This is a genomic window from Stenotrophomonas sp. STEN038, from assembly GCF_056759895.1.
This window is the reverse complement of sequence record NZ_JBRRDW010000029.1, coordinates 1-56,460: the sequence shown is the minus strand read 5'-3', so window position 1 is coordinate 56,460 and position 56,460 is coordinate 1. Positions and strand designations below refer to the sequence as shown.

The 56,460-nt window shown below is 63.8% G+C and carries 50 protein-coding genes (1 of these 50 only partly in view); 18 read left to right on the top strand and 32 right to left on the bottom strand.

Annotation, left to right across the window (positions count from 1 at the left end):
- Positions 1–676: the 3' portion of a siderophore-interacting protein gene (locus ACVOLS_RS13185; RefSeq protein ID WP_481545958.1), read on the top strand. The gene continues 116 nt to the left of window position 1, outside the view; the window shows 676 of its 792 coding nt (coding positions 117–792); its start codon lies beyond the left edge, outside the window; it ends in the stop codon at positions 674–676.
- A gap of 503 nt (positions 677–1,179) precedes the next feature.
- On the opposite strand, the gene ACVOLS_RS13180 is transcribed toward ACVOLS_RS13185, so the two are convergent.
- Entirely contained in the window at positions 1,180–1,941 is a 762-nt protein-coding gene (locus tag ACVOLS_RS13180; protein ID WP_481545957.1) for a porin family protein, read from the bottom strand.
- A gap of 52 nt (positions 1,942–1,993) precedes the next feature.
- Complete coding sequence (locus ACVOLS_RS13175; protein WP_481545956.1) at positions 1,994–3,058, bottom strand: linear amide C-N hydrolase; 1,065 nt, start codon at positions 3,056–3,058, stop codon at positions 1,994–1,996.
- A gap of 160 nt (positions 3,059–3,218) precedes the next feature.
- On the opposite strand from ACVOLS_RS13175, the gene ACVOLS_RS13170 reads away from it, so the two are divergent.
- Positions 3,219–3,545, top strand: coding sequence for a hypothetical protein (locus ACVOLS_RS13170; RefSeq protein ID WP_481545955.1), 327 nt, complete (start codon positions 3,219–3,221; stop codon positions 3,543–3,545).
- Between the two features lie 114 nt (positions 3,546–3,659).
- Here the strand turns inward: ACVOLS_RS13170 and dcp are convergent, their stop codons facing one another.
- The 8 genes from dcp to ACVOLS_RS13130 all read right to left on the bottom strand — a co-directional run bounded on the left by dcp (position 3,660) and on the right by ACVOLS_RS13130 (position 14,355).
- Positions 3,660–5,819, bottom strand: a complete 2,160-nt coding sequence (gene dcp / locus ACVOLS_RS13165; RefSeq protein WP_303748739.1) for a peptidyl-dipeptidase Dcp — start codon at positions 5,817–5,819, stop codon at positions 3,660–3,662.
- A gap of 108 nt (positions 5,820–5,927) precedes the next feature.
- The gene (locus tag ACVOLS_RS13160) at positions 5,928–6,530 is read right to left on the bottom strand and encodes a 1-acyl-sn-glycerol-3-phosphate acyltransferase (RefSeq protein ID WP_481545954.1); all 603 of its coding nucleotides are present in this window, start codon (positions 6,528–6,530) and stop codon (positions 5,928–5,930) included.
- 3 nt (positions 6,531–6,533) lie between these two features.
- Entirely contained in the window at positions 6,534–6,965 is a 432-nt protein-coding gene (arfB, locus tag ACVOLS_RS13155; RefSeq protein ID WP_481545953.1) for an alternative ribosome rescue aminoacyl-tRNA hydrolase ArfB, read from the bottom strand.
- Positions 6,966–7,171: 206 nt separating this feature from the next.
- On the bottom strand, positions 7,172–8,107 hold the full coding sequence (locus ACVOLS_RS13150) for a hypothetical protein (protein WP_481545952.1): 936 nt from the start codon (positions 8,105–8,107) through the stop codon (positions 7,172–7,174).
- Positions 8,104–10,464 (bottom strand): LTA synthase family protein, encoded by a 2,361-nt coding sequence (locus ACVOLS_RS13145; protein ID WP_481545951.1) that lies wholly within the window; start codon positions 10,462–10,464, stop codon positions 8,104–8,106. Before ACVOLS_RS13145 ends, ACVOLS_RS13150 begins: the two co-directional genes overlap by 4 nt.
- Before the next feature lie 14 nt (positions 10,465–10,478).
- Entirely contained in the window at positions 10,479–11,756 is a 1,278-nt protein-coding gene (locus ACVOLS_RS13140; protein ID WP_481545950.1) for a YaiO family outer membrane beta-barrel protein, read from the bottom strand.
- Positions 11,757–11,773: 17 nt separating this feature from the next.
- Positions 11,774–13,297 (bottom strand): glycosyltransferase family 2 protein, encoded by a 1,524-nt coding sequence (locus ACVOLS_RS13135; RefSeq protein WP_481545949.1) that lies wholly within the window; start codon positions 13,295–13,297, stop codon positions 11,774–11,776.
- On the bottom strand, positions 13,294–14,355 hold the full coding sequence (locus ACVOLS_RS13130) for a HEAT repeat domain-containing protein (RefSeq protein ID WP_481545948.1): 1,062 nt from the start codon (positions 14,353–14,355) through the stop codon (positions 13,294–13,296). The genes ACVOLS_RS13135 and ACVOLS_RS13130 overlap by 4 nt, the downstream gene beginning before the upstream one ends.
- A 278-nt stretch (positions 14,356–14,633) precedes the next feature.
- Between ACVOLS_RS13130 and ACVOLS_RS13125 the strand changes: the two genes are divergently transcribed.
- Positions 14,634–15,191, top strand: coding sequence for a DUF2059 domain-containing protein (locus ACVOLS_RS13125; RefSeq protein WP_481545947.1), 558 nt, complete (start codon positions 14,634–14,636; stop codon positions 15,189–15,191).
- A 440-nt stretch (positions 15,192–15,631) separates the two neighbouring features.
- Here the strand turns inward: ACVOLS_RS13125 and ACVOLS_RS13120 are convergent, their stop codons facing one another.
- The 3 genes from ACVOLS_RS13120 to ACVOLS_RS13110 are packed head-to-tail and all read right to left on the bottom strand — an operon-like array spanning position 15,632 to position 18,686.
- A complete protein-coding gene (locus ACVOLS_RS13120) occupies positions 15,632–16,375 on the bottom strand; it encodes a pseudouridine synthase (RefSeq protein WP_481545946.1) in 744 nt (247 codons plus the stop codon).
- Positions 16,372–18,039, bottom strand: a complete 1,668-nt coding sequence (gene ubiB, locus ACVOLS_RS13115) for a ubiquinone biosynthesis regulatory protein kinase UbiB (protein ID WP_481545945.1) — start codon at positions 18,037–18,039, stop codon at positions 16,372–16,374. Before ubiB ends, ACVOLS_RS13120 begins: the two co-directional genes overlap by 4 nt.
- Positions 18,036–18,686 (bottom strand): ubiquinone biosynthesis accessory factor UbiJ, encoded by a 651-nt coding sequence (locus ACVOLS_RS13110; protein ID WP_282273235.1) that lies wholly within the window; start codon positions 18,684–18,686, stop codon positions 18,036–18,038. The genes ubiB and ACVOLS_RS13110 overlap by 4 nt, the downstream gene beginning before the upstream one ends.
- A gap of 276 nt (positions 18,687–18,962) precedes the next feature.
- Between ACVOLS_RS13110 and ddlA the strand changes: the two genes are divergently transcribed.
- Entirely contained in the window at positions 18,963–20,066 is a 1,104-nt protein-coding gene (ddlA, locus tag ACVOLS_RS13105; protein WP_481545944.1) for a D-alanine--D-alanine ligase, read from the top strand.
- 75 nt (positions 20,067–20,141) lie between these two features.
- On the opposite strand, the gene ACVOLS_RS13100 is transcribed toward ddlA, so the two are convergent.
- From ACVOLS_RS13100 to oleC, 4 genes are all read right to left on the bottom strand, one after another.
- Positions 20,142–20,297: a DUF1328 domain-containing protein gene (locus ACVOLS_RS13100; RefSeq protein WP_282269396.1), complete on the bottom strand. Its 156-nt coding sequence runs from the start codon at positions 20,295–20,297 to the stop codon at positions 20,142–20,144.
- Between the two features lie 102 nt (positions 20,298–20,399).
- The gene (gene oleD, locus ACVOLS_RS13095; protein ID WP_481545943.1) at positions 20,400–21,386 is read right to left on the bottom strand and encodes a 2-alkyl-3-oxoalkanoate reductase; all 987 of its coding nucleotides are present in this window, start codon (positions 21,384–21,386) and stop codon (positions 20,400–20,402) included.
- A 227-nt stretch (positions 21,387–21,613) separates the two neighbouring features.
- Positions 21,614–22,000, bottom strand: a complete 387-nt coding sequence (locus ACVOLS_RS13090) for an endonuclease domain-containing protein (protein ID WP_481545942.1) — start codon at positions 21,998–22,000, stop codon at positions 21,614–21,616.
- Positions 22,001–22,289: 289 nt separating this feature from the next.
- Positions 22,290–23,933 carry an olefin beta-lactone synthetase gene (oleC, locus tag ACVOLS_RS13085; protein WP_481545941.1) on the bottom strand — a complete coding sequence of 548 codons (1,644 nt, stop codon included), beginning with the start codon at positions 23,931–23,933 and terminating at the stop codon, positions 22,290–22,292.
- 104 nt (positions 23,934–24,037) lie between these two features.
- On the opposite strand from oleC, the gene ACVOLS_RS13080 reads away from it, so the two are divergent.
- Positions 24,038–24,469, top strand: coding sequence for a YkgJ family cysteine cluster protein (locus tag ACVOLS_RS13080; RefSeq protein WP_481512410.1), 432 nt, complete (start codon positions 24,038–24,040; stop codon positions 24,467–24,469).
- A gap of 64 nt (positions 24,470–24,533) precedes the next feature.
- On the opposite strand, the gene ACVOLS_RS13075 is transcribed toward ACVOLS_RS13080, so the two are convergent.
- The 5 genes from ACVOLS_RS13075 to ACVOLS_RS13055 all read right to left on the bottom strand — a co-directional run bounded on the left by ACVOLS_RS13075 (position 24,534) and on the right by ACVOLS_RS13055 (position 31,245).
- The gene (locus ACVOLS_RS13075; RefSeq protein WP_481545940.1) at positions 24,534–25,223 is read right to left on the bottom strand and encodes a phospholipase D-like domain-containing protein; all 690 of its coding nucleotides are present in this window, start codon (positions 25,221–25,223) and stop codon (positions 24,534–24,536) included.
- A 291-nt stretch (positions 25,224–25,514) separates the two neighbouring features.
- Positions 25,515–26,408, bottom strand: a complete 894-nt coding sequence (locus ACVOLS_RS13070) for an alpha/beta fold hydrolase (RefSeq protein ID WP_481545939.1) — start codon at positions 26,406–26,408, stop codon at positions 25,515–25,517.
- A 260-nt stretch (positions 26,409–26,668) separates the two neighbouring features.
- A complete protein-coding gene (locus tag ACVOLS_RS13065) occupies positions 26,669–27,685 on the bottom strand; it encodes a 3-oxoacyl-ACP synthase III (protein WP_481545938.1) in 1,017 nt (338 codons plus the stop codon).
- A gap of 122 nt (positions 27,686–27,807) precedes the next feature.
- Positions 27,808–28,125 carry a DUF4156 domain-containing protein gene (locus ACVOLS_RS13060; protein ID WP_303748722.1) on the bottom strand — a complete coding sequence of 106 codons (318 nt, stop codon included), beginning with the start codon at positions 28,123–28,125 and terminating at the stop codon, positions 27,808–27,810.
- A 261-nt stretch (positions 28,126–28,386) separates the two neighbouring features.
- Complete coding sequence (locus ACVOLS_RS13055; protein WP_481545937.1) at positions 28,387–31,245, bottom strand: M16 family metallopeptidase; 2,859 nt, start codon at positions 31,243–31,245, stop codon at positions 28,387–28,389.
- Between the two features lie 353 nt (positions 31,246–31,598).
- Here ACVOLS_RS13055 and ACVOLS_RS13050 point away from each other — a divergent pair, with 353 nt between their 5' ends.
- Together ACVOLS_RS13050 and trmL are read left to right on the top strand one after the other, a co-directional pair.
- Positions 31,599–32,003, top strand: coding sequence for a hypothetical protein (locus ACVOLS_RS13050; RefSeq protein ID WP_303748720.1), 405 nt, complete (start codon positions 31,599–31,601; stop codon positions 32,001–32,003).
- A 37-nt stretch (positions 32,004–32,040) separates the two neighbouring features.
- Positions 32,041–32,520 carry a tRNA (uridine(34)/cytosine(34)/5-carboxymethylaminomethyluridine(34)-2'-O)-methyltransferase TrmL gene (trmL, locus tag ACVOLS_RS13045; RefSeq protein ID WP_057627589.1) on the top strand — a complete coding sequence of 160 codons (480 nt, stop codon included), beginning with the start codon at positions 32,041–32,043 and terminating at the stop codon, positions 32,518–32,520.
- Between the two features lie 197 nt (positions 32,521–32,717).
- On the opposite strand, the gene ACVOLS_RS13040 is transcribed toward trmL, so the two are convergent.
- The 5 genes from ACVOLS_RS13040 to ACVOLS_RS13020 are packed head-to-tail and all read right to left on the bottom strand — an operon-like array spanning position 32,718 to position 39,489.
- Positions 32,718–33,941, bottom strand: coding sequence for a CaiB/BaiF CoA transferase family protein (locus ACVOLS_RS13040; protein ID WP_481545936.1), 1,224 nt, complete (start codon positions 33,939–33,941; stop codon positions 32,718–32,720).
- Entirely contained in the window at positions 33,938–35,335 is a 1,398-nt protein-coding gene (locus ACVOLS_RS13035; RefSeq protein ID WP_481545935.1) for an amidase, read from the bottom strand. The genes ACVOLS_RS13040 and ACVOLS_RS13035 overlap by 4 nt, the downstream gene beginning before the upstream one ends.
- Before the next feature lie 10 nt (positions 35,336–35,345).
- A complete protein-coding gene (locus tag ACVOLS_RS13030) occupies positions 35,346–36,743 on the bottom strand; it encodes a phenylacetate--CoA ligase family protein (protein ID WP_481545934.1) in 1,398 nt (465 codons plus the stop codon).
- The gene (locus tag ACVOLS_RS13025) at positions 36,740–38,131 is read right to left on the bottom strand and encodes an MmgE/PrpD family protein (RefSeq protein WP_481545933.1); all 1,392 of its coding nucleotides are present in this window, start codon (positions 38,129–38,131) and stop codon (positions 36,740–36,742) included. The genes ACVOLS_RS13030 and ACVOLS_RS13025 overlap by 4 nt, the downstream gene beginning before the upstream one ends.
- A complete protein-coding gene (locus tag ACVOLS_RS13020) occupies positions 38,131–39,489 on the bottom strand; it encodes an MmgE/PrpD family protein (protein ID WP_481545932.1) in 1,359 nt (452 codons plus the stop codon). The genes ACVOLS_RS13025 and ACVOLS_RS13020 overlap by 1 nt, the downstream gene beginning before the upstream one ends.
- A 135-nt stretch (positions 39,490–39,624) precedes the next feature.
- Here ACVOLS_RS13020 and ACVOLS_RS13015 point away from each other — a divergent pair, with 135 nt between their 5' ends.
- The 4 genes from ACVOLS_RS13015 (at position 39,625) to ACVOLS_RS13000 (ending at position 44,154) form a co-directional block, all read left to right on the top strand.
- Positions 39,625–40,869 carry an acetyl-CoA hydrolase/transferase family protein gene (locus tag ACVOLS_RS13015; RefSeq protein ID WP_481545931.1) on the top strand — a complete coding sequence of 415 codons (1,245 nt, stop codon included), beginning with the start codon at positions 39,625–39,627 and terminating at the stop codon, positions 40,867–40,869.
- Between the two features lie 16 nt (positions 40,870–40,885).
- The gene (locus ACVOLS_RS13010) at positions 40,886–41,626 is read left to right on the top strand and encodes a GntR family transcriptional regulator (protein WP_481545930.1); all 741 of its coding nucleotides are present in this window, start codon (positions 40,886–40,888) and stop codon (positions 41,624–41,626) included.
- 309 nt (positions 41,627–41,935) lie between these two features.
- Positions 41,936–42,352, top strand: coding sequence for an H-NS histone family protein (locus ACVOLS_RS13005; RefSeq protein ID WP_481545929.1), 417 nt, complete (start codon positions 41,936–41,938; stop codon positions 42,350–42,352).
- Between the two features lie 140 nt (positions 42,353–42,492).
- Positions 42,493–44,154, top strand: coding sequence for a glycoside hydrolase family 43 protein (locus ACVOLS_RS13000; protein WP_481545928.1), 1,662 nt, complete (start codon positions 42,493–42,495; stop codon positions 44,152–44,154).
- Positions 44,155–44,435: 281 nt separating this feature from the next.
- On the opposite strand, the gene ACVOLS_RS12995 is transcribed toward ACVOLS_RS13000, so the two are convergent.
- From ACVOLS_RS12995 to ACVOLS_RS12980, 4 genes are all read right to left on the bottom strand, one after another.
- Positions 44,436–45,794: an aminotransferase-like domain-containing protein gene (locus tag ACVOLS_RS12995; RefSeq protein ID WP_481545927.1), complete on the bottom strand. Its 1,359-nt coding sequence runs from the start codon at positions 45,792–45,794 to the stop codon at positions 44,436–44,438.
- A gap of 198 nt (positions 45,795–45,992) precedes the next feature.
- Positions 45,993–46,598, bottom strand: coding sequence for a DUF6436 domain-containing protein (locus ACVOLS_RS12990; protein WP_481545926.1), 606 nt, complete (start codon positions 46,596–46,598; stop codon positions 45,993–45,995).
- The gene (locus tag ACVOLS_RS12985) at positions 46,595–46,873 is read right to left on the bottom strand and encodes a hypothetical protein (RefSeq protein ID WP_481545925.1); all 279 of its coding nucleotides are present in this window, start codon (positions 46,871–46,873) and stop codon (positions 46,595–46,597) included. Before ACVOLS_RS12985 ends, ACVOLS_RS12990 begins: the two co-directional genes overlap by 4 nt.
- Positions 46,874–46,927: 54 nt before the next feature.
- Complete coding sequence (locus ACVOLS_RS12980) at positions 46,928–48,340, bottom strand: aminotransferase-like domain-containing protein (RefSeq protein ID WP_481545924.1); 1,413 nt, start codon at positions 48,338–48,340, stop codon at positions 46,928–46,930.
- Between the two features lie 182 nt (positions 48,341–48,522).
- Between ACVOLS_RS12980 and cyoA the strand changes: the two genes are divergently transcribed.
- The 5 genes from cyoA to ACVOLS_RS12955 all read left to right on the top strand — a co-directional run bounded on the left by cyoA (position 48,523) and on the right by ACVOLS_RS12955 (position 53,121).
- Positions 48,523–49,422, top strand: a complete 900-nt coding sequence (gene cyoA, locus ACVOLS_RS12975) for a ubiquinol oxidase subunit II (RefSeq protein ID WP_481545923.1) — start codon at positions 48,523–48,525, stop codon at positions 49,420–49,422.
- A 5-nt stretch (positions 49,423–49,427) separates the two neighbouring features.
- Positions 49,428–51,410 carry a cytochrome o ubiquinol oxidase subunit I gene (gene cyoB / locus ACVOLS_RS12970; RefSeq protein ID WP_481545922.1) on the top strand — a complete coding sequence of 661 codons (1,983 nt, stop codon included), beginning with the start codon at positions 49,428–49,430 and terminating at the stop codon, positions 51,408–51,410.
- Positions 51,407–52,036 (top strand): cytochrome o ubiquinol oxidase subunit III, encoded by a 630-nt coding sequence (gene cyoC / locus ACVOLS_RS12965; protein WP_282271767.1) that lies wholly within the window; start codon positions 51,407–51,409, stop codon positions 52,034–52,036. Before cyoB ends, cyoC begins: the two co-directional genes overlap by 4 nt.
- Positions 52,037–52,038: 2 nt before the next feature.
- Positions 52,039–52,371 (top strand): cytochrome o ubiquinol oxidase subunit IV, encoded by a 333-nt coding sequence (gene cyoD, locus ACVOLS_RS12960; RefSeq protein WP_057627619.1) that lies wholly within the window; start codon positions 52,039–52,041, stop codon positions 52,369–52,371.
- 75 nt (positions 52,372–52,446) lie between these two features.
- Positions 52,447–53,121: an SCO family protein gene (locus tag ACVOLS_RS12955; RefSeq protein WP_481545921.1), complete on the top strand. Its 675-nt coding sequence runs from the start codon at positions 52,447–52,449 to the stop codon at positions 53,119–53,121.
- Between the two features lie 127 nt (positions 53,122–53,248).
- Here ACVOLS_RS12955 and ACVOLS_RS12950 read toward each other — a convergent pair whose 3' ends face one another.
- Complete coding sequence (locus ACVOLS_RS12950) at positions 53,249–54,616, bottom strand: alpha/beta hydrolase (RefSeq protein ID WP_481545920.1); 1,368 nt, start codon at positions 54,614–54,616, stop codon at positions 53,249–53,251.
- Between the two features lie 267 nt (positions 54,617–54,883).
- Here ACVOLS_RS12950 and ACVOLS_RS12945 point away from each other — a divergent pair, with 267 nt between their 5' ends.
- Both ACVOLS_RS12945 and ACVOLS_RS12940 read left to right on the top strand, forming a co-directional pair.
- Positions 54,884–55,210 (top strand): DUF2834 domain-containing protein, encoded by a 327-nt coding sequence (locus ACVOLS_RS12945; RefSeq protein ID WP_481545919.1) that lies wholly within the window; start codon positions 54,884–54,886, stop codon positions 55,208–55,210.
- A gap of 307 nt (positions 55,211–55,517) precedes the next feature.
- Entirely contained in the window at positions 55,518–56,423 is a 906-nt protein-coding gene (locus tag ACVOLS_RS12940) for a HamA C-terminal domain-containing protein (protein ID WP_481545918.1), read from the top strand.
- The last annotated feature ends 37 nt before the right edge of the window (positions 56,424–56,460 follow it).

The window sequence follows — 56,460 nt, the reverse complement described above, 5'->3', positions numbered from 1 at the left end:
GCTGGAAGGTTTTGACAGCCGCTCACCGGATGACCACGTGAAGCTGTTCTTCGCCAATGCCGAAGGCGAGTTTGTATTGCCGGAACTCACCGAACAGGGCCCGCGCTATCCGGAAGGCAAGCAGCCGTCACCGGCACGCGATTACACGCCGCGCTTTTACGATGCCGATGCTGGAGAACTGGTATTGGATTTCGTGCTGCATGGTGATGGCCCGGCCACGAGTTGGGCAGCCAACGCGAAGGTTGGTGACGCGTTGGTGGTTGCCGGGCCGCGTGGTTCGCATGTGGTGGCCGATGATTTCGACTGCTATGTGCTGATTGGCGATGAGACAGCGTTGCCGGCGATTGCACGGCGCTTGGAAGAGCTTCCGCAAGGTGCGGTGGCCGAGGTGTTCATCGAGATCCCGGAAGAAGGTGACCGGCAGCCCTTGCAGAGCGCGGCGCAGGTGACTGTCTCCTGGTTCGAGCGCAATGGTTTTGATGCGGCGAGCAGCAGCTTGCTGGAGGATGCGCTGGTGGATTTCGAGCAGCCTGATGGTGATACGCATTACTGGATTGCCACCGAGTCCAAGCGTGCGCGGATGATGCGCAAGTTTGTGGAAGGGCATTTGCAGGTGCCGAAGGAATGGATTCGCGCTACCGGGTATTGGAAGGCGGATCCGAACGAGGTGGAGTGAGGTTTGAAGCCTGCCCCTTCTCCCTTCGGGAGAAGGGGCCCGGTGGGCGGATGAGGGTTGGTGCGAAGCTGTAGTGCCGAGCCATGCTCGGCAGAGGCTTTCCCGGTAAGGCTCCAGCCGAGCGTGGCTCGGCTCTACACGGGTCAAAAGCTACCCCTCCCCAACCCTCCCCTTCGCTGCGCGAAAGGGAGGGGGCCAAGCGGTAGTACCGAGCCATGCTCGGCAGAGGCTTTACCGGTAAGGCTCCAGCCGAGCATGGCTCGGCTCTACCCGGTAAGGCTCCAGCCGAGCATGGCTCGGCTCTACAGGGTCAAAAGCTACCCCTCCCCACCCCTCCCCATCGCGGCGCGAAAGGGAGGGGGCGAAGCTTTTCCCCTCCCCTTTGGCGTAGCCAAGGGGGAGGTTGGGAGGGGGTTGGGTTTTGCTTTGGGCTTTTGGGGTTGCTGCTGAGAGCACCCCTCCCTAGCCCTCCCCTTCGCTGCGCGAAAGGGAGGGGATTGGAGCTACTGCCCTGCGCCGAAGCGGTAGGTCACGCCCAACATCGGGCCGGACAGGGACACGTCCAGGCGCTTGCCCTTGTCGCGGTAATCCAGGCTCTGGTGGCGGTAGCCCATCGATACGAACAAGTTATCCGTCGCCTGGTAGTTGGCCAGCGCCAACAGCTGCCAGGTCGAATCCGAACCAACACCGAAACCGCCTACATCCACATAGGCAATGCTGCTCCAGCGCGGACTCAGCGTCTGCCGCCAACGCACGCCGGCAATCGGGTCGACGAAGGTGGAATCCGAACGCGCCGATACCAAGCCCGGCACGTTCACCCCAGCGTTGATATCCCAGTAACGAACACCGGCCAACAGATCGATGCCGGTGCGCTCGTTCGCCAGCCAAGCGTAGCCAGCAGTCACCGTCGCCGAGGTCTGCTTCACTTTCACGTTGGCTGCCACGCCAATCGGCAGCGGTGTCGAATCCGAGGTGGATGCGTGGGTGAAATCGGCCTGCAGCACGAAGTTGCCGCGGCGCGCGGTGCCGGTGATGAAGGCAGCGGCATCGAGGTTATCCATCAGCTCGGAGAACGACTTGTGCACGTCCGCCATCGGTGCGCTGCGGAACGGCCGCACCTGGCCTTCCATGCCGCTCATCCACACGTAAGGCGTGGCCTGGAAACGCCAGCTATCGTCGTTGTCATTGCTCTGTGCGTGCGCAAGCGGCACGCTGCCCATTGCCAAAAGCAGGCACAGGCTTTTGCGGGTGAATCGGGTTTTCATTGAAGCTCCAGATGGTGCGTGCCCACCAGCGCAGGCACGCCGATTGCTCGCCTTAGATGCCCAGGAAACGGAACGGCTTGGCGTCCTTGAACTGGGCGTTGGCTTCACCTGCGTAGATAGTGCGCTGCTGGTTGCCAAGGTCCAGACGTTTCACCTTGCCGCTGCGCTCGCTGAAATCAATCTTCTTCAGGTCCACCCAGAACACATTGGTGGCCAGCGCGGATTCGAAGTAATAGCGCATGCGCGACTGATCGGAGACCGTGCGCCAGCGCGTCGAGGAAATATTCGGCTGGTCCGGCGTGGTGATGCCGTACGGAACCGACACATTGCGGATCACGCCGAACACGCTGGCGGTGGATTCCACCGGATCGGTCGACTTGGGAATGGCGTCGATATAGAAGGCCGCGCGCGCGAAGCGGTCCGAAGCGCGGTTGGTACCTGGCAACATCACCGTGCCGCCGATCTGCCGCCAATAGCTTTCCAATGCCAGCTGCTCTTCGAAGATCGGCGAGTTGGTCATCACCTTGTAGTCGCGGCTGTGATGGATGACCTGCTTGCCCTTGATGTACTCGATGATGGCGCTGTCGCCAGTGGAATCGGACAACGACAGATGCAGCGTTGCCATGCGCTGCTCACCAGGAGCGGCATCACTGACCAGGGTGAAGGGCTCGCTGCTCAGCGCTTTCACCGCTTCATCGACGGTGGCGAAGCTGTCCAGCATGTACTGCGTCCACACCGAGATGGCCAGACCGGGCTTGCCGCTGTTGCGCTCGGGATACTCGGACTCGGCCAACCACAGCAGGTTGGCGACCAGGCCGGCTTCGTTCATGCCGTCGGTGGTGGAGATGTCGTAAGCGCTGGCAATGACGCTGCCGTAGCGCGAGGTCCACTTCAGCGTATCCGGGCCGGTCTCGCCGTTGCGCTGCATGCCACGCGGGAACATCCACAGATGGGTGCCGGTATCGACCTTGTAGTCCATCGAACGGCCGGTGAAGATTTCATTCCCCGCACCGTGATAGACGAAACGGGTGCAGGCATCGGCATGTTGCTGCATGCCGGCCATACCGAAAAGTACGGTTGCGCAGGCGGCAATGATGGATCGCTTGGCTGATTTCATGGGGGTAGCTTCCTTGGCTGATCAGGTCAGTGATGCAATCGGAATGATCCTAACAGCCATTCATTGTCCTATCGCGACTTGGTTGGCAGTCTCGAAAATCAGCAATCAGACAATTGGGCGCTGCTATGCTCCGCACATATTCGAACGGAGGAACTGCCCCATGCCTCAAATCACACCACATCACACCGTTGCCATCCTCCGCCCGCTGCTGGTCGGCGGCCTGCTGAGCATCGCCTTGAGCGGCTGCCTGAGTGCACCGCCGCTTAGCGACGATCCCGATTTCGGCCGCTGCAGCGATGCCTCCGTGCAATGGGCGGTGGGCACGGTGAATGACGAAGCCACCGTGCGTCGCCTGAAGACGGAGAGCGGTGCAGGCCTGGTCAATCCGATCAGCCCGACCACCATCGTCTCGCGCGATATCCGCCAGGATCGCCTGCGCGTTTACACCGATGCCAACAACGTCATCACCAAGGTGCGTTGCGAGTAACACCAGCGCGCTGCAGCCTGCAGCACAGCACGCGCACAAACACGAACGGCAGGGTTTCCCCTGCCGTTCGTCGTTTCACACGCTCACAATCGCGAGCGCTTGTTTCAAGGCCGCTTACTTCAAACCGCGGTTGTGCAGCAGCGGCTCGACGCTCGGGTCCTTGCCGCGGAAATCGCGGTAGGCCGTTGCCAGGTCACGCGTATTGCCGATCGACAGGATCTTGTCGCGGAACACCTGGCCGTTCTCACGGGTCAGGCCACCGTTCTCCTTGAACCACTCGAAGGCGTCATGGTCGATCATCTCCGCCCAGAAGTAGGCGTAGTAACCAGCCGAGTAACCGCCACCCCAGATGTGGTCGAAGTAGCTGCTGCGGTAACGCGGCGGCACCTGGGCCAGGTCCACCTTGTAGCGCTTCAGCGCATCGGCTTCGAATTTGTCCACGTCCTGCAGCGGTGCGTCAGCGCCCTGCGTATGCCATGCCAGGTCGAGCAGCGCCGCCGACAGGTATTCGGTGGTCATGTAGCCCTGGTTGAAGGTCTTGGCCTTGGCGATCTTGTCGACCAGCTCCTGCGGCATCGCTGCCTTGGTCTGGTAGTGCTTGGCGTAGTTGGCGAACACCTTCGGGTCCGAAGCCCAGTGCTCGTTGAACTGCGACGGGAACTCGACGAAGTCACGCGGCACGCCGGTGCCGGCCACGCTCGGGTACTTGGTGTTGGAGAACATGCCGTGCAACGCATGGCCGAACTCGTGGAACATGGTGGTCACATCGTCCCAGCTCAGCAGCGCGGGCTGGCCGGCGGCAGGCTTGGTGAAGTTGCTGACGTTGTAGACCACCGGCTTGGTGCCGGTCAGGCCGTCCTGTTCGACGAACACGTCCATCCAGGCGCCACCGGACTTGCTGTCGCGCTTGAAGAAGTCGGCGTAGAACAGCGCCAGCGGCTGGCCGTTGGCATCGGTGACTTCAAACACGCGCACGTCCGGGTGATAGACCGGCAGGTCCTTGCGCTCCTTGAAGGTCAGGCCGTAGAGCTGGTTGGCGGCGTAGAAGACGCCGTTCTGCAGCACGTTGTCCAGCTCGAAGTAGGGCTTGATCTGCGACTCGTCGAGGTCGTACTTGGCCTTGCGCACCTGCTCGGCGTAGAAGTCCCAATCCGATGCGGAGGCCTTGAAGCCGCCCTTCTGCGCGTCGATCACCTTCTGGATCTCGGCCAGCTCACCGCGTGCCTTGGCGGTGGCCGCCGGCACGGTGTCGGTCAGCAGCTTGAGCGCATGCTCCGGCGTCTGCGCCATCTGGTCGGTGAGGTTGTAGGCGGCGTAGTTCGGGAAGCCGAGCAGCTTGGCCTTGGCCGCGCGCAGCTGGGCCAGGCGCTGGATGATGGCGCGGGTGTCGTTGGCATCGCCGTGCTCGGTACGGGTCTCCGAGGCCTGCAGCACCTTGGCACGCACGTCGCGGTCCTGCAGCGAGCCGAGTGCCGGCTGCTGGGTGGTGTTCTGCAGGCTCAGCACCCACTTGCCGTCGAGCTTGCGGCCCTTGGCAGCGTCTTCGGCGGCAGCGATGTCGCCATCGGACAGGCCTGCCAGCTGCGCCTTGTCATCGATGACCACTGCACCGGCAGCGGTGGCCGCGACCAGCTTGTTGTGGAAGTCGTTGGACAGGGTGGCTTCTTCGGCGTTGTACTGCTTCAGCGTTTCCTTGTCGGTATCGCTGAGCTCGGCACCGGCCTTGACGAAGCCCTTGTAGGTTTCCTCGACCACGCGCAGCTGCTCGGCGTCCAGGCCGGCTTCGGCGCGGCCGTCATAGATGCTCTTGATGCGCGCGAACAGCTTGGCGTCCAGGTGAATGGCGTCGCCATGCGCGGCCAGCTTGGGCACCACGTCTTCCTGGATCTTCTGCCGCTCCGGGTTGGTATCAGCCTGCACCACGCTGAAGAACACGCGGCTGACGCGGTCCAGGATGGCACCGGACTTTTCCATCGGCAGCAAGGTGTTGTCGAAGGTGGCCGGCTGGGTGTTGTCGGTGATCTGCTTGATCTCCGCCAGCTGCTGGCGCATGCCTTCCTCGAACGCCGGCAGGTAATCGCTGTCCTTGATCTTGTCGAAAGCCGGCGCCTGGAACGGCAGCGAGCTGACAGTCATGAACGGGTTGGTGGAGGCATCGCCCGGCTTGGCGGCCTCCGCAGGTGCATTGGCGGTCACGGGGGCAGTGGACTCCTTGCCAGAACAGGCGGCCAGCGCAAGGCTGATGGCGGCGGCCAGAACAACGGTACGCGACATGAAACGGCTCCTTGGGAACGGGCTTCGACAACAGCCCATCACCCTACTCCGTTCCCCTGTGAGCGGCATGTGCCGATGGTGGCGCCAAGACGCGCCGGACGCGGCGGCTCAGCCGGTGCCGCGGTTGCGGCCCATCCATTGCCGGTACCACTGGCGAACGGCGGCCATGTCGGCCACGTCGTCACCGGTCGTATGGAACACCGGACCGAAGCCGATGACCTTTTCCGGGTAATGGAAATAGGCCGGGATGATGGGCACATCGGCCATGCGCGCGATTTTCAGGAAACCGCCCTTCCATTCAGTCACCTGCTTGCGCGTGCCTTCCGGCGCCAGCGCATACCAGATCTGCTCGCTGTCGCGGATCATCGCCACCGCCTGGCCGACCGTGCCCTGCGGCGAACTGCGGTCCAGCGGCACCACGCCCATCCGCCGCAGCACCACGCTCAGTGGCCACCAGAACAGCTTGTCCTTGCCGAGAATGCGCGCCTCCAGACCCAGCGCCATCTTTGCCGCCAGCCCCCACAGGCCATCCCAGTTGGAGGAATGCGGTGCGGCGATCACCACTGCCTTGGCCAGGTCCGGGATGGGTCCACGGATCTGCCAGCCACCCAGGCGCAGCACGCTGCGGCCCAGCCAACGGCTGAAGGCGGCGCCCTTGCGCTGCGGCATGGCAGCGGGAATAGCCGGAATGGTCGGCGGTGTGTTGCTCAAGCACTACTCCCAATTACGTGTGGAACGGCCGCGCTTGACCTGCGCGCGTTCCTTTTTCTGATCCAACCGGCGCAGCTTGGAGCCGTACGAGGGCTTGGTCGCCACCCGTGGCTTGGGCACGCTCAGGCTGGCCTGGATGAAGCTGGCAAGACGCTCGCGCGCATCCTGGCGGTTACGGTCCTGGGTGCGGAAGCGCTGCGCATCGATCACCAGCACGCCCTCGCCGGTCACCCGGCGGTCGCGGCGGGCGAGCAGGCGCTCGCGCAATGGTTCAGGCAGGGACGGTGAGCCGGCGATGTCGAAACGCAGTTCCACCGCTGTGGAGACCTTGTTGACGTTCTGTCCACCCGCGCCGGACGCACGCACGAAGCGCTCGACGATCTCCGTTTCCGGTATCGCCAATCGTTCCGAGATTTCAATCTGCTCCGTCGCCATCGGCGCATTGTAAGGGCTGTTGCCCCCTCCCTTGCGCGCAGCGCAGGGGAGGGTTGGGGAGGGGGGCTTTTCGCGACTGGCTTCGAGTGCCAACGCCAGTTCTAACTACAAGGGTCTTGCGGGCTGGATTTTGCCGAGCGGCTGGAGCTTTAGAAGCACCCCTCCCCAGCCCTCCCCTTCGCTTCGCGAAAGGGAGGGGGTTCTATTCACTCCCAATACTGCCCCGCCCAACGCCGGTAGGCGCGGTAGTGATGGATCGCGAAGCCGTCAAACGAGGGCTCGTTGCGCAGCGCACGCTCCACCTTGCGCACTTCCTGCTCGAACACCTTGGGCCCTTCTTCATGGAAGGTGACCTTGTCGATGTCGTTGGACGACACCTCCAGCCCGATCACCACCTTCTTGCCCACTTCATTGGCATAGGCGATCTCGCTGGCGGCGTGCGACAGGATGCTGTCCCTGCCCTCGGCCTTGTCGCGGTAATCCATCAAGGCGACGTAGTCGTAGATGTTGATGGTGTGCTCGCTGACCGGGCGGTGGCGGCCATTCCAGTCCACTTCGATGCCGTCCAGCCAGAACGGAATCGCCGGGCCAACCGCCAAGGTGGCGCCGCTCTCCTGCTTGATGCGCATCACCGCCGCGCTCATGTCCAGGAAACCAATCAGCAGGTCCGCACGCGTGTCGTCGTCCCACTCGTCGAGGATATGCGGTTCGATGTCGAGGTTGGCGCCGTCAAAACGCGCCGCTTCCGGCACCGAGGCGTTGTAGTCCACCACCCGGCGGAACATCGCCTCGGCCTCCTTGCGGTGCGCCGGCAACACGTACTTCTGCGTGCTCAGGTACCAGGAGCCCAGCAAGGCGTAGACCTTCATGTTCTTGCTGTGCAGGCGTTCAATGAAGGCGCGGTACAGCTGCGGCTGCTCGACGATGAGGTTGCGGTCCTTGTAGGCATCGGCATACAGGTACACGGTGTCGATGCGCTGCGACTTGAGATACGCCACCGCCTCATCGGCTACCGCCGGATCCTCGATCATCGCGTACGACTCGGCTTCCCATGTCCAGATCGCTCGGCTGGTCGCTGCCGCCTGCGCCATTGGTGCTACACACAACACGGCTAACAGGCCAAGGCCGAACATCCGGCTCATTGCGACTTCTCCACGCCTGCTGCAGCTTCCACCGGCAGGTGGTAACGGCCCTGCCCGATCGCCTTGCCGCTGTCGGGGTCGGACGGGAACACCGACACGTAGCAACGGCCACCACAGTCCTGCGGCAGGCGCAGCTGCAACTGCACCTGCTGGCTGCCGCTCGGCGGCAGCTGCATGGCCTGCCCATACACTTCCTGCAGCTCGCGGCCGTCCTCGCTGGACATCACCGCCAGCGGCACGAACACGCGGCTGGGCTTGGGATCGCCGCTACTGAACACCGCCGTCAGCTGCACGCCATCGGCTACGGCTGCAACCTCGGCCGAGGCCAGCGACAAGCCGTGCGCCACCGGCGCCGCAGCCACTTCGGCAGCGGCTGCAGGTGCGCTGTACGCAATCAGCTTGGGCGTCGCGCCTTCCGGCGTCAGCGCGTTCTTCTGCATGAAGATCGCATTGGCCTGGGTGTAACGCTGCAGGCGCTGTGTGGCCCAGGCACGCACGCTGGCATCGTCGATTTCGGCCAGGTGCATGCCATCCTGCAATTCGTACAACTTGCCGTCATGCAACCACCAACGCCCAGCCAGATATTCCGGCGCACTGGTCTTGGTCTGCTTCAAGGGGAATTGCTGATTGCTGCGGAAGCTCTCGGCCATGTCCAGGCCGGTGCCCAGCCACGGCGTCTGCCCCGGCCGCTTCAAGCCATAGGTATTGGACAGCAACGCGATCAGCGATGGCGTCACGTCCAGCTGCGAGGACACCGCGCGGATGCGCTTGGGCTGTTTGAGCAGCGGCGAGAACACGATCAGGGGCACGTGGTAACGGTCCACATGCTCGCCCATCGGGATCTCCGGCAAGCGGTGGTCGCCGGTGATGACGAAGATGGTATTGGCATACCACGGGGTCTTTTCCACCGAAGCAAAGTAGCGGCGCAACTGCTCGTCGGTGTACAGGATGGTGCTGTAGATATCGGTGCTGGCACGGTAGCTGGCGCGCTCCGCCTCGGGCACCTGAAGCTGCTGCAGGCGCTGCTCGAACTGCTTGCGGTAGACATCCTGATCCGGGAACTCATAGCTGGTGTGCATCGAGATGGTCTGGATCGCGGTCAGGAACGGCGCCTGCACGCTGTCATTGTCGGCCAGTACCCGCGAGATCAGTTCCTTGTCCGGGTAACCCCAGGCACTGAAGGGATTACGTTGATAACCCTCACCGAAATTGTTCATGTCGACCAGCGTCTGCACCTGCTGGCCTTGCATGTAGGCGCGCTCGTTGTCGAAGCTGGTGTCGGTGCCGTTGTAGAAGGCGGTGTTGTAACCCTGCTGTCGCAGCACGCTGAACAGACCCGGATGCGCCGGCATGCGATCGCCCAGCCCGGTAAAGCCCTCGTCGGCAAACGGTGCCGACCCAATCAGGGTTGGCAGCACGCCAAAGGTACGGCCTTGATTGGCGAGGAAATTATCGAAGTACAGGCTGCGCTCGGCCAGTTCATCAAGGAACGGGGTGAAGCTTCCAAGCGGTGCCTGCGGACCGGAGAACGAGCGGCCCAGGCCTTCGACCACGATCAAGACGACATTCGGCGGTCGGCCATCGCTGGTCGGCGAAAAATTGGGACCCAAGGCATCCGGGGTCTCCTCCGGGCGCAGGAACGGGAAGTTCGGATCCAGCGCGGCTTCATCGCTGGCGACGGCGCTGGGAACGACCGCCACATCCGACTCGCCCTTGAACCAGCGCCACACATCGCCACTGAACCAGGCCAGCTTGTTGCAGGCCAGGTCGCGCGAGGCAACGTCCTTCAACGCCGCCGCACCGCTGGGCAGCGGCAGAATCCACGCAACACCCGCAGCCACCAACCACACCGTGCTCCACACCGTGGAGCCACGCGCATCGAGTCTTGCCAGCCACAGCAGGCCCGCCCACAACACCAGCAGCGGCAGTGCCATCGCCAACACGCCACGCAGCCCCAACGGCGCGCCATCGGCCAGCGTGGTGCGGATTTCGGCAAGGCTGTAGCCGAACAGATCCGCCCCCAGCGGCACATGCGCGACCTGGAAATACTGGTCGAGCAGCACCTGCACCACGATGAACAGCGACCACAGCAGGCCCAGCGCGATGAACCGCGGGAAGGCGCGCTTGATCGCCAGCAGTGGCAGCGACAACAGCACCAGGATCGGCACCGAGCGCAGCAGCATCAGCAGCGCCTGCGCACCGGCAATACCGACAATTGCGCCGGTCTGCGCATTGCCGCCGGCAGCTGCCACACCGCTGCTGACCGCCATTGCGACCAGCACCGCCTGCGCAAGCAGCAACACCGGGAATGCCGAAGAGAAGCGCGCCCAGGCGCCGCCGTCATGCGTGGAAATCATCGTCAGCTGCTCCCTTACCAGCGCGTATAGATGGAACCGGACAGGCGCTGCTCATCGAAGCCGCTGTCGTCGTCGGCATAACCGGCGCCCAGCTTGAAGCCCCAGTTGGGTGTGACCTGATGCCGCCACGCAACGCCAATGGCGGCGTTGTTGTCACGCACCACGCCGCCGAAGCGATCCAGGTCGGTGCTGCGGCCGCTGCTGACGCTGACTTCCAGATAATCGTCGGCATCGCCCTTGTAGTAATTGCGCAGCAACACGCGATGGCTCCAGCTGCCCGAACCGACGCCCGGCACGTGCTGCAGTTTGTAGCGTCCATACCAGTTGCCGACGTAGCGGCCGACGCCAACACCGTAGAACTCGGTGGTGTCGGAGAAGCGCAGTTGATCGACGCTGGCCGACAGCTCCCAGCCATTGCCCACGCCCTGGAACACTTCCACGCGCCAGCTCTGCTTGGGCAGCACGCCGCTGGACGGACCGCGCTGGTAACGCAGGTTTGCGTAGGCACGCGACCATAGCGGTGCATAGCCATCCAGCGCCCAGGCTGTGTCTGACGTATTGAAGTGATCGGCGCGCAGCAGTTCCAGTCCCAACGAGCCCCGCGGGAAATAGCGGCGCAGGGTCAGGTCGTTGTCGTTCCAACTCTGGCGGTCACCGCTGAAGCGGGTGTGGTCCCAGCCCAGGCTTGCCCCCCAGCGGTAGCCATCGGCGGCCACCGCGTCCGGGTTGGCCATGCGCGGCAACAGGCTCAGGCGCAGCTCGGCGATTTCCTTTGGATCCGCGCCCAGCGTGGCAGCGGCGTCGAAATCGGCACGCGCTGCAGCGATCTGGCCTAGCGCACGCAGTTCACGGCCACGCGCGATGCGTGCTGCCGGGTCCTGCGGTGCCAGCTCCACCCAACGCGAGTACGCGTCGGCGGCCTGCTGCGGACGGTCGCTCCAGCGGTACATGTCGCCCAGTGCCGACCAGGCGTCGGCATAGGTCGGGCTGTTCTTCACTACCTGCTGCAGATCGGCCTCCGCGGCAGGGTACTGGCCGTCCCAGGCGTAGGTGCGGCCACGCGCCAACAGCACATCGCCATTGCCAGGATGCTCGCCCAGCAGCGCGCTGTAGCGGGCAATCGTTGCCGCTCGATTGTTGGCGTCGGACTGCTCGCGGATCTGCTGCAGCTGCAGGGTCAGGCTGTCCGGCGCTTCCTGGGCGGACGCCAACAGCGGTGCAGCGGCCAGGGCGAGCAACAGGCAACGCGACAGCACATGCCGCGGAGCACGGAGGGGATGGTGCTGGGTCATGGAACGGTTCCTGGAAATCATTTGTTGATACTCGATTCGCTGATCACTGACGATGCAACTGCCACCGCCACCGGCACTTCCTCTTTGTGGCTCTGCTGCCAGGAACCATCACGACTGATGCGCCCCCAGCTATGCCGCTTGCGACGGGTGAACATCCAGCGGATGGTGGCGGAGAACCGCCACACCGAGTTCACCTGGCGGTAGCCGAAGTTTTCCAGGATCGCCACCACGAACAGACGCAGCTGCTGCGCCGGCCGCGAGTACAGACCGAAAGACAATTCCTCCAGCAGCATCGCGTTGACCGAGAGCAGGATGCCCATGCCGACGGCCGCGGCCAGGAAGATCAGGAACACATCCAGCTGCACCAGCCCGCACAGGGCCAGCACGATCATCGAGACATAGCCCACGACCTCGATGATCGGCCCCAGGAACTCGAAGAACAGCATGAACGGGAACGCCACCCAGCCGGCGGCACCACTGCGGCGGTTGAACAGCATGCCGATATTGGTCCACAGGCTTTCGGCCAGACCACGCTGCCAGCGCATGCGCTGGCTGCGCAGCGATGCCAGGTCGGTGGGGGCCTCGGTCCAACACACCGGGTCGGGCACGAACACGATGCGGTAGTCGCGCTTTTCCTCGCGCAGGTTGCGGTGCAGGCGGATCACCAGATCCATGTCCTCGCCGACGGTGTCGGTGCGATACCCGCCGATGGCGATCACCCGCTCCTTGTAGAACACACCGAAGGCGCCGGAGATGATCAGCAGCGCGTTCATCGGCGACCAACCCATGCGTCCAAACAGGAAGGCGCGCAGGTATTCCACCAGCTGGAAGCTGGGCAGCCAACTATTGGGCAGGCCGATCTTGTCGAGCATGCCGTCACGCACGGTGCAGCCATTGAGCACACGCACCACGCCACCGCTGGCGACCACGCGGCTGTCTTCCAGGAACGGCCGCACCACCCGCGACAGGCTCTCCGGCTGCAGGATGCTGTCGGCATCAACCACACAGAACAGCGGATAGCGCACGCAGTTGATACCGGCGTTGATCGCATCAGCCTTGCCGCCATTGGCCTTGTCGACCATGCGCACGCGCGGGCAACTTGCCGACGCATACACCCCGTGCACCGGCTCGGTCTGCAGGCGCGTGCGATAGGCCTCGGGCACCCGCACCAGACCAAATGCCTCTATCAGCGCATCGCGGGTCCGGTCGCTGGAGCCATCGTTGACCACCACGATCTCGAACGCCGGGTAGCTGGTCTTGAGCAGCGAGCGCACCGAGGAAACCACCGAGGTTTCTTCGTTGTACGCCGGGAGGATGATGCTCACCGGCGGCTGGTACTCGCGCAGACCGGCCGGCAGGTAATTGGCCCGGTACTCGCGCATGTAGCGCACGATCTGGTAGGCCGAGATGTAGTTCAGCAGCAGGTAGGCCAGGTTGATCGCGACGAAGTAGGCCATGAAGAACCACTGCAGCGAGTCGGCGATACTCACCCAGGGAATCTGCTGCACGTAGCTCACCAGCATCTGCCAATAAGCGTTCATGTCGCACTCCTCATCGCGTTCTCGGACAGCACCTGTTCGATGATGTCGCGCCCGTAGCCATCACTCTGCCGCGACTGCATTTCACGCAGTGCGTCGGCACCCATGCCCGGCAAACCGAACAAGGCCTGCGCGGTGCGATAACGCACCCACCAGACGCTGTCCGACAGCAGCGCTTCCAGTCGCCCGGCGTCGCCAAGCTCGCCGATGCGGCCCAGCGCCGCTGCGGCGTGCATGCGCACATGCCAACGCGACGCCGTGAGGAAACCAATGACGCGCTCGCGATCCTGGCGATCGTTGATCAGCTGCAGGCAGACCGAAATGATGTGGTCATCCACATGCCCTTCCAGCAGTTGCCGCACCACCACTGCCGCACGCTGCGGATCGATGTCGGCAAGGAAGCGCACCAGCTTCACGGTGGAATCGGCATTGGCACGCAACAGCGCGTTGCTGATCTCGCGAGCGGCACTGCCGTCCTCGTTCTCGGCCAGAATCCGCGCCACGCTGCCTGGCACCCAATCTTCGCGCTCGGTGATCATCGGCACGAAGGCGGACATGGCGCGCGGCGGATCCACCTGCGCCAACGCCCGTGCTGCGCACAGCGAGACGATGGGGCTGCGATCGTTGAGGAATTTGGCCAGCAGGTCGTAAAGATGCCGGTCGCGCAGATGGCCCAAGGCAATGATGGTCATGGCGCGGTCGTGGTAGCTGCCGCGCAACATGCGGTGCGCCGCCTCCTCCAGACCGACCCGATGACCCAGCGGGGCCAGCCGCCGTACCGACGCTTCCGGCAGGCTCTCGCAGACGCTGTTCCACGCTTCGATGAAGCCTATGACCTCATCGCGTTGCAATCGGTGCACGGGCACGGTTTCACCGGCAAGCTCGCGCTGCAGAACATCGTTCCAGTACTGCCGGGCCTGGGTGTCGCGCCTTTCCCGGCGCTGCGCCCTTACCCGCAGAAAAACAATGATCAACAGCAGTACGGTGGCCAACAGCAGGGTGAGAATCGCCACCCAGCTGGCCACGACGAGTACGGTCGGCCCCTCGAACAGACTGTCCATCGCAGTTCCCTACTTGTTGCGGGTACGTGGCTTGCGAGACCACGTAACCCCCCCTGAGTACAACTCCTGGTGCCAAGCATAGATAGAAACGTGACTTCCGTCTCTATTTTTCGCAATTTCAGTAAGGTTCCCGTCATCAAATTATGTTAAGCAGGATCGTAAGATGTAAATTTTTCATTAAAAACAATGCGCTACAGCGCACTTCGCCACTCGCAGTTGCCTGACCACCTGCCCTGGAAGGCCCAAAGCCTGTCTTCAGCCCTGGCAAGGCCGCGGTTATGCTCAAGCCCAGCCCCTCACAAGGACGATCCATGCAGCGCTGCCGCCAGACCCTTCGTACCCGTTGCGCCCCCCTGTTGGTCACCGCCAGCCTGTTGCTTGCCGGCATCGCACCGGCATGGGCGACCCCTGCCACCGATGCCGACGTCAACCGCCTGTTGGCCGCCTCCCGCGCCCAGAACATGCTCGACGCGATGCTGCCGCAGATGGAAGCCATGCAGGCGCAGCAGTTCGCCGAGATCGCCCAGAAGCAACCGCTCACCCCGGAGCAGAAGGCGGGATTGCAGCGCATCCAGCAGCGCACCTCGCAGACCTTGCGGCAGGCGCTGGCCTGGTCGCAGATGCGGCCGATGTATGTGGATCTGTACAAGCAGTCGTTCTCGAAGGAGGACGTGCTGGCGATGGCCGAGTTCTACGAGAGCCCGGCCGGCCAGAGCCTGCTCGACAAGACCCCGGCGCTGATGCAGAACCTGATGGTCGCCATCCAGCAGAAGATGACCCCGCTGATGGCCGACCTGCAGAAGGACCTGGAGAAGATCAACAGCGAAGTCAAATAAGCGCCCAGCGGTAGTGTCGAGCCATGCTCGGCAAGGGGGCCTTGCCGGTAAAGCCGCCCTGTTTCTGTAGGAGCGGCGTAAGCCGCGAAGCTGGCAATGTTGCAATCACCCGTCTTCCCGCAATCTGATGATTTGTGGGCTTCGCGGCTTACGCCGCTCCTACAATTCCGCGCATATTGATGGGTTTCTGGGGAAGGCCCCTGCCGAGCATGGCTCGGCACTACAACGGCGGGGTGCGTTGCTGCTTTGGCTTTTGTGGGAGCGGCGTAAGCCGCGAGGCTGGCAACGCTGGAATCACCAGCGTTTCTGCAACCTGCTGGTTTATGGGCTTCGCGGCTTATGCCGCTCCTACAGGAGCTGATGGATCTTTGGGAAAGCCCCTGCCGAGCATGGCTCGGCACTACGTGTGAGGCTCCTGCCGAGCATGGCTCGGCACTACCTCAGTCCGGTAGCTTCCAGTTGAACAGGTCCATCGCCTTCTGGAACTCGCGGTCCAGTGGTGCGCGCACTTCGATGCGGCGGCCGTCCTGCGGGTGCGGGAAGGCCAGACGTTCGGCGTGCAGCAGCATGCGGTGCACGCCCTGCATGCGGAACGTGCGGTTGTGCCGCCCGTCGCCGTGGCTGGTGTCGCCGATCATGTGGTGGAACATGTGCTTGAGGTGCCGACGGATCTGCCGGAAACGCCCGGTCTGCGGCTGGCAACGCAGCAGCGCGTAACGCGAGGTCGGGAAGCCCGTCGAGGGAATCGGCAACTCGCCTTCCAGCAGCTTCTGGAAGTGGGTGATGGCCTGCTTCTTGACCGGCTTGCCGGGGCCACCGTCCAGATCATGATCGACGGTGAACGCATCCTCCGCCGGCCAGCCTCGACACACCGCCAGGTAATCCTTCTCCACCTCGCCGCCCATCAGCGTCTTGCCCAAGGTGCTGGCGCTTTCGCGATCAAAGGCCAGCAGCAGGCAACCACTGGTTGCACGGTCCAGCCGGTGCACGAGGAAAATCGGCTTGCCCAACTGCTCGCGCAGGCGGTCAGCGAGGAAGTCATCTTCGCCGCGCGCCAGCTTGCTGTCGTGGACCATCAACCCCGCAGGCTTGTTGACCACCGCCAACCACTGGTCTTCGTACAACAGCGGCAGCGGTTCAAAAACTACCGCTGCTTCCACTGCCTCATCGACAACATCACTCATCGACGCAACCATGCCGAAGCGACCGCAATCGCACCAACCGCGCCGGTCACCCACGACCACAACGGAACCGAGGCGAACTGCGGACCGCCCGCTTCCAGGCCGTACAACAACGCCGAAACCACCATCAAACCGGCGCCAGCAACGGCAGTTACCACACGACGCTGCATGCGCTGCAGCGTACCTTCGAGGTTGACGATGTCCTGCGAGCGCATCGCCAGCTCATGCTTGCCCTCTACCTGCTGGCGCAGCCAGCTGTGCAGCAGGGCCGGCATGTCCGGGGCCTGGGTCATGATTTCCGGCAGGCGCTTGCGCAGTTCCTTCAGCGCGCGGCGCGGGCTGTAACGCTCACGCAGGATGCGCTCCAGCACCGGCTTGGCCACTTCCCAGATGTCCAGGTTGGGGTCGAGCTGGCGGCCAACGCCTTCGATGTTCAACAGCGTCTTCTGCAGCAGGATCAGCTGCGGCTGCAGGGTCAGCTGGTAACGCTGGGCGGTGCGGAACAGCTTCATCAGCACTTCGGCCAGCGAAATCTGCGACAGCGGACGGGTGAAGTACGGCTCGCAGACCGCACGCACAGCGGCTTCCAGCTCGTCGATGCGCACCGTGTTCGGCATCCACTGCGCCTGCAGGTGCAGCTCGGCGATGCGGCGGTAATCGCGGTTGAAGATGGCCATGAAGTTTTCGGCGAGGTAGAACTGATCCTCTTCCGACAGCTGGCCCATGATGCCGAAGTCCAGCGCGATGAAGCGTGGGTTGTCGCGGCGCGCCGGATCGATGTCGACCCAGATGTTGCCGGCGTGTGCATCGGCATGGAAGAAGTTGTCGCGGAATACCTGCGTGTAGAACACGCGCACGCCCTTGGCGGCCAGCGCCTTGCGGTCGATGCCGGCCTTGTCCAGCGCGACGATGTCGTCGGAGGGAATGCCCCAGACCCGCTCCAACGTCAGCGCGCGCTCGGCGGTGTGGCTCCAGATCACTTCCGGAACGTACAGGTCGTCCGAGTTTTCCCAGAAGCGGCGCAGCACGCTGGCGTTGGCGCCTTCGCGCTGCAGGTCCAACTCTGCCGCCAGGGTGGTTTCGATCTCGGCCACCACTTCGCGCGGGCGGATCTTGTCGGCGCGCGGATGGGTGCGCTCGACCAATGCGGCCAGCGACTTGAGCAGGGCGATGTCACCGGCGATCTGCTTCTCGATATCCGGGCGCAACACCTTGACGACGACCTGGCGACCATCGTCCAGCGTTGCTGCATGCACCTGCGCGATCGAGGCCGAGGCCAGCGGCGTGGTGTCGAAGCTGGCGAAGGCTTCGGTGATCGGCAGGCCCAGCGCCTGCTCGACGATCTGCAGCGCGCGCTCGCCATCGAAGGGCTTGACCCGGTCCTGCAGCAAGGTCAGCTCGGCAGCGACATCCGGCGGCACCAGATCGCGGCGGGTGGACAGGATCTGGCCGAACTTGACGAAAATCGGGCCCAGCTCCTGCAGCGCAAGGCGCAGACGCGCACCGCGCGACTGCGAGGCGATATCGGCGCTGGCACGCGGCACGAACGGTTTGGCGATGCCGAGCCAACGTTCAACCGGAGTGCCGTCGAGCAGGTCATCCAGCCGGTAGCGCAGGATCACCCGGCCGATGCGGCTGGCGCGGAACATGGCTCGGGTCGCCTTCATGCGGCACCCCCGGCGCGCTGACGCAGGCGCGCGATGCGCGCGGCCATGCGTTCGACGTCATCGCGGATCACGTCCACATCATCATGGAAGGCATCCAGCTCGGCACGGGCAACGACATCACGCGACTCCTCGGTAACGTATTCGGCGGCGGTTTCGGCCAGATCCTTGGCGCTGCGCCTGGCCTGCAGCAGGGCTGCACGCAGGGTCTGCGCGATCTGCACGCCGAGGATCTCGCCAAAGGCTTTGACAAAAGGCTGCTGCCAATCCGGATCAAAACGGGTGGCCAGCTGCTGCAGGCGGCGCGCCAGCTCGGCATCGCCGGAGACCTTGACCCGCCCAGCAGGCGCGCTGTTGCCACGTCGTGCATTGGCAAGGAAGGGTAGCTGCGCCAGCACCCCGCCCAGCGTGCTGCGCACGGCCAGGTCGGGCTCCAGCGATGGGTCCACCGGGCCCACGGTCAGGCGTTCACCGGCGACCCCGATCTGCATCGCCAGCGACGGCGATTCCAGGGTCAGGGCGATGCGTTGGCCATCGAGCGAGGCCAGCGCGGTGCGGGTATCCGGGTCCAGCGCCAGCGCGCGGTTCAAGGCCACTTCCAGCGCACGGCCGGCCAGCGGCTTGATCATTTTGAGGGGGGATGCAGGCATGCGGGCATTCTACCGGAGGGGCGGGATTGGAGATTGGATGGCGGCGGGGAGCGGACGCCTCGCCAGCACAGGATTTGTTCATGTACCAGCGCCTTGTGCGTGGAACCGCGCTTTCGGCGGCAAGCCGCACCAGCTGGTCGCCGCGCTCAATGAACCGCGCGTCCCGAGCCGCCCGTTACAGCTTGAAACCAGCCGCCACTCCCTATTCCCGAATCGCGGCGTTTGAGTTCATGCTATGCAGACACCACCAAACACAGCGTCAGGAGCACACAGGCAATGGGCAAGACCCGGGTTGGCATCATCTTCGGCGGTCGTTCGGCCGAGCACGAGGTCTCGCTGCAATCGGCGAAGAACATCTTCGACGCGCTGGACAAGGAACGTTTCGACGTCAGCCTGATCGGCGTGGACAAGCAGGGCCTGTGGCACCTGTGCGATGCGGCCGGCTTCCTGCTCAATGCCGATGATCCCAAGCGCATCGCGCTGGACACCTCCGGCCCGGTGCTGTCGGTACTGCCCGGCGCAGAGCGCGGCCAATTGCTGGCTGCCGATGGTCGCGAAGTGCCGCAATTGGATGTGGTGTTCCCGATCGTGCACGGCACCCTCGGCGAAGACGGCACCTTGCAGGGCCTGCTGCGCACCTTGAACCTGCCCTTCGCCGGCCCTGGCGTGCTGGGTGCAGCCGCGGCGATGGACAAGGACATGGCCAAGCGCCTGCTGCGCGATGCCGGCTTGGCGGTGGCGCCGTTTGCCTGCTTCAATCATGTCACTGCTGCACGCGCCGACTACGCTGCACTGGTCGCACAGCTCGGCCTGCCGCTGTTCGTAAAGCCGGCCAACCAGGGTTCCTCGGTGGGCGTGAGCAAGGTGCGCAATGCCGACGAGTTCGCCACCGCGATGGCGCTCGCCCTGTCGTTCGATCACAAGGTGCTGGTGGAATCGGCGATCGTCGGCCGCGAGATCGAGTGTGCGGTGCTGGGCAATGATGTGCCCGAAGCCAGCGTCTGCGGCGAAGTGGTGTTGCATGACGACTTCTACGCCTATGACACCAAGTACATCAGCGCCAGCGGCGCGGAGACGGTGATCCCGGCCGATATCGCTGCCGATGCGCAGCAGCGCATCCGCGAGATCGCCGTGCGCGCCTATCAGGCGCTGGACTGCATCGGCATGGCGCGCGTGGACGTGTTCCTCACCGAGGCTGGCGACGTCGTCATCAACGAACTGAACACCCTGCCCGGTTTCACCAAGATCAGCATGTATCCCAAGCTGTGGGGCGCAAGCGGGCTGGGCTATACCGCACTGATCACGCGCCTGATCGAGCTGGCGCTGGAGCGCCACGCTGCGGACAGGAACCTGCGCAGCTCGATCAGCACTTCGGCCTGATCGAAGTTACTGAAACGACGCGGCCCGCACCCTCGGCGAGGATGCGGGCCGTTCTGTTTCTGGCGTCAGGAACGATCAGCCTTTCTTGCGGAACATCGACACCACCGCAAGGATCAGGAAGACGACGAACAGGATCCACGCGATATTGCTGGCCGCACCGGCAATGCCACTGAAGCCGAGTACGGCGGCAATGATGGCGATGACGAAGAAAACGACGGCGTAATGCAGCATGGGCTGGGTCCTCGGTTTGGAATCAGGGGTCCATACTCGGCAATCGCCGGTCGCGATACGGTGACAGGAACGTTAGCGCCGGATGATGACGGCGCTGTCCATTCAGGAAGCCGCCGCCAACCGGCGCAACCCTTCCTCGATCGAAACCTTGGGCACGTAGCCGAAATCGCGACGTGCCGGCTCCATCGAATACCAATGCGGCGTGCACAGCTGCTCGGCCAGGAAACGCGTCATCGGCGGCTCGCCCGACAAGCGCAGCAGCGGCCACAGCTTTTCGCAGACCGAGCCGATGCGGTACGCGGTCTTGAACGAGATCGACTTCTCCACGCCAGGCGCGCCCACCGCTGCAAGCAGGCGGTTGAGCAGCTCGCGCATCGGCAGCGGCTCCCCGTTGGAAATGAAGTAGGCCTTGCCAGCGCAGGCCGCGCCAACCACCAGATGATCGAAGGCATCGAAGTGCGCCTGCGCGGCGTTGTCGATGAAGGTGGTATCGACCTTGTTCGTGCCATCGCCGACAAAACGCAGACGACCGGCGCGCGCGCGTTCGGCCAGGCGCGGCACCAGCTGGTTGTCGCCCGGGCCCCAGATCAGGCGCGGGCGCAACGCAATGGTTGCCAGATCGGCGCCATTGGCGGCCAGCACTTCCTGCTCTGCGATGGTCTTGGTGGCGGCATACGGCGCCTGGAAGTCCTCGCCGTAAGGCACTTCATCCGCCCCCAGGCCTTCGACCGGATGGGTAGCGCGATGGGTGACGCTGGGTGTTGAGGTGTAGACCAAGCGGCGTATGTCATGCGCCTTGCAGGCGGCAAGCACATTGCGGGTGCCGACCACATTGGCCTGGAAGTAGCTGTCGTAGCTGCCCCAAGCTCCAGCCTTTGCGGCGTTGTGGAAGATGGCATCGACGCCGGCGGCGGCGTGATGCACGGCATTGGCATCGGCCAGGTCACCACGGATCTGGCCGACCCCGATTTCCTGCAACGCGGGGTAATGGCCGCGATTGAAGCTCAGCACCTGATGGCCGCGTTCGACCAGGCCACGGCACAGGGCCTGACCGAGAAAACCACCACCACCGGTAACCAGAATCTTCATTCGTTTGATCGCTCTGTTGCTGGGCTTCCGCGCCGACTGGCCGCGTCGGAAGCATTGAGATTTGTACGTCAGTATCGCAGTAGTCGTGTGTGGGTGGATTGTTGATGTTGGTGACTGGAAGCTCTACCCCTCCCCAGCCCTCCCCTCCGCCTTTGGCGCAAGGGAGGGAGCCAAAGCCCCCGTCCCCAGCCCTCCCCTTGCCTGCGGCAAAGGGAGGGGGCAAAGCTTTAGCCCTCCCTTTCGCGTAGCGAAGGGGAGGGTTGGGAGGGGTGCTCTTCGCCGTGCACCAACGGCCGCAAGATATCCTCCAATACCGCCGGCATCCGCTGCAGCACCTCGTCGTTCCAATAGCGCAGCACCCGGAAGCCCAAGCCCTGCAGCACTTCGGTGCGTCGCTGGTCATAGGCAACTTGCTCAAGATGCTGCCCACCGTCCAACTCGACGATCAGCTTCGCCTCCAGGCAGACAAAGTCGGCGATATAGCCGGCCAAGGGCATCTGTCTGCGGAAGCGATAGCCCGCCAACTGGCGTCGGCGCAGTTGCTGCCACAGGCGGCCTTCGGCATCGGTGGGTGCGTTGCGCAGGGCTCTGGCGCGCCTTCGCAGCTTGTCCATTGCGGCTCTCCGTTTTCTGTACGGAAAACCTGCGGTTGCTGGCGATGAGAGCCTGTCAGGGAATAGCTGGATTCGGGCTGTCCTTCGACTCAAACAGCACTGCGCTTTACCCCTCCCCAACCCTCCCCTCCGCCTTCGGCGCAAGGGAGGGAGCAACAGCCCCCCTCCCCGGCCCTCCCCTCGCCTGCGGCAAAGGGAGGGGGCAACGCTTTAGCCCTCCCTTTCGCGTAGCGAAGGGGAGGGTTGGGAGGAGTGCTCTTGCTATTGCTAGTGCTTCAAGCCTTCCAGCTCAACTCAACTGCGCCTGCGCCCACACCGCCAGCTTCTCGCGCCCGATCTTGGCGTTGTGGCGAATATCCACGGGAAAGCTCGAATGGCGCAGGAAGTACTCAATGCCGGCAAAACCCGGATGACGTAATGCCATGATCCTCAATTGCTTTTCGATCTCACCGGAATGCTGATCCGGCAGCGGCTCGTAACACAGCACCGGCACCTGCTGACCCAATGCACCAACACCCACCAAAGCCGTACGCCGCACACCGGCCACAGTGTTGAACACCGGTTCCACCTGCTCGGTATACAGCGGCCCTGCCGCCGTCTCGACCCGATGCGTCTTGCGCCCGCAGAACCACAACCGCCCGTCAGCATCGAACCAACCCACATCGCCCATGCGGTGCACGATGCGTTCGCTGCCATCGGCCAGCACTTCGCGGATCTTGGCTGCGGCCGTGGCCTGCGGTCGGTTGAAATAGCTGTCGGTGGTGGTCGGGCCAACCACCGTGATCTCTCCCACCTCACCAGCGGGCAGTTCGCGCACGCCGCTCCAATCAGCAATCGGCTCGTCGGTGATGGCAATGACGCGCACGACATTCGGCGCGACCACGCGACCCACACAGGTGCCAGCACCGGCCTCGGTAGCACCACGGGTTTCGACCAGTTCGCGGCCTTCAATCACCGCAACCGGCAGGCATTCAGTGGCGCCATACGGCGTCCAGAACTGGCCATCCTTCGGCATCAGCGAGCGGATCTTGGACACGATCTCCGGCGGCACCGGGGCACCCGCCGAAGTGGCGCGGGTCACTGTTGGCAGCGGCTGGCCGTGCTCGGCCAGTACCCGCATCAAGGCCGGTGAACCAAACAGCTGGGTCACGCCGAAACGGGCGATGGCATCGTGCAGCTTGCGCGGATTGGCGCTACCCGGCCGGGTCGGGTCCATGTCCGGAATCACCGAAGTCAGGCCCAGCGCCGGGTCGAACAGCGCGAACGGCGGGAAGGTCGGCAGGTCGATACCGCCGGGCTGCATGCCGAAGGCATTGCGCAGCAGTTCCACCTGGCCGACGAAGTGGCGATGGCGGTAGACCACGCCTTTGGGTACGCCGGTGGAGCCGCTGGTGAACAGGATCGCGGCCACATCGTCCGGCGCGGTGGCGGCCAGCTGGCTGCCCGCGCCTGCGCCATCGGCCTCGATCTTCGCCAGCGTGACGCCGCCCCAGCCCCAACGCCGGCCAACGGTGACCCTGATCCTGGCCGCCTTGGCCCAGCCGAGCAGCACCCGCGCAAACTGGGCCAAGGGGATGCCGATGAAGGCCTGCGGCCGCGCTTCGTCCAGGCACTGCTTCAGCGCGCGCTTATCGATGCCGGGGTCGACCAACACCGGCACCGCGCCGATCTTGAACAGGGCGAACATCAGCAGGAAGAACTCCGGCCCCGGTCGCACCATCACCACCGCACGCACCCCACGGCCGATGCCGTTTGCCGCCAAACCAGCGGCAATGGCGTCGCTGCGGGCATCCAGCGTGCGGTAATCCAGGGTCACGTCGTAGGCGGCCATGCCGTTGGCGGCGGGCTTGCCGGGGCAGCGGATGGCGATCTGGGAGGGCCGTTCACGCGCCAGCTCGGGCAGGCGCGCGGCGATATTGCAGGTTTCGTTCATCTTCCTATTGTCGCCAATGCAGAAAAATCTTGCGCGCAGGCCGTCACCGTGGAAAATTTCCCACCTTCCTTTTGTCCTATTCCTGCCGCCAAGGCCGGTCTCCCATGCCCCATCCCTGCCTGACCTGCGGCGCCTGCTGCACCCAATACCGTGTTGCCTTCCACTGGATGGAATCGGACGAAGTCACCGAAGGCGGCGTGCCCCACCAGCTGACCCAGCGCCTGGATCCGCACCGGTTGTGCATGCAGGGCACCTACTCGGACCCGATCCGCTGCGTGGCCCTGGATTCGGAGATCGGCGTGTACTCACGCTGCACCATCCACCCGAACCGGCCCAGCGTATGCCGCGAGGTGGATGCTTCCTGGGAGTACGGCAAGGCCAGCTCGCAGTGCGACCGCGCGCGTATCGCCCACGGCATGCCGGCACTGACGCTGGCCGACTGGCGCTGGCGCGATGGTGCCGACAATGACGACGATCATCCGGACGACAATGGCAACAGCCCGTCGTCACCGCCGAATACGCCGATTGCGGCTTGAGGATGTGGACTGGTTACTCCTGCAAGGACGGGAGTGACCTCGACGACACCGCCACTGCGCAGCCTCAAAGCGCCTTGTAACGCCCCCACAACACCTCGAACTGCTGCGCGAAGCTGCGCACCAGATTGCGGTCGTTGCTGACCACCAGATTCTCATCGTTGTGCTCGGTCGCGGTGCGCGTCCAATTGAAACTGCCATTGGCCAGCACCTTGCCGTCGAACAGCGCGAACTTGTGGTGCATATGGTATTCGCTGTGGTCCACCCGCACCGGAATATCCGCATCATTCAGACGGCGGATGTCATTCCCATCGTCGTAGACCTTGTCGTTGTCGCTGATGATGCGCACCACCACGCCGCGCTTGTGCGCGTCCAGGATCACGCCACTGAGACGATCGTCTGAGATGGTGAACACGCAGATATCCAATGTCTGCTTGGCTCCGGCGCACAGCGCGCGCAGCCGTTGCATGCAGGCATCGCCCGGGGAGAAATAGGTGCTGGTCAGGGTTTCGACTGGGCCTGCATTGACGTCCAGCGTGCGCACTACCTGTTCAACCCATTTCAGCATTGGCAGCGCTTCGCCTGGATTGGCAGCGACCTGCTCGCGGGCGATATCGAAGGCGCGGTTGCGCAGGAAGCGCAGGCGGTCGGGCGGTAGTTCCGCGCCAAGTTCGCGTAGTGCGGAGCGCTCCTCGTTGCTCAAGCTGAGGTCCTGCGCGCTGTCACGCAACTGCCGGTCCAGGCTGTCGAAATCCATTCTTCACTCCCTGTGCTAAGAAGCACAGAGCTTCGCACACCCGTGCGCGCCTCTGTAGGAGCGGCGTAAGCCGCGAAGCTGGTGCCAAGAGAACGGCCGCAAAAGCTACCCCTCCCAAACCCTCCCCTCCGCCTTCGGCGCAAGGGAGGGAGCAGAAGCAGGCATCGCGCGCGGTTTGCGCGAAACGCCAGACAACGGCTTGCAGGATGCAGAGCTAGCCGTAGCGGGTCTATCCCTTGCTTCGCGGCTTACGCCGCTCCTACAGGTGCCCGCGCTCCCACAAGCCCCAGCTCACCCCAGCGGGTTGCGCTCCAGGAAGGCTCTTACCGCCGGTACGATCACTTCGTGCTTGTCTTCCAGCACATAGTGGTTGGCATCTTCGAATTCGGTCACTTCCGCCTGCGGCAGCGCCTTGCGGAAGCCGGCCAGGAAGTGATGGTCGAAGCAGATGTCACGCAGGCCCCAGGCGATGTACACCGGGCGATCGGCGAACGACGGCAGCGCCGCCGCCGCACGCTCCAGCAGCGACCATGCCTTGTCGGCTGGCGACAGCGGGATGTCCTGCATGAAGCGGATGGTTGAAATGCGGTTGGCCCAGTTGTTGTACGGCGACACATAGGCGCGGCGCACATCGGCCGGCATGCGCCGGCTCACGCCCAGCCACGAGGCACCGGACGAGAACGCATTGAAGGTACGGATGAACCATTCGCCCGGCTTCCAGTGCCGGCCCATGGCGATCTGCCACGGCATCGGCTTTTCCGGCGGCAGCGGGAACGAGGCGGTGTTGGTGATCACCAGGCGCTTGACCTGCTCGTGGTGCGACAACGCCCAGCCGAAGCCGATCATGCCGCCCCAGTCGTGCACGGCCAGCGTCACCGGGCCGGTGATGCCCAGGTGCTTGAGCAGCGCGTCCAGATCATCCACACGCGACTGCAAGGTGTATTCGTAGCGGCTGTCATCGGGCTTGTCGGACAGGCCCATGCCGATGTGGTCCGGCACGATGCAGCGGTACTTGTCGCTGAGGCCGTTGACCAGGTGACGCCACAGGTAGCTCCACGACGGGTTGCCGTGCAGCATCACCACCACCTCACCGTCGCGCGGGCCTTCATCGATGTAGTTCATCGACAAGCCGGGGCGGACTTCGAAGCGGTGAGTCTTGCTGGGGTAACCGGGGAGTTTGTTCATCGGGTCGCACCTGCGGCTGCTAAGCCCCGCTCCCGCCGGGAGAGGGGTTGGGGAGAGGGTTGGCCGGAGTGGAGGACCTTGAACAGCCGCTCGAACTCCCGGCGCTTGCATGCTGCGCACGCTTCCCCTTTTCCGCCCTTCGGGCACCCCCGCCTTCGCGGGGGCAGGCCCTTTATTCCTCCCGCAAGGGGAGAAGGGAAAAACCTGCGAACTGACAATTGCGCCTCCTGCGGAAGCGAAGCCGTCAGGCCACGGCCTTGTTACCAGACCACCTCGGCCATCGTGCAGTTCAAGCCCGAGCCGATACCCATCAGCGCGACGCGGTCGCCCTTCTTGAGCTTGCCCAGCTGACGCAGCTTGCTCAGCACGATCGGTACCGAAGCCGGGCCGATGTTGCCGTGCTCACCAAAGATGGTCATCACCTTCTTCGGGTCGATGCCGAAGGCCTTGATGAAGGCATTGGTATGCGGCTGGCTGACCTGGTGGATCACGAACTGGTCGATCTCCTCCACCGCCCAGCCCAGCGCGACGCGCGTGGCTTCAAAGGTCTTGGTGGCCAGCTTGATGCCTTCGATCAGCAGCATGCGGGTGTCGGTGACCATGCGGTCCAGGTTGCCCACGCACAGCTTGTTCCACTGGTTGGCTGCACGGGTCACGCCGCCCTTGTAGCGAGGGGCGTCCGGCACCAGCTCAGAGCGCGCCATCACCATTGCAGCCGCACCGGAACCGGTGGTCAGCGCAGCGACTTCGTCACGCATCTGCTGGGCGGTGATGTCCGGGGACATCATGCGCTCCAGGGTCTTTTCATAGACCAGGTTGGAGGTTTCGCCGTCGACGATCAACGCATAGTCGATGTCGCCGCGCTCCAACATCAGCGCCGCCATGTCCATGCCATTGATGAAGGCAAGGCAGGCGTTGGCGATGTCGAAGGTGACGCAGTCTTCGCCGATGCCGAGGTTGCCGGACACGATCGAAGCGGTGGACGGTTCCAGGTAATCACGGCTGACCGAGGTGTTGATCAGCAGGCCCACCATGTCGGCGGTGATACCGGCATCTTCCAGCGCCTTGCGGCCAGCCAGCGTGGCGACGTCCGAGGCCTGCGTACCCTGGTCCCAAAGGCGGCGCGCATGGATGCCGGCGATATCGCCAAGCACGTCGGCACGAATGCCCAGGCGTTCCAGCGTGGGCTGGAGCCGCTCGTTGATTTCCTTTGAGGTCAGCGTATGCGGCGCATCAATGTGCGCCAGTCCCGCGATCGAGACATTTTGAAAAGGCATCAGAAAGCGCCAAGACTCAGGCGAAGGGGTCGCCATTCTAGCGCCTGCGCATTTTTACCGCATCTTTACAAATCGGCGGCCCGGCGTATGGAGCCGCCGGGACCGTCAGTCGGCCTGGAACCTCAGCGCGGCGGGCACTGGAAGGCAGCAAAACGCTGGCTGCCATCGGCAGGCTGGCCGCTGGCCTGTACGGCATTGGCACCGGCGCTGGGGGCTTCGTTGCGGGCCAGGGTTTCCAGTTCTTCCTGCACGCGCAGCGGGTTGCGGTTGTAGAAGCCGACCTTGCTCTTTACCGAGACCACGATCTCGCCCTTGGTCACGCAGCCCGGCGCAACCGGACCTGCTGGCAATACGCGCACGGTCTTGCCGCTGGATTCAATCGGCACCCAGGTGCAGGCGGCGGTGCTGGCGATCAGGGCGGACAAAAGCAGGACGCGCATGGACTATTCCTTGTGAAGATCAGCAGGGATTGTGCCGGGAATGGATGAACAGGTGGTGATCCCTGTGATTTGGTGCGCGGCAAAAGCAAAACCTACCCCTCCCCAGCCCTCCCCTTCGCTGCGCGAAAGGGAGGGGGCGGAAATGTAGTGCCGAGCCATGCTCGGCAGGGGTTTTACCAGCGAACGGCTGCCCTCACCCCAACCCCTCTCCCGCGTGCGGGAGAGGGGCTTAAGCCGAGGCGGTGGGCTGCGTCCTGTCGCTTACTTCTTTTCCACCGGCTTGCCGTCGGCGTCGATCACGGTCACTTCGCCCAGCTTCAGTGCGCGCACCGGGGCCTCGGTCTGCTTCAGGTCGCCTACCACCACCCAGGTCAACTTGGACGGATCAAGGATCTTGGCTGCCTCGGCCACCTGCGCCGGGGTCATCGCTTCGATCTCGGCCTTGCGCTTGAACACGTAGTCGTCCGGACGGCCGTAACGCACGATGCCGCCGATGGTGCTCATCACCGCCGATGCGGTTTCGTAGGCACCGGGCAGGCTCAGCGTCTGGATGTTGCGGATGCGGTTGACCTCGGCATCGGTCGGCGGACGCTGGCCGCTGGCGAACTGGCTGATCTCGGCGTTCATTTCCTTCATCGCCTCACCGGTCTTGTCGATCTGTACCGGTGCAACCGCCATCCACGGGCGCTGGCCCAGTGCATTGGAAGCGCTCGAACGCGCGCCGTAGGACCAATGCTTGTCCTCACGCAGGTTCATGTTCAGGCGCGAGGTGAAGTCGCCACCCAGCACGCCATTGGCGATGTCGAAGCGGGTGGTGCCCGCATCCATCGTCGACGGCGCGACCTGACCGGCGAACAGGTTGGCCTGCACCGCGCCCGGCTGGTCGATCAGGAACACGCGCGATGCCTGCGGGCGATCCACATTGGTCAGGGCCTCAACCTTCGGCCGCGCACCCTCGCCCTTCCAGTCACCGAAGCTGCGCTCCAGCAGCGGCACGAGGTCCTTCAAGGTGGTGTCACCGACCACGATCAGGGTGGCGCCTTCCGGGCGAATCCACTGCTTGTGGAAGGAAGTCAGGTCTTCGCGGGTCAGCGACTGGATTGCCGCTTCGTTGCCGCTGCCGGTGAACGGAATCGCATACGGGTGGCCAGCGCCGTACAGCAGCGGCGGCAGCACGCGCATCGCCACCGCGTTCGGCTGCGCCTTTTCCTGCTGGATGCCAGCAATCCAGGTGGCCTTGATGCGGTCGATCTCGTTCTGCTCGAAACGCGGTGCACGCACCACGTCGGCGTACAGCGCCAGCGACGGTGCCAGGTTTTCCTTCAGTGCCGACAGGTACACGCTGGAACCGTCCAGCGACGCACCCGCATTGACGCTTGCACCCAGGCTTTCCACCGCATCTGCGAACGCCAGCGAGCCGAGCTGGCCAGCGCCTTCGTCCAGCATGCCCATGGTGAAGTTGGCGGTGCCCGGCTTGCGGCCACGGTCGGCGGTGAAGCCACCCGGGAACTCATAGCTGAACTGCACCACCGGAACATCATGGCGCTCGGCCAGCACCACCTTGGTGCCGTTCTTCAGCGTGGCGCGCTGCAGCTGCGGGAACTTCAGTTCCGGGAAGCTGGTGGTCTTGGGCACGCCGGCGCTGCGGTCGACCTGGCTCGGCAGCGTGGTGTACTTGCTGTCCACGGCCGGCACGTTGAACGGCGCCGGCTTGACCGACGGCAGCTCGGCCAAGGCAACGCGCTCGCCCGGCTCGACCACCAGGGTGTGGTCGCCCACGCCCAGCCACTTGGCACCTGCTGCCTTGACGTCTGCAGCGGTAGCAGCGTCCACATTGGCCAGCGAGGTGCGGAAGCAGCCCGGGTTGCCTTCGTAGACGGCGCACTGTGCGAGCGCGTCAGCCTTGCCGCCGAAGCCACCAATACGCTCGATGCCGCGCACGAAGCTGGCACGCGTCTGCACCTTGGCGCGCTCGAGTTCATCGGCGGTCGGGCCTTCGGCGATCAGACGCTTCAGTTCTTCGTCGATGGCCGCCTCGACCTTGGCCGGGTCCACGCCCTGCTTGACCGTGGCCATGATCAGGAAGTTGGAGCCCAGCTGCGAGGCATCGGTCATCGCGCTGATGTTGTCGACCAGCTTGTCCTTGTGCAGCAAGCGCTGATCCAGACGCGAGGACTTGGCGCCGCCCAGCACGTAGGAGAACAGGTCGAGCTGATCAATATCGGTGGTGCCGACCTGGGCCACGTTCCAGGCACGGTAGATGCGCGCCTGCGGCACCTTGTCGGTCATCACTTCGCGGGTGGTGGCAGCGCGCTGCGCAACGTTCACCGCCGGCTGCGCCATGGTCGGGCCGGCCGGGATGTCGCCGAAGAACTTGGCGGCCTTTTCCTTGGCGGTGGCCACGTCGATGTCACCGGCCAGCACCAGCACCGCGTTGTTCGGGCCATACCAGGTGTGGAACCAGGTCTTGACGTCGTCCAGCGAGGCGGCGTTGAGATCGTTCATCGAACCGATCACGCCGTGGTGGTACGGATGGCCTGCCGGGTACATGGCGCGGGTCAGCTTGTCCCAGACCTGGCCGTAAGGCTGGTTCTCACCCTGGCGCTTTTCGTTCTGCACCACGCCGCGCTGCTCATCGAGTGCAGCCTGGTCGATGGCGCCCACCAGGTGACCCATGCGGTCCGATTCCATCCACAGCGCCATGTCCAACGCGGTGGTCGGCACGTTCTGGAAATAGTTGGTGCGGTCGGTATTGGTGGTGCCGTTCTGGTCGGTGGCGCCGACCTGCTTGAAGGGTTCGAAGAACTCGCCGTCGTGGTTTTCGCTGCGCTGGAACATCAAGTGCTCAAACAGATGCGCGAAGCCGGTACGGCCGGCCGGTTCGTCCTTGGCACCAACGTGGTACCAGATGTTCACCGCCACGATCGGTGCCTTGCGGTCGGTGTGCACCACCACGCGCAAGCCGTTCGGCAGGGTGAATTCTTCATACGGGATATCGACCGACGCAGCGGCGGCGGCGGCCGGCTTGGCCTCCGCAACCAGCGGGGCGCCAACGAATCCGCCCAGGGCGGCACTCAGGGCCAGGGTCAACAAGGCGGTGCGGGGCATAGCTGCGTTCATTCCATTTCCGTTTGGGTATGAAGGTGAACGCAGATCCTAACCGGGCGCCGTCACATCGGCATACGCCATGCGTCATGGGTAACGAAGCAGCTGTACCGGTGTCCGTCCGGTCACTGCAGACGCGGCGAGTGTCCGGACAGCGGACACTTTCCAAGAACAACAAACCCTTATTTATCAATCAGATGTGATTGGCACGCATCCTGCTGCCTATTACTCGCAGCCAGATCACTTCAGACGATAAATGACTGATTGCTGAACAAATCAAAAAAAATAAAGAAAGTTCTTGCACTACGAAATTCACTGTACTACATTACTACCACACCACTGCCCACACACACCAAACAGGTCCCGCCATGAACGCCAAGTCTCTCGCCCTTGCCATCGCCCTCGTCGCCAGCACCGGCTTTGTTTCTTCGGTACAGGCTTCGGATATCGTCACCCTGGACACCGTGCAGGTCCGTCCTTCCGCCGACCAGCTGGCGCAGGCCCAGCACGAGGCCAACAGCAACATCCCGACCCTGGCTGTCGTGCAGGTTCGCCCGACCGTCGGCCAGATCGTCGAGCTGATGGCCGAACAGACCGCCAGCCAGCTGGCCTCCGCCAGCCCGGTCGCCATCGGCACCCGCGCCGGCCAGTGGATGGTCTCGTTGCCGGCCATCACCGTCCGCCCGGACGTGGAACAGGTGCAGGCCATGGCTGCTGAAGCTGCTGCCGAAGCCATCGGCAAGGTCGTCGCGCAGGGTCTGGTTTCGAACTAAACCAGCCTTGCCGCACCACCCGGCGTAAACTGCGCCGATGACTTCTGCCCCTGTTTTCGATGTAGTGCTTTACCAGCCCGAGATCCCGCCGAACACCGGCAATGTGATCCGGCTCTGCGCCAACACCGGCGCGCGGCTGCACCTGATCGAGCCTTTGGGTTTCGACCTCAGTGACAAGCAGCTAAAGCGCGCCGGCCTGGACTATCACGAGTACGCACAGATGCAGGTCCATCCGGACCTGGAAACCGCCTTGGCGCGCATCGCCCCGAAGCGTTTGTTTGCATTGAGTACCCGCTCCAGCGTCCGCTATGACACCGTGCAGTTCGCCGATGGCGATGCCTTCCTGTTCGGCCCGGAAACCCGTGGCCTGCCGCAGGATCTGCTTGATTCCCTGCCCGATGGTCATCGCCTGCGCCTGCCGATGCAGCCCAACAACCGCAGCTTGAACCTGTCCAACTCGGTCGCCGTGGTGGTGTATGAGGCGTGGCGGCAGCAGGGGTTCCCTGGCGGCGCGTGATTGGCGCCGACCTGCTTTTGTATTGTTGTGGGAGCGGCGTCAGCCGCGAAGCTATGAATCTGTCCGATTGCTGGCATGCCGGTGATTCCGGTGCTGCCAGCTTCGCGGCTCACGCCGCTCCCACAGGTTTGATGCTGCATCGGCAACGCCCCTGCCGAGCATGGCTCGGCACTACCGACTCCGACCGCCAACAAGCCTCACCCAACCACCCCCAACTCCCGCAATACCCGCAGCCGCTCACCATCAACAGCAAGCACCTCTCCCAACACCTCGGAGGTGTGCTGCCCCAATACCGGCGCAGCCTGCTCATAACGCAACGGCGTTGCCGAGAACTTCAGCGGATTACGCACCATCGCCACGCTGCCACCACCGGCATGCGGCAACTCAATCCGCAAACCACGCGCCTGCACCTGCGGGTCGGCAAACACCTGATCAATCCGATTGACCGGATTGGCCGGTACAACCGCCTTCTCCAGCGCCGCCAACCACTCGGCCGCCGGTCGCGTGCGCAATACCTGCTGCAGATGCGGCACCAGCAGCTCGCGGTTCGCAACCCGGGCGTTATTGGTGACATAGCGTGGATCAAGCGCCAGCTCAGGCTCGCCAATCACCTCGCAAAGGCGTGCGAACTGACCGTCATTGCCAACCGCCAGCATGAAATAGCCATCAGCGGCCGGCATCACCTGGTACGGCACGATGTTCGGATGCGCCGTGCCCTGCCGGGTCGGCACCACGCCGCCGATCAGATAGTTGGAGGCCTGGTTGGCCAGCCATGCGACCTGGGTATCCAACAACGCCAGATCGATCTGCTGGCCAACGCCGGTACGCTCGGCATGGCGTAGCGCGGCCAGGATCGCCGTCGCCGCATACATGCCGGTCATCAGATCGGTCGCGGCTACACCTACTTTCTGCGGGCCGGCCCCGGGCGCGCCATCCGGTTCGCCGGTGACGCTCATCAGTCCGCCGATGGCCTGGATCGCCGCATCGTAGCCGGCACGCTGCGCATACGGCCCGTCCTGGCCGTAGCCGGTGATCGAGCAGTACACCAGCTTGGGGTTGATGGCCCGCAGGCTGGCAAAATCCAGCCCGTACTTCTTCAGGCCACCGACCTTGTAGTTCTCCACCAGCACGTGGCAGTGCACGACCAGCTCGCGCAGCAGCGCCTGCCCTTCCCCGGTGGTGAAATCAATCGCGACCGAGCGCTTGCCGCGGTTGGCGCACAGGTAATACGCGGACTCACTGCTGTCATTGCCATCGGCATCCTGCAGATACGGCGGGCCCCAACTGCGGGTGTCGTCACCCACGCCGGGGCGCTCGACCTTGATGACATCGGCGCCGAAATCGGCCAGCACCTGCGTCGCCCACGGTCCGGCAAGGATGCGCGACAGGTCGAGAACGCGAACGCCATCGAGCAGGTTCATTTCGGCCACCATGTCTTGCAGGATTCCGGCAGCGCCGGCTGCCAGCCAATGGCGTGCTGGAAGGCCTCCGCCAGCGCAATCAGCGTGAGTTCGTCGCCCACATTGCCGACCAGCTGCATGCCTGCTGGCAACTCCCCCGCCGCTACCGGCAGCGGCACCGACAAGGCTGGATTGCCGGCCAGATTGGCGTAGGCGGTAAGGTCGGCCTGGCTGGCCGGCGCAGGCGTACCGAACGGGAATGCACGCTGCGGCGCAGTCGGCATCACCAGTACATCGCAGCGTGCCAGCCACTGCTGCAGCTGCACCTGGCCACGATCGGCCAGCTGCGAGGCAGCGGCAAACTCGGCGGCGCTGCGCCCTTCCGCCCAGGACATCATCTTGGTCAACAATGGCGAGAATTTGCTGCGGTCGCCAGCCCAGGCATCGGCATGTTCGACCAGCAGTTCGGCTTCGCTCATCAGCAGTCCGGCGCGACGCGCGCGCGCCGAAGCGAAGGCTGGTGCGGGCACCGGCTGCAAGCTGTGACCCAAGCCAACCAGCACGCGCAGGCCATCCTCGAACGCCGCCTGCACATCGGGCGCAATGTCGGCAGCATCACCAAAATCGACAACGCCGATACGCAGGCCTTCGATGTCAGGTGCAGCAAAATGGATAAGGCGCGACTGCGCACAATCCGGGTCGAAGCCGGACATGATCTGCAGCATCAGGCGCAGATCGCGTGCCGAACGCGTCAGCGGGCCAATGTGATCCAGCCGCCGGCACAAGGCCACCGTACCGCGCGTACTGATCGCACCCCAGCTCGGCTTGAGCCCGACCACGCCGCAATAGCTGGCCGGGATGCGCACCGAACCCATGGTGTCGGTGCCCAGCGCCGTTGCACACAAACCCGCCGCTACCGCTGCGCCACTGCCACCGCTGGAACCGCCTGGTGTGTAACCGTGCCGGTGCGGGTTGTGGCAGGCGCCGTAGAACGGGTTGTCGTTGTCGGCGCCCATCGCCGCTTCGTGCATGTTGAGCTTGCCGACAATCACCGCACCGGCTGCGCGCAATGCGGCCACGGCCGGATTGTCGGCACTGGCCGGCGCGCTGTAGCGACGGGTTTCCATGCCGGCGGTGGTGACCATGCCAGCAACGTCGATATTGTCCTTGACCGCGACTGGCAGGCCTTCCAAAGGCCGCGCGAAGCCGCGCTGGCGACGTTGCTGCGACTGCGCGGCCGCAGCCAGCGCGCCCTCCGCATCGATGTGGATATAGCTGTTGACCTGCGCCTGGCTGGCAGCGATGGCTGCCAACTGCTGCTCGATCAGTTCGGTACAGCTGACGTCACCGGCAGCCAGCAAGGCCGCCTGTGCAGTCAGATCCAAGCTCAACAACTGCGCATCGGCCTTGCTCACACGGCTTTCCTCAAGCGAAACGTTTGTCGATCAGACGCACCGGCTTCTGCCGTACTTCGATACCGGTCAATGCGGCCAGTTCGCCCGGTGCGGCCAGCACGATGCTCATTTCAACACCGAGGCGCTGGCGCAGCAACGCGGCGAACTCAGCGGCCAACTGTGCGTCATCCAGTGCACCACGGGTTTCCACGTGCACGGCCAGATCATCGCGACCACCTTCGTCGCGGCTGGCGACGCAGATGAACTCACCGGCGAACGATGCATGTTCTTCCAACACCGGCGCCATCGCCTGCGGGAACACATTGATGCCGCGGATCTTGACCATGTTGTCGCTGCGGCCGAGGAAGCCCTCGATGCGGCGCAGGTTCATGCCCAGCGGCGAGGGCGTGGTCAGCACGCGGGTCACGTCGTGGGTGTTGAAGCGGATGATCGGGTAGATGTCGTCCTTGTACAGACAGGTGACCACCATGTCGCCGGTTTCGCCATCGGCGACCAGTTCACCGCTGTCCACGTCGAGGATTTCGACGTATTGCGCGTCTTCCATCAGGTACAGACCGTCCTGGTCCGGGCCCTGCCCGGCAATCGCGCCGGTATCGCCCACGCCGTACCAGTCGTACAACTCAACGCCGCCCCAGGCTGCCGACAGCGACTCGCGCGACTCACGGCCGAGGTGGCCGCAGATCATCCGCACCGGGATGTCCTTGCCCGGCACCAGGCCGTTCTCGCGGGCCACGTCGGCCAGCTTCTTGATGTAGTCGGCGAAGCCAACGATGACGTTGGCGCCCATGTTCTTCATCAACTGCACCTGCTGCGCCGAGCGCATCTCGATGCCGGTACCGGCCGAGCAGAACAGCGCCTGCGTGTAATGCGTCACCGCTTCGCGCACGTAATGGCCGCCGTTGATCATGCCGTGGCCATACACCGAGTGCACCACGTCGCCGGGCTGCATGCCCTGCCAGCGGTACAGGCGGGCAAGCAGCAGGCTCTGCACTTCGCGCGAATGCGGCGAGAACACCAGCGGCTGCGGGCGACCGGTGGTACCGGAAGTGGTGTGGAAGACCAGTGGTTTGTTGCCGGCCTCGGTGCCGTCCTGCCAGCCGTGGAAATCGCCCAGCGGCGGATTGGCTTCGACCGAGGCCATGATCTCGTGCTTGCCGAATACCGGCAGCTTGCTGATGTCATCCAGGCTCTGGATATCTTCAGGCTTGATGCCTGCATTGCCCCACAGGCGCTGATAGAACGGAATCTGCCACGCGCGGGCCACGCAACGCAGGAACATTGCGTTCTGCTCGGCGCGCAGTTCCTCGCGGCTGATGGTCTTGAACTTGTCGGTAAAGGCCTGGTCCAGCGGGAACTGCTTGAGCAGCTCCTTGACATCGAAGGATTCGAAATAAGTGGCGTAGGTCATGGGGTCTCGACAATCAGCAGGTCGACCAGCTGCCTGACATCATCGATGTCCTGCAGATGGTCGAAGTGGGAGATCAGGGCAGCACGGTGGCCGGCATCGAAGGGACGCGTGGCGTGGTCAAGGCAGTGGTGGAACTTTTCCAGTTGCTGGGCACGCGACAGCGGCCGTTGCGGTGAACCGATCGCGGCATCGCGGTGGTTGTGCAGGACGCGACCGTCGTGCAGGGTGACCGTCATCGATTGCGGCACCAGTGCGTTGGGATCGTCGCAGTCGTTAGGCACCAGGCTGACCTGGTTGGCGAACGCGGCCAGCTGCGCATCGGCGAGCTTGTCCGACGCATAGGCGGACAAGCCGACCTTGCCATCCAGCAACACAGTGCCGAGCAGGAACGGCAGGCAAAGCCTTGCGTAGCTGGTTTCCATTGCGAGCTGATAGCTGCGGCCGACCAAGCGGCGCACCAGCGGCGGCGCCTGCAGTTCGATGCTGGCGACGTTGTCCAGCTTCAGGCCGTGCTGCTGGCGCAGCTCCATCAGCATGTCCTGTGCGGCATGCGCGGCGCCGCCGGTGGGGAATACTTTGTGGCTTACGGTGAGTATCTGCGCTTCGCGCTCAGTCAGCTTCTGCAGCGATGGAGCGGTATCGAACTCGCCCTCGATCAGCGGCAGATAGCCGAAGGGACCTTCCAACATCTCACGCGGCGCGGGGAAGCCATTGCGCGCGAGTTCCCAGCAGGTCAGGGCTGCGCGCGAATTCAGCGCAACCTGCAGCGCCAAGGTCGGCGAGCCTTCCACATGCGCCTGCATGGTGCCGGACAGGTGGCTATAGGTCAGGCCGAGCGCGCGACGCAGCAATTCTTCGTCGGCGCCGTGCAGATGAGCGATGCCTGCAGCTGCGCCCAGCGCGCCACACATCGACGGGCGGAAAAAGCGCATCGGTGCGCGGCCACTGATGCCAATCAACGTAGCTACATCGACCGCCACATTGAGCGCCGCGATCAATGCCTTGCCATCGACCGCCACGCCATCGACGTTTGCGCGCTGCTCAGCGGCGGCAATCAAGGCCGATTGAATCACCGCCAGCGGATGCACCACCGCCGGCATATGCACGCAATCAAATTCCTGGCTGTGGATCTGGTAGCCGTTGACCATCGCCGCGCTGGCCGCCGGCAAGGCTTCGCCGGTCACCCACACACGCGCGGCATTGCCGCTGCCGTAGCTGGCGGCACTGCGTCGAACGGTTTGGGTCAGCGGCACCTGCGGACCGGAGCCAGAAAGCCCCACGGCCGCCGAATCCATCACGAACACCTTCGTGGCCGCGACCGCCTCGGCGGAGAGGTCTTCAAAACGCAGCGTGCGCGCATGCTGCAACAGCGCTTCAGTCAATCGCATCAGGCCACCCGCGCCAACATGGCGTTCAAAGCGTCCAGACTGCCGCCATTGGCCAGCGCCTGCACCTGCCCAAAGAGGGGTTGCGCCAAGCCTGCGGATACGCCCCCCCATTGCGCCAGGGCCAGCGCCTTGGCCAGCACATCCTCGGCCGACATCGGGCATTCCGGGTCACCCCAGGCATCGATGCGCTCGGCCTGCACGCTGCGGCCATCGGCCAGCCACAGCTGCACGCTGGCGCCGTAGTGCGCTGGGAAACGCTGGCTGCAGGCTGCATCCTCGATCAACGCGATACGCTGTCGCCACGGCGCCAGCTCAGCATCGCTGCAGGCTTCGGCGGTGTAGTGCGCAAGTTGCGGCCGGCCATTGACCACGATCGAGGCCAGCGCGTGCTGCAGGCTGAATTTGGCCTCCAGCTCGGTCTGTGGCTGGGCGCGGTCGCAGAAGCGCATGGCCTCGGCATAGGTGCGCACTTCGATGCGTTCAATCTGCGCGACGTCAGTGGGATCGAGCTGCGCCACCGCTTCCAGCATCGCATCGATGGCCGGATGCGCATGCCGGCAGGCCGGCCACGGCTTCAGGCTGGTGCTGTGGACCAGCCAGTCGTCTTCATCGGCAACCACCAGTTCCGGCACGGCATCCGGCGCAGTGGCGGCAAACAGACCCTGCTCACCTTCCAGTATCCTGCGCGGCCCACGCATGCCCGCCAGCGCCAACTGCGCCGCCAGCCAGCCACTGCGTGCGGCTTCGGCGTTATGCAATGACTTGGTCGGCACCGGCTCGTGGCGCATCTGCCACAGCCCGCCGGTGCGACTGCCGGCATTGCCCAGCGCATCGGCCAGCGATTCAGCAGGCAGGTTCAGTACTGATGCCGCCGCAGCCGCCGCACCAAAGGCGCCAGCGGTCGAGGTGGGATGCCAATAGCGGTAATGCGCCTTGCCCAGCGCACGACCGACACGGATGGTGGCTTCATAGCCGCGCACGATGGCGTCTAGCAGCACCGTCGCATCCGCGCCTTCGGCCTGCGCCGCAGCCAGCGCGACCGGGATGACGACCGGGCCGGGATGCAGGATGGCAGCGCGGTGCACATCGTCCATTTCCAGCACATTACCGAGCGCGGCATTGAGCAGCAAAGCATCGGCGGCACTGCGCCGGCCAGCGCCCAGGGCGACCACATTGCCGCTGGCCTGTGCCTGCACCACCGCACGCAGCTGCGTCGCAATCGGGGAGCGCAAGGCGGCCAAAGCGCAACCCAGCCAATCCACCAACAGGAACGCGGCGCGTTGGCGGGCAGCGTTATCCACCGGCCGTTGCAGGCGCTGGGCTAGCTGTTCGGTAAGGCTGGCAGCAGGCGTGGTCATCGCGCGATGAGGTCTCGGTGCAGGCCCGCAACAGCGGGTTCGGGATGGTGGGAACGGCAACCGCGTGAAAAGAGCATAACCGACTTTGTCCGGACATATCATATGATCCGACTCCCGAACGCCGCAATCAGCCCCATGCCCCGAATTCTGGATGCCGACACTTTCTTCGACTACCTCGCGCAGGGACCCGACATCTTCGCGCCCGGCTGTGCCGGCCATTCCCTGCTGTTCGAACACTGGCTGCGCGCTGGCGCCGAGCGCTGCGGCGGGCTGCGCTTCACCGGCGTGCACATCCCCACCGTCAACACCTTCGACTTTGCCGCGCTGCACCCGCAGGCCCGCCAGCGCACGATCTTCCTGAGCGGCGATCTGCGCAGCTCGTGGCTGGATGGCCGCGTTGACTACCTGCCGATGACCTATACCGCCACCTGGCGCTGGCTGCGCGAAAGCGTGGCCTTCGACACCGTGCTGGTGCAGGTGGCACCGCCGGACGAGGACGGCAACTGCTCGCTGGGCATTGCCTGTGACTTCACCCCGGCGGCCTGGCCACGCGCGACCCGCATCCTGGCGCATATCAACCCGCGCATGCCGCGCACGCGCGGGCCGTCGATCCCCTTGTCGCGGATTACCGCAGCCATCGAGCAGGACGCACCGCTGCTGGCTATTCCCGATCCGCCTGCCGATGGCGCCATGGATGCCGTGGCCGCGCAGGTTGCTACCCTGGTAGAAGACGGCGCGACCCTGCAGCTCGGCCTGGGCCGATTGCAGTCAGCCGTGCTGCGCGCGGTACGCGAGCGGCGCAATCTGCGCATCCACAGCGGCATGGTCTCCGACGGGCTGCTTGGCCTGCTCGAATCCGGCGCACTCTCGGCGGCGCCGGACGCGGTGGTGGCTGGTGTGGCGCTGGGTACACAGGCGTTGTATGACATCGCCCCGCGCAGCATCAGCTTCCGCGAGGTTGGCCACACCCACGACCACAACGTACTGGGCGGTATCCCGCGCCTGACCGCCATCAACAGCGCGCTATCTGTGGATCTGCTGGGTCAGGTGAACGGTGAGTTCCTGTCTGGCCGCCAACTGAGTGGCGTGGGCGGCCTGCCTGATTTCCTGCAAGGCGCTCGCCAATCGACCGCTGGTCGCGGCATCATTGCACTCCCTGCCAGTACCCCGAAGGGCGAAAGCAGGATCGTGCCGATGCTACCCACCGGTCCCGTAAGCCTTACCCGCGTAGATGCCGACTGCATCGTCAGCGAACATGGCGTAGCCGATCTACGCCACCTCGACGTCCATGCACGGGCCCAGGCCCTGATCGCCATCGCCGCACCCGAACACCGTGAACCCCTGCAGCGCAGCTGGCAGGAACTCTCGCTCAGACTTTGAACAAGGATCTGTACATATGACTGGTACGCGACGCAGCAAGCCCCGCTATGCCGAACTGGGCGATCTACTGCAGGCGGCAATCGAGAAGGGCGAGTACGCCGTTGGTACCTTGCTACCCACCGAACTGGAGCTGTGCGAACGCTTCAGCGTCAGCCGCCACACCGCACGCGCGGCCTTGGCGCAGTTGATCAGCGCCGGCCTGGTGCAGCGCCGGCCCGGCGCTGGCACGCGGGTGATCGCGCAGAACTCGGCAATGCGTTACGAGCACGAGATCGACACCGTCGACCTGCTGATGCAATACGGCAACAGCACCCGCCTGCAGGTGCTGGAAGCCGAGCGCAAGCTGGCCGATCCGTTGATGGCACAGCGCCTGGACATCCACGAAGGCAAGGAATACCTGCGCCTGCACTGCCTGCGCCTGGAAGAACAGACCCGCGAGCCGATCGCCGTCACCGAGATGCTGATCCCGGTGCGCACGGGCGTGCCCACCGAGAAACTGCTGGAAGTGGCCGGCGCTGCGCGTGCGCTGGCCAAGTTCCTCGACCCGACCAAGCTGTCGCGGGTGGAACAGGTATTCGATGCGGCGTCCTTTGATACCGGCGACGCCAAGCTGCTCGACATCAAGAAGAGCGAGCCGGCGATGCGCGTGCAGCGCCGTTACCGCGATGCCAACGGCCGCCTGCTGCTGGTCGCGACCAGCCTGCACCCGCCGGGCCGGTTTGCCTACTCGATGGTGCTTTCGCGCAATCACCGCTGATCAAAGCCAAACTCGCAGTTGAGTCAACCGAAACCCGATGCCAGACCGCGGCCATCGGGTTTCTTTATGTGCCCTCGCCACCAATGAGGTAGCCCGGGTAAGCACAGTGCACCGGAAAACCGCACCGCGGAGGCTTCGGAGCACCCGCCAACGGCCCGGGTGCGCTGCGCTTACCCGCGCTACACCCGCCCCGGCCCGCCCAATCGCCCGCCCTTTGACGGCAATCCAGCGCTCAACCACTGCGCAGTCAGCGCCCGCCATCTGCAGCAGCGGCTTGACACCCCGGAGCCAAGAACTGACGCTTACGCCATGAGTATCGACCTTACCCCGCTTGATCTTCGAGAGCTCAACACTCTCATCCGCGCCGCACAGGACAGGCACAAAGCGCTCACCCAACGTCAACCTGCGGAAAAGGTCAGGCGCAAACTCACCGCATTGGCCAAGCAGACCGGTTATACGATCGAGGAACTGTTCGGCCCGGGCGCGGATGCCGTCGCCGCCAAGAGCAAGCCAGGCAAGCGCAAAGGGCCGAAGGTCAAGCCGAAGTACCGTGATCCCGAGAATCGTTGGAACACCTGGACCGGCCGCGGCAAGATGCCGCTCTGGCTGGCCTCCAAGATCCGCTTCGGGCAGACCGCCACCGACTTCCTGATCCCCGGCGTGGCCAAGCTCACCCCGAAGGAAAAGGTACTCACCGGCAAGCGCAAGCTGTTCAAGCCCGGCTGAGTCAGAACGGCAAAACCGGGTCAAAACCGGGGTCAGAGTGGGGTTTCGTACCGAAACCCCACTCTGACCCCGGTTTTGCTCCGGTTTTGCTCCTTAACTGCTAGATTCCAAGGCTTCTCCAAGCTTGGACAAAGCCGCCCATGCGTAGTCGCCTGCTGTGGATGTTGCTCTGCCTGCTGGCACCGGTCAGCAATGCCGAAGTGCTGGTGCACTCGATCAGCTACCAGGGCAACGACCGGCATGCGCCGTTGGCGACCGGCAATTACCGCAACCCGATCCTGCCCGGCTTCTACCCGGACCCGTCGATCGTGCGCGCTGGCGATGACTTCTATCTGGTCAACTCCACGTTCGGCTATTTCCCCGGCCTGCCGATCCACCACAGCCGCGACCTGGTGAACTGGACACAGATCGGCAATGCCATCGACCGCCCCAGCCAGATCAACTACGGCAAGGACGAGCTCACCCGCGGCCTGTTCGCTGCCTCGATCAGCCACAAGGACGGCCGCTTCTACATCGTCAACACCTGTTTCTACTGCGACGGCGGCAACTTCCTGATCCACGCCGACAATCCGGCCGGGGCATGGTCGGACCCGGTCTGGCTGCAGGTGCGCGGCATCGATCCTTCCCTGTTCTTCGATGCCGATGGCAGTAGTTGGGTCGTGCACAACGACGTGCCCGATGGCGAACTGCGCTACGACGGCCACCGCGCTATCTGGCTGCAACAGATTGACCTGGCCAGCGGAAAAGCCATTGGTGAGCGGCGCCTGCTGGTGGATGGCGGCGCCAACCCGGCCAGCAAGCCCGAGCACATCGAAGGCCCGCATATCTTCAAGCACGACGGCTGGTACTACCTGACCGCCGCCGAAGGCGGCACCGGCGAACAGCATGCGCAGATGATCTGGCGCAGCCGCAGCCTGACGGGTCCGTATCAGGCAGGCTCCAACAACCCGGTGCTGACCCAGCGCGATCTTGATCCCAAACGCGCCAGCCCGGTGACCTCGGCCGGACATGCGCAGTTCGTGCAGTTGGCCGACGGCAACTGGTGGGCGGTATTCCTCGCCACCCGCCCCTACCGTGGCAATCAATACAATCTAGGCCGTGAAACCTTCCTGCTGCCGGTGCAATGGCACGAAGGCTGGCCGCAGGTGCTGCCGCGCGGCGCCGAAGTACCGCTGCAGCTGCCGCGTCCGCAGATTGCCGGCGCGAATGAGACCGTCACCGATAGCGCTGTATCCACCTGGACGGAAAAATTCAGCGGCGCGAAGCTGCCACCACAATGGCTGACCCTGCATCCACCGAAGCGCGCATGGTTCAACACAGGCGCTGGAGGATTGAAGCTGCAAGCCGGCACGACGCCGCTGGGCGCCGAGGGTGCTGAAGAACAGGCCCACTATCTGGGACATCGCCTTCAGCACCATCGCGCGACCCTGGATATGCAGTTGTCGGCTGCGTCTGTGGCTGATGGAGAGTTGGCGGGATTGGCCTGGCTGCAGAACGAGCGGTATCACTATGTGCTGGGCGTTGAAGCCAGCAACGGTACGCGCCGGGTAGTTCTGTACCTGCGCGCCGGCAAGGATTCGCCGGAGACAGGGACGCTGCTGGCGCAGAAGAATCTAAGCGGCGCTGGCGATAATACGGGCCTGCGATTCACCCTGGATGGCGCACGCGCGCAGGCGTGGTTCTCGCCACAACCCGGGCAATGGCAGCGCATAGGCGAAGCGCTTGATGCCAGCCTGCTCAGTACCGACACCGCAGGTGGATTCATCGGCAGCACGTTTGGTGCGTACGCATTGAAGCGGTGAGCAGAACTGGAACTGACCGCAGCGCGCTTCTGCCCCCTCCCTTTGCCGCAGGCAAGGGGAGGGTTGGGGAGGGGTGCTGTTCGCGGTTGATCTGCGGTTGATGCATTGCCAGCTTCGCGGCTTATGCCGTTCCTGCAGCATTGCTTGCAAGGCCTCTGCCGAGCATGGCTCGGCACTACAGTTGCTGCATTGCTTGTAAGGCCTCTGCCGAGCATGGCTCGGCACTACAGTCGCTGCATTGCTTGTAGTGCCCCTGCCGAGCATGGCTCGGCACTACGGGTTCATGCCGCGTTGCTTGAATCTGGGGCATCTACCAGTTGGTTGATGCGGCGCAAGGCGCTTTGCAGTTGGCGCCTATTGCCTGCCTGCCCCAGTGACAGGCGGAAGCCGCGGCTGCGTTGTGCGCCGTCCGGCCTGAATGCCGATGACGGCGAGATAGCCAGACCCTGCAGCTGGGCGGCGCGCACAAAACCTGCATCGGTCCACGGCTCGGGTACGCTACACCACGCATGCAATCCAGCCGCCTGCACGTTCAATGATGGCACCAGCAGGTGTGCAGCCAGCGCGGTGCGCTCGCGTGCTTCCGCCAGTACCTGATTCAACAAGCCATTCGCTGATCCATCCAGCAGCAGTTGGCTCACCAGCGCCATCACCAGTGGATGGCCCATCAAGCAGATCGACCGCAAGGCTGTCGCCAAATCTTCCGCGTGCCGCTCCGACGGACAACGTACGAACGCAGTACGCAGACCGGGACTGATCGCCTTCGACAAGGTCGATACGTAATACACATGTGCCGGTGCCAACGCCGCAATTGGCGTTGGCTTTTCCACAGCGTGATGCCAATACGGATCGTCCTCGATCGCCAGCAGATCCAGCCGCTGCAGCACACGTGCCAGCTCAACGCGACGCTGCGATGGAATCGTCAGCGCCGTCGGGTTGTTGCAGGTGGGGTTGAGGTAAACCACGCGCGCGCCACTCTGCCGCGAGGTGCGCTCCAACGCCTCCGGGCACATCCCTTCCGCATCACCATTGACCGGCAGCAAGCGTCGCCCCAATGATCGTGCCGCCTGCAGCAAGCCGGGATACACAAGGTGATCGCAAAGAATCACCTCGCCTTCCTGGGTCTGGCTGATCAGGATCGAGGCCAAGGCCGACTGCGCGCCCTCTGCAACCACCAAACCCGTATCGGAAACATCACCCAGCATCGGCTGCAACCAGCTGATCGCTGCATGCCTGTCGGTCGGGCTGCCACCGGCGAGGTGATACGTCATCAGGTTGGGCGCATTGCTGCGTGCAAGCACGGCGGCTGCACCGCGGCGCAAGGCATCGTTCAAAGCCAAGGCATCCGGCACCGGCGGCACGTTCATGCTCAGGTCCACCGGTTGGCCGAAGGCGGCTTTCGGCGGTGCGATGAAACTGCCCTGCGGACCGCGCGCTTCGATCAGGCCGCGTCGGCGTGCTTCATCGAAGGCGCGCGTCACCGTGGTCAGGTCGATTCCGAGCTGCTTGGCCAATGCGCGTTGCGATGGCAGGCGATGACCGGGTACCAGCTCGCCGGTGTTCATGCTGCGCTCGATGCTGTTGACGATGCGCAGGTAGATCGGACCATTGCTGCGCAGCGCGCTGTCCATCCAGTTCATCGCCAAACCCCGTGTTTTCCGCAAAAAACTGCGACATCCTGTCGCACCATGTATGGACGATGTAGCCACGTATTGTTTGCTTCAGCGGCGGGTGCCTGCTCACAACCATCGGTCGGTTGGAGCGGGTGCCCGCTGTTTTTTGTGCGCGGACAAAACGTCCTCGCACGCTGGCGCGCATGCAGATTCATCAGCAGTGGTTCAAGACTTGCTTTGCCAAGGGCAGTAACAGCCCACCGCCAGCAGTCCACGCGGGCGCACGGTCTGTCCATCGACCAGCTTGTCGAGTATCGGCTCGACAAAACTATTGGCCGAATTGCAGACCATGCCGATGCTGTAGGGGCCTGCGTAGGCCAGATGCCCTTGCCGATCCCAGATCGCAACCGCAGGGCTGGCCGGGATATGTTCGGCGCCTTCAATCGTCGGCAGTTCCGTCAGACGACCACGCAGATACTCGGGCAACTCACCTGTGGTGCCCGGGCGGCGCACCGCGTAGAAATCGATGTTGGCGCGGCGATACATGCTGATCAGATAACTCAGATGCGCGCCGGTTTCGCGGTTGCAGACCTTGCAGGCCGGGTCCCAGAAATGCACGACGCGGATGCGTCCGTTGGCGCCAGCCAGTTCCGGCGGCAGCTTGAGTTGGGTGTCGTCGAATACGATGGCCTGCTCGGCGAACGTGGCCTGCTCACTGAGGCCGAAGTACTGCCATAGCGCTATCGCGATACCGGCCATCAACACGCAGCCCGCTGCGATCCACAACCGCATCCCGCGCCGGCGCGGTGATGCGCCGTTGGGCGGGCTCACGAGGCGGTGTCCGCGCCGAACTTGTACTCGTACTGTTCCAGCATCTCGGCGCAGGAATCGGCCTGGGCGCGGCGGTAGATCTCGGTGCGCTCCGGCGCGCGGCTGCGCTGCAGGCACTGCTCGATGGCCGCGCGCTCACTGGCCTGCACATCGGCGGTCTGCGGCCGCGAGCAGACATAGACCAACGACGCCAGCGCCAGCACCACGAAACCGGCGCAGCCCAGCATCACCAGATGAAACTTCAGCTTGTCCCGACGCACAGCAGTTACCCGCATATCCATACAAGATATGAAATGTATCACTTTTGTATGGATATGACCGGAGCGCGGTTAAACGATCGCCTGCGTCCGCGTCTCAGGCGCAGCCGAGATGACCTCGGTGAGCTTGGTCAACGCCGCCGCCAGGCTGTGCTGGTCCACCGCCCCGCCCAGCGACAGGCGGATGGCATTGCCAGCCTGCTCCTCGATGCTGAAGGCCTCCGAGCTGGCGATGCCCAGGCCTTGCGCCTGCGCGGCCTGGATCAGCCGGTACTGGTCCAGCCGCGGCGGCAGCGGCAACCACACATGCAGGCCGGACGGATGCGCCTGATAGGGCGTGGGCAGGATGCGCGCGGCAATCTGCTGGCGCTGGCGCAGCTCCTGCTGGAAGCGGCGCACCATCTCATCGGCCTGGCCGCTGCGGATCCAGTGCGAGGCCACCGCCACCATCGACTGGGTCGGCATCAGCGCGATCGAACGCAGGGCGTCCAGCATCGGCTCCATCGGCTCGCCCGGCGGCACCACCAGATAGGCGGTGCGCAGGCCCGGGGCCAGGCACTTGGACAGGGTGGAAACGTAGTAGACCGGCGCGTCCGGGTGGCTATCCACCGCCAGCGGCGGTGCCGCGTCGGCGGCCAGCAGCCAGTACGGATCGTCCTCCACCACCGCCACGCCATGGCGGCGTGCAATGGCCAGAATGGCGGCACGGCGGGGCTGCGACATGGTCGCGGTGGTCGGGTTCTGGATGGTCGGGATCAGGTAGATCAGGGCCGGCTTGCGCTGCTGGCAGGCCGCTTCCAGCGCGTCCGGCAGCATGCCTTCGGCGTCCATGGCGATGGAGACGATGCCCCGCTGCAGCACACGTGCGGCGGCCAGCAGGCCCGGATAGGTGAGCTGTTCGGCGGCGATCAGGTCACCCGGCTGGGTCTTGGCCAGCACGATGGCGCATAGCGCGGCCTGCGCGCCTGGGCAGATCACCACCCGCTCGGCGGAGACGCTGCCCAGGATCGGCGCCAGCCACTGCACGGCAGCGGCACGGTCATCGCGGGAGCCGGCGCCGACGTGGTAACTCATCAACTCGCCCTGCCCCAGCTGCTGGCTGAGCTGCTGGAAGCCGCGCTCCATGCTCTGCGCGAACGGGCTGCTGCCCAGCAGCGGCGGGATGTTCATGCTCAGGTCCACCGAGGTGGCGCTGTTGCCGGCGGACATGGCGATGAAGGTGCCGCCGGCGCCCTGCGCATCGAGCAGATCGGACTGGCGCAGCTCGGCGTAGGCACGGGTGACGGTGGTCAGGTCCACGCCCATCAGCTGGGCCAGGTCGCGCTGCGGCGGCAGCCGGTCGCCGGGCTGCAGCACGCCATCGTCCACGGCATCGCGTACCTGCTGGGCGATCTGCAGGTAGAGCGGACCGCTGCCCTCGGCGAAGGGACGGACCCAGGTCCGGTTGGGCTTTTTCAGGCGTCGGCCTGCGGCTGGCTGCTGCATCGGGTGAACCTTCCCTGCTTTGTACGTGCACCAACCCATACAATGATGTATCTTGTATGGACTTGACTGGATCGGCAATCCTTTTGTAGGCACCGCCGTACGGACAGTGTAGCCGCTCCCGGCCCATGCGCCGGGCATCGGCGGTCCCCGCTCAAGAGCTCCTTCAACAGGGTCGACCTTCAATGAATATCTGCTGGAAACGCATCCGCCCAGCGCTGGCCGCTTTGGCATGCGTGGGCCTGTCTGGCTGCAACTGGGTACTACTGGACTCCAAGGGCGACGTGGGCATTGCCCAGCGCGACCTGATTATCATCTGCATCGCCCTGATGCTGATCGTGGTGATACCGGCCATCGTGCTGACCTTCGTGTTTGCCTGGCGCTACCGCTCCGGCAATACCAAGGCCAGGTACATGCCCGATTGGGCGCACTCCACCAAGGTGGAAATCGTGGTCTGGGGCGTGCCCCTGATCATCGTCGCCGTGCTCGCCGTGATCGTGTGGAAATCCACCCACGAGCTTGACCCTTACAAGCCGCTGGATATTCCCGGCGAGCCGCTGCATGTGGAAGTGATCGCCACCGACTGGAAGTGGGTGTTCGTCTACCCGGACCTGGGCATCGCCACGGTCAACCAGCTCAACTTCCCGGCCGGGCAGCAGCTGGCCTTCGACATCACCTCCAACTCGACGATGAATACCTTCTTCATCCCGCAGCTGGGTGGGCAGATCTATGCGATGGCCGGCATGCGCACGCAGCTGCATCTGGTGGCGAACGAGCAAGGCAAGTTCGACGGCATGTCGGGCAATTACAGCGGCCATGGTTTCTCCAACATGAAGTTCGTCGCCACCGCGATGAGCCAGCCGCAGTTCGATGACTGGGTTGCGCAGGTGCGGCAGTCGCCGGATCAACTGAACTTCGACGAATTCAAGCGCCTGGCCGCACCAACCCGCAAGGAACCGGTGCGCCACTTCGCCAGCGTCGAGCCGCTGCTGTTCAAGAAGGTCATCGACCAGTTCATCGGCGTGGGTGAGAACACCGCGGCCACGTCCGGCCACAACGCAGAACCCAAGGCCTCCCAGGAGTAATGAGCATGTTCGGTAAGTTGACGTGGGACGCCGTGCCGTTGCACGACCCGATCGTCGTGGTGACATTGGCGGGCATGGTGCTTGGCGGCATCGCATTGCTCGCCGCCGTCACCTATTTCAAGTTGTGGGGCGTGCTGTGGCGCGACTGGTTCACCACGGTTGACCACAAGAAGATCGGCATCATGTACATCGTGGTGGCGCTGGTGATGTTGGTGCGCGGTTTTGCCGATGCACTGATGATGCGCGCGCAGCTGGCTGCGGCCGGCCCGGGTAGCGATGGCTTTCTGCCACCGGAACACTACGACCAGATCTTCACCGCGCATGGCGTGATCATGATCTTCTTCGTGGCCACACCGTTCGTGGTGGGCCTGATGAACATCGTGGTGCCGTTGCAGATCGGCGCGCGCGACATGGCCTTCCCCTTCCTCAATGCCTTCAGCTTCTGGATCTTCGTGGTCGGCGCTGCGCTGATGATGATCTCGCTGGGCCTTGGCGAATTCGCGATGACCGGCTGGGTGGCGTACCCGCCGTTGTCAGGCATCGAGTTCAGTCCAGGGGTAGGTGTTGACTACTACATCTGGGCACTGCAGGCCTCCGGTGTCGGCACATTGCTGACCGGCGTCAACCTGTTCATCACCATCCTGCGCATGCGTGCGCCGGGCATGACCTTGATGAAGATGCCGGTGTTCACTTGGACCGTGCTGGTCACCAGCGTGATCATCATCGCTGCGTTCCCGATCCTGACCGTCGCCCTCGGCGCGCTCACCCTGGACCGCTACCTGGACTTCAACTTCTACACCAATGACCTGGGTGGCAACCCGATGATGTACGTCAACCTGGTGTGGGCCTGGGGCCACCCGGAGGTGTACATCCTGGTATTGCCGGCGTTCGGTATCTTCTCCGAGATCACCGCCACGTTCTCGCGCAAGAAGCTGTTCGGCTACAAGTCGATGGTGGGTGCAACGCTGGCGATCGGCATCCTGTCGTTCGTGGTGTGGCTGCACCACTTCTTCACCATGGGCTCCGGTGCCAGCGTCAATGCCTTCTTCGGCATCATGACGATGATCATCGCAATTCCGACCGGCGTGAAAATCTTCACCTGGTTGTTCACCATGTACGGCGGCCGCGTCGAGTTCAGCGTGCCGATGCTGTGGACCATCGCCTTCCTGGTCACCTTCACCATCGGCGGCATGACCGGCGTGCTGCTGGCCATCCCGGGCGCGGACTTCCTGCTGCACAACAGCCTGTTCCTGGTCGCCCACTTCCACAACACCATCATCGGTGGCGCGCTGTTCGGCTACCTGGCCGGCTTCGTCTACTGGTTCCCGAAGGTGTTCGGCTTCACCCTCAACGAACGCCTGGGCAAGTGGTCGTTCGCCTGCTGGATCATCGGTTTCTACCTGGCCTTCATGCCGCTGTACATGCTCGGCTTCATGGGCATGACCCGGCGCATGAACCAGTACGACAACCCGGCGTGGACGCCCTACCTGATTGCCGCCTTCGTCGGCGCACTGTTCGTGTTCGCAGGCATCGTGCTGATGCTGGTGCAGATCTACGTCAGCGTCCGCGACCGCAAGCAGAACCAGGACATCACCGGCGACCCGTGGAATGCACGCACGCTGGAATGGCAGACGCCTTCGCCGCCGCCTTTCTACAACTTCGCAGTGGTGCCCAAGGCCGACACCTTGGACGCTTTCCACGAAGCCAAGAAGGAAGGCCTGCCCAAGCCGCCCAAGCACTACGCGCCGATCCACATGCCGCGTAACACCGGCGTGCCGCTGATCCTCAACATCTGGATCCTGGCGCTGTGCTTCGCCTTGATCTGGCACATCTGGTGGCTGGCCGGTGCGAGCTTCGTGGCGATGATCGTCACCTTGATCGTGCGTTCCTACGACGAGGACGTGGACTACTACGTCAGCGCCGAAGAAGTGGCCGCCATCGAGAACCAACACCAGAACAAGCTCAAGCAGCACAGGGTGATTGCATGAACATCATGTCCAACGTCGCCGTAGACAACGCACAGGCGGCCGAGCACAGCCATGACGACCATGGCCACGACCAGGGCGGCATGAAGGTCTTCGGCATGTGGGTCTACCTCATGTCGGACCTGGTGCTGTTCGGCTCGCTGTTCGCCTCCTACGCGGTGCTCAGCAACGCGTATGCAGGCGGCCCGACCGGTGCCGAGCTGTTCTCGCTGCCGTTCGTGCTGGTGGAGACCTTCCTGCTGCTGGTGTCCAGCATCACCTACGGCCAGGCGGTGCTGGCGATGCACCGCCAGGACAAGCGCGCGGTGCTGACCTGGCTGGGTGTGACCTTCGCACTCGGTGCCGGCTTCATCGGCATGGAAGTGTATGAGTTCAACCACCTCATTCACATCGGCGCCGGCCCCACCACCAGCGCCTACCTGTCCGCGTTCTTCGCACTGGTTGGCACGCACGGCCTGCACGTGGCCAGCGGCCTGATCTGGATGGCGGTGGTGATGCACCAGGTGAAGCGTCGCGGCCTCACCCCGACCAACGTCACCCGCATCTCCTGCCTGAGTCTGTTCTGGCACTTTCTGGACCTGGTCTGGATCTGCGTCTTCACCTTTGTCTATCTGATTGGAGTGTTCTGACCATGTCCGACAACGACACCTCTCGCGCCGGCAGCGGACATGGCTCCACCAAGTCCTACCTGATCGGCTTCGTGATCTGCGCCGTACTCACCGTCATCCCCTTCATGCTGGTGATGAACCCGACGCTGTCGCGGCCACTGACGATGGCCCTGCTGGTCGGCTTTGCCGTCGTGCAGATCATCGTGCAGCTGGTGTACTTCCTGCACATGAACCGCTCCTCGGAGGGCGGCTGGAACCTGGCCAGTTTTGTTTTCACCCTGGTCATTCTTTTCATCGTGGTAGCGCTCTCCATCTGGATCATCTGGAGCATGCACTTCCACATGATGGTCAACTGACGCACGCAACGGGCCGGCACACCATGCCGGCCCGTCGCATGTAGTTCGGCTGTCCGTCCTTCATCGACCATAGCCATGTCCCGCACCAACACCCCCGCCACCGGCCTCACCGCACTGGCCCGCAAACTGCACCTGTCCACCATCGCGATAAGCGCAGCCACCCTGCTGCTGGTCGCCTGCGCCGCAAAGCCCAAGGTGGATTTCTACGGCAAGGACATCGCCTGCGAAGCACTCGGCCGCCAATGGACGATGCCCGACAGCACAGGCGTAAGCCGCAGCCCGGCCGACCTCAACGGCAAAGTGACGTATCTCTTCTTCGGCTTCACCAGCTGCCCCGACGTATGCCCCACCACCATGGTGGAGTTGAACCGCGTGAAGCACCTGATGGGCTCGGACGCCGACAAACTGCAGGTGATCTTCGTCACCGTGGACCCGGCCCGCGACACACCTGCTGTTGCCGAGACTTACGTGAAAGCGTTTGACCCAACTGCGACTGCGCTGGTTGGTGACGATGCGCAACTGGCTGCAATGGCAGCATCCTTCAAAGCCTTCTACGACCGCGAAGAAGGCAAGCACCCCGGCGCCTACTCGATGAGCCACACCGCAGGCGGCTATGTATTCGACCGCGAAGGACGGCTGCGCTTGTTCGCGCCGTACGGCATGCCGGTGGAGCAGTTGTTCTCGGATGTGCAGCGACTAACGCTGGAGCCAACACGCCCCAACCCAGCAATCTGTGACGCAACCGGATAGCCCCAAACCCATGCGATCCAAGCCCCTCTCCCGCAAGCGGGAGAGGGGTTGGGGTGAGGGCAGAACAAAACCACCAACCCCAAACCTCCAGCCCCCCAACCAAACTCAGCCCTAAAACCCAACCAACTCACCGCTCAACACACCCACCCCCAACCTCCCCACCCCCAACAAAAACCCCAACCGCCTCAACAAAACACCCAGGCGCAAAGTAAGACAGCAAATGCGCCCCACCCTCCACCGTACTGAAACTCACCTCCCCAGCCTTCCCCAGCACAGCCGCATGCTCCACCGCCCCCGCATACGCCGTATTCGGATCCAAGGTCCCATGCACAACCAAGGTCCTGGGTAACGCAGCGGGCGACTTCCCAAACCAAGCATCCCTGACATAAGCAGGCACAGGCGCCTCCACCAGAAACCCCGGGATTGCGCTGACAAACAAGGCCCCAGCAGCCTCCTGCTCCACCAGCTCGCGCGTAAGCCCCGGCCGCGCATTGTTTTCCGATGCCGAGATCAACATCACCAGCGGCAACGAAGGCTGGTTGTTACCGCCCTGCCCCATCGCTGCCATCGCCGTCCTCAACTCCGCCACCGCCGCCAGCAGCGCGGACGTATCGTCCACCACCAGCCCATCAACGATGGCGGGAATACGCGCACGCAGCGCAGGGAAGTTCAGCAGCGAGCCCAACAGCCGGCGCAGATCTCCACCCGGCACCGCGTCCTTCCACGACGCCGTCGGCGCAGCGGCCAGCACACGCTGATAGACCGCCACCTTCTGCTCGCCCAGCACCGCACGCCCCACTGCATCCACCAGCGCCGTGCGCCGGCTCAGATCCCACTGCTCGGTGGTCTCCAGCGGCACCAGCCCATCCAGGATCAAACCGTCCAGCGACATCGGCGCCACCTGCAGCGCACGCAAGGCCAGCTGCGTGCCATACGACACCCCGTACAGATAGGTCGGCCCGCTGCCGCGATAGCGCGACATCAGCAGCGCAAGATCCTGCGCCGACTCGGTCACCGAGAACGCCTGCGTGCGCGCCGCATCCGCATACATCGCACCAATGCAGCCACCCCACTCGTCCCCGGCCAGCGCAACACCATCGGCGCTGTCCGCCGCCTCCTGCACCGGGCAGATGCGCTCCGACCGGCCCACGCCACGGTGGTCCGGAATCACCAGGTCATAACCGGGAAACGCACGCCGGAAGGTCGCAACCACCGGATACAAGGACGCCCCGGACTCACCAGGCCCACCGGCCAACAACCAGACATCCCCACGCCGCTCCACCGTCTCGGCAGGAAACCAGCGCACGAACAGCTTCAGCGAACCATCGGCCGGCGACGCATGCCGCAGCGGAACATGGGTGGTGACACAAAGGCTGCCTTTCAGCTCAGGAGACGAATCCGCATCGGCGCAGGCCACCGGCGCCTCGAAAGCCAGCTCCGCACGCGCGGGAAGGGCTGCAAATAGTGCAGCCGCAAGAACAACAGATCGAAACATCGACTTTCATCCCCTGATGAGCAGGCGACAGAATGCCAGTGTGTTGGGGTGGCGGGAATGTCCATCGGTAATGGGCTGCGGAACGATGAGAGAAATAACTTGCCGCAAGTTGGCGCCTCGCTCTTACGAGCTCCGGGCAGAATACCGAAGCGGAATTCTTCAATCCCACTGCCATCCCTCGGATTCCCGCTCAACAAGGCCAAAGATTCCTTGGTCCAAGCGATAATCCACGCCAGAGACAACCCATCGAATCAGCCGGAGAGCAACATGCGGTTTGTTTACCTACTTCTCTGCATAGCAGGCACCGCCCTGCCCCTCGCCCAGTTTCTGCCGTGGCTTTCCGCCAACGGCCTCAATGTGCCACTCCTGCTGCAGCAGGCGACTTCCAGCAACATCGCCGCATTCGCTTGGGCAGATGTGCTTATCTCTGGGCTCGCGACCATTACGCTCATTTGCGTCGAGGGGCGACGACTGGGGATGCACCATCTATGGATACCGCTGTCCAGCATCGCGATTGGTCCGTCCTTGGCACTACCTTTTTTCCTTTATCTCAGGGAACGGCATTTCGCAAAAATGAAGAAAGAGACCTCATAGAGCGTGCGGGCCAGAAATAAGGGCGGCAACCACCAGTCCAACTCACAGAACCGCTCGATTGGACTACAAATGTTCTCGAAAACACCCGGCTGGCGTCGAATTCCAAAGGCAAGACAGGGAACATGCAGAAACGTAAGAGAACCTTGTAGCAACGCACTCAGACCACCGCCTCCTTCCGACCCGAAACGGCCGCTTGAGAATCCCTACTGAGGCGTGCCCTATTCACTACCGTGGTGAAGCCAGTTACATTGTGATCTCGTTATGCCATCTGAAGGCAGATGGGTGGACGATATGGAATGGAGGCTGCTTGTCGATCATCACCCCTGCCGATCTCGAATCTGCTCTGACGGGAAACCCGGAAGCACTTGAGGTTCACCTGACGCTTGTAGAGCGTGACGTACCTATTGATGGGCATTTGGTCAAGATTCACTGCCACTGCCTATCAGTGGATGGAAATGGCCGCGTTCAAACTCATCGAGTGGCAGAGTTCATGCGAAACGCCGTGGTGGATTATGCAATCCCGCGCTCGAAGCTCGCCGACGCAAAAGCGCGAGACAACAGATTCAACAGCACCGAGGCCGTCGCTGAACTAGTCGAGCGGGCCAAGCGCTCGTTTACTGATTTGGCGACCACCGGGGAGGGCGGAGAGATGCTGCTATTCCTGCTGGCGGAGCGCTTTCTCAAGCTGCCACAGATTCTTTGCAAGATGGATCTAAAGACGGACACACGTATGCACTATCATGGCGCGGATGGGGTGTACGCGGGAGTGACAGCGGAGGGCAATTTAAAGCTCTACTGGGGTGAATCAAAGATTTACGCGGATGCGAGCGCTGCGATTCGCGACTGTCTTAATTCCCTCTCCCCCTTTCTGATCGAGCCTGAACACGAGGAAGCTGGGCGGGAACGCGATCTGATGCTCCTTAGCGATAACGCCGACCTTAGCAATCCGGCACTCACCGATGCACTCAAAAAGTACTTTGACAAGTCATCCGTCATGTCTAAGCGAGTTCAATATTGCGGCGTGGCCCTTGTCGGCTTCGATGCACCGTTCTACCCAAAAGACGGGGCGAAGGCGGTTACTGAGGAGATCGTCGAGGCCTCCCGCAAAGCACTTAGCGGTTGGATCAATCGTATTGGCGAACTGGAGTTCCCAGGATTTAGTGGACACCTGACCGAGGGTGGCGATGCGCTGCCTCGAACTCGTCAGGACTGACCCCGCCTAGATGGCTGTGGCGGCGTGTTGGATTGTA

Excerpts from the sequence above, each read along its gene's own strand:
- ACVOLS_RS13180 (WP_481545957.1), bottom strand. The coding sequence starts at position 1,941 with ATGAAAACCCGATTCACCCGCAAAAGCCTGTGCCTGCTTTTGGCAATG.
- ACVOLS_RS13175 (WP_481545956.1), bottom strand. The coding sequence starts at position 3,058 with ATGAAATCAGCCAAGCGATCCATCATTGCCGCCTGCGCAACCGTACTT.
- ACVOLS_RS13170 (WP_481545955.1), top strand. The coding sequence starts at position 3,219 with ATGCCTCAAATCACACCACATCACACCGTTGCCATCCTCCGCCCGCTG.
- dcp (WP_303748739.1), bottom strand. The coding sequence starts at position 5,819 with ATGTCGCGTACCGTTGTTCTGGCCGCCGCCATCAGCCTTGCGCTGGCC.
- arfB (WP_481545953.1), bottom strand. The coding sequence starts at position 6,965 with ATGGCGACGGAGCAGATTGAAATCTCGGAACGATTGGCGATACCGGAA.
- ACVOLS_RS13150 (WP_481545952.1), bottom strand. The coding sequence starts at position 8,107 with ATGAGCCGGATGTTCGGCCTTGGCCTGTTAGCCGTGTTGTGTGTAGCA.
- ACVOLS_RS13145 (WP_481545951.1), bottom strand. The coding sequence starts at position 10,464 with ATGATTTCCACGCATGACGGCGGCGCCTGGGCGCGCTTCTCTTCGGCA.
- ACVOLS_RS13140 (WP_481545950.1), bottom strand. The coding sequence starts at position 11,756 with ATGACCCAGCACCATCCCCTCCGTGCTCCGCGGCATGTGCTGTCGCGT.
- ACVOLS_RS13135 (WP_481545949.1), bottom strand. The coding sequence starts at position 13,297 with ATGAACGCTTATTGGCAGATGCTGGTGAGCTACGTGCAGCAGATTCCC.
- ACVOLS_RS13130 (WP_481545948.1), bottom strand. The coding sequence starts at position 14,355 with ATGGACAGTCTGTTCGAGGGGCCGACCGTACTCGTCGTGGCCAGCTGG.
- ACVOLS_RS13125 (WP_481545947.1), top strand. The coding sequence starts at position 14,634 with ATGCTCAAGCCCAGCCCCTCACAAGGACGATCCATGCAGCGCTGCCGC.
- ACVOLS_RS13120 (WP_481545946.1), bottom strand. The coding sequence starts at position 16,375 with ATGAGTGATGTTGTCGATGAGGCAGTGGAAGCAGCGGTAGTTTTTGAA.
- ubiB (WP_481545945.1), bottom strand. The coding sequence starts at position 18,039 with ATGAAGGCGACCCGAGCCATGTTCCGCGCCAGCCGCATCGGCCGGGTG.
- ACVOLS_RS13110 (WP_282273235.1), bottom strand. The coding sequence starts at position 18,686 with ATGCCTGCATCCCCCCTCAAAATGATCAAGCCGCTGGCCGGCCGTGCG.
- ddlA (WP_481545944.1), top strand. The coding sequence starts at position 18,963 with ATGGGCAAGACCCGGGTTGGCATCATCTTCGGCGGTCGTTCGGCCGAG.
- ACVOLS_RS13100 (WP_282269396.1), bottom strand. The coding sequence starts at position 20,297 with ATGCTGCATTACGCCGTCGTTTTCTTCGTCATCGCCATCATTGCCGCC.
- oleD (WP_481545943.1), bottom strand. The coding sequence starts at position 21,386 with ATGAAGATTCTGGTTACCGGTGGTGGTGGTTTTCTCGGTCAGGCCCTG.
- ACVOLS_RS13090 (WP_481545942.1), bottom strand. The coding sequence starts at position 22,000 with ATGGACAAGCTGCGAAGGCGCGCCAGAGCCCTGCGCAACGCACCCACC.
- oleC (WP_481545941.1), bottom strand. The coding sequence starts at position 23,933 with ATGAACGAAACCTGCAATATCGCCGCGCGCCTGCCCGAGCTGGCGCGT.
- ACVOLS_RS13080 (WP_481512410.1), top strand. The coding sequence starts at position 24,038 with ATGCCCCATCCCTGCCTGACCTGCGGCGCCTGCTGCACCCAATACCGT.
- ACVOLS_RS13075 (WP_481545940.1), bottom strand. The coding sequence starts at position 25,223 with ATGGATTTCGACAGCCTGGACCGGCAGTTGCGTGACAGCGCGCAGGAC.
- ACVOLS_RS13070 (WP_481545939.1), bottom strand. The coding sequence starts at position 26,408 with ATGAACAAACTCCCCGGTTACCCCAGCAAGACTCACCGCTTCGAAGTC.
- ACVOLS_RS13065 (WP_481545938.1), bottom strand. The coding sequence starts at position 27,685 with ATGCCTTTTCAAAATGTCTCGATCGCGGGACTGGCGCACATTGATGCG.
- ACVOLS_RS13060 (WP_303748722.1), bottom strand. The coding sequence starts at position 28,125 with ATGCGCGTCCTGCTTTTGTCCGCCCTGATCGCCAGCACCGCCGCCTGC.
- ACVOLS_RS13055 (WP_481545937.1), bottom strand. The coding sequence starts at position 31,245 with ATGAACGCAGCTATGCCCCGCACCGCCTTGTTGACCCTGGCCCTGAGT.
- ACVOLS_RS13050 (WP_303748720.1), top strand. The coding sequence starts at position 31,599 with ATGAACGCCAAGTCTCTCGCCCTTGCCATCGCCCTCGTCGCCAGCACC.
- trmL (WP_057627589.1), top strand. The coding sequence starts at position 32,041 with ATGACTTCTGCCCCTGTTTTCGATGTAGTGCTTTACCAGCCCGAGATC.
- ACVOLS_RS13040 (WP_481545936.1), bottom strand. The coding sequence starts at position 33,941 with ATGAACCTGCTCGATGGCGTTCGCGTTCTCGACCTGTCGCGCATCCTT.
- ACVOLS_RS13030 (WP_481545934.1), bottom strand. The coding sequence starts at position 36,743 with ATGACCTACGCCACTTATTTCGAATCCTTCGATGTCAAGGAGCTGCTC.
- ACVOLS_RS13025 (WP_481545933.1), bottom strand. The coding sequence starts at position 38,131 with ATGCGATTGACTGAAGCGCTGTTGCAGCATGCGCGCACGCTGCGTTTT.
- ACVOLS_RS13020 (WP_481545932.1), bottom strand. The coding sequence starts at position 39,489 with ATGACCACGCCTGCTGCCAGCCTTACCGAACAGCTAGCCCAGCGCCTG.
- ACVOLS_RS13015 (WP_481545931.1), top strand. The coding sequence starts at position 39,625 with ATGCCCCGAATTCTGGATGCCGACACTTTCTTCGACTACCTCGCGCAG.
- ACVOLS_RS13010 (WP_481545930.1), top strand. The coding sequence starts at position 40,886 with ATGACTGGTACGCGACGCAGCAAGCCCCGCTATGCCGAACTGGGCGAT.
- ACVOLS_RS13005 (WP_481545929.1), top strand. The coding sequence starts at position 41,936 with ATGAGTATCGACCTTACCCCGCTTGATCTTCGAGAGCTCAACACTCTC.
- ACVOLS_RS13000 (WP_481545928.1), top strand. The coding sequence starts at position 42,493 with ATGCGTAGTCGCCTGCTGTGGATGTTGCTCTGCCTGCTGGCACCGGTC.
- ACVOLS_RS12995 (WP_481545927.1), bottom strand. The coding sequence starts at position 45,794 with ATGAACTGGATGGACAGCGCGCTGCGCAGCAATGGTCCGATCTACCTG.
- ACVOLS_RS12985 (WP_481545925.1), bottom strand. The coding sequence starts at position 46,873 with ATGCGGGTAACTGCTGTGCGTCGGGACAAGCTGAAGTTTCATCTGGTG.
- ACVOLS_RS12980 (WP_481545924.1), bottom strand. The coding sequence starts at position 48,340 with ATGCAGCAGCCAGCCGCAGGCCGACGCCTGAAAAAGCCCAACCGGACC.
- cyoA (WP_481545923.1), top strand. The coding sequence starts at position 48,523 with ATGAATATCTGCTGGAAACGCATCCGCCCAGCGCTGGCCGCTTTGGCA.
- cyoB (WP_481545922.1), top strand. The coding sequence starts at position 49,428 with ATGTTCGGTAAGTTGACGTGGGACGCCGTGCCGTTGCACGACCCGATC.
- cyoC (WP_282271767.1), top strand. The coding sequence starts at position 51,407 with ATGAACATCATGTCCAACGTCGCCGTAGACAACGCACAGGCGGCCGAG.
- cyoD (WP_057627619.1), top strand. The coding sequence starts at position 52,039 with ATGTCCGACAACGACACCTCTCGCGCCGGCAGCGGACATGGCTCCACC.
- ACVOLS_RS12955 (WP_481545921.1), top strand. The coding sequence starts at position 52,447 with ATGTCCCGCACCAACACCCCCGCCACCGGCCTCACCGCACTGGCCCGC.
- ACVOLS_RS12950 (WP_481545920.1), bottom strand. The coding sequence starts at position 54,616 with ATGTTTCGATCTGTTGTTCTTGCGGCTGCACTATTTGCAGCCCTTCCC.
- ACVOLS_RS12945 (WP_481545919.1), top strand. The coding sequence starts at position 54,884 with ATGCGGTTTGTTTACCTACTTCTCTGCATAGCAGGCACCGCCCTGCCC.